49 protein-coding genes, 3 tRNA genes and 1 pseudogene (1 of these 53 running past the window's edge) are annotated in these 57,671 nt (G+C 61.3%); 18 read left to right on the top strand and 35 right to left on the bottom strand.

Annotation, left to right across the window (positions count from 1 at the left end):
* The 8 genes from BLP82_RS00270 to BLP82_RS00230 all read left to right on the top strand — a co-directional run.
* Positions 1 to 880, top strand: partial view of a malto-oligosyltrehalose synthase gene (locus tag BLP82_RS00270; protein WP_092164384.1) — the 3' portion only. It extends 1,907 nt beyond the left edge of the window; the window shows 880 of its 2,787 coding nt (coding positions 1,908-2,787); its start codon lies off the left edge, out of view; the stop codon is at positions 878 to 880.
* Between the two features lie 20 nt (positions 881 to 900).
* Positions 901 to 1,254 carry a DUF2934 domain-containing protein gene (locus BLP82_RS00265; RefSeq protein WP_092164383.1) on the top strand — a complete coding sequence of 118 codons (354 nt, stop codon included), beginning with the start codon at positions 901 to 903 and terminating at the stop codon, positions 1,252 to 1,254.
* A 228-nt stretch (positions 1,255 to 1,482) separates the two neighbouring features.
* Positions 1,483 to 3,642, top strand: coding sequence for a glycogen debranching protein GlgX (gene glgX / locus BLP82_RS00260; protein WP_092164381.1), 2,160 nt, complete (start codon positions 1,483 to 1,485; stop codon positions 3,640 to 3,642).
* 252 nt (positions 3,643 to 3,894) lie between these two features.
* On the top strand, positions 3,895 to 4,659 hold the full coding sequence (locus BLP82_RS00255) for a PIG-L deacetylase family protein (protein ID WP_092164379.1): 765 nt from the start codon (positions 3,895 to 3,897) through the stop codon (positions 4,657 to 4,659).
* Positions 4,660 to 5,057: 398 nt separating this feature from the next.
* On the top strand, positions 5,058 to 5,822 hold the full coding sequence (locus BLP82_RS00245) for an endonuclease/exonuclease/phosphatase family protein (protein ID WP_219738694.1): 765 nt from the start codon (positions 5,058 to 5,060) through the stop codon (positions 5,820 to 5,822).
* 181 nt (positions 5,823 to 6,003) lie between these two features.
* The gene (locus tag BLP82_RS00240) at positions 6,004 to 8,463 is read left to right on the top strand and encodes an autotransporter family protein (RefSeq protein ID WP_092164374.1); all 2,460 of its coding nucleotides are present in this window, start codon (positions 6,004 to 6,006) and stop codon (positions 8,461 to 8,463) included.
* A gap of 295 nt (positions 8,464 to 8,758) precedes the next feature.
* Positions 8,759 to 9,673, top strand: a complete 915-nt coding sequence (locus BLP82_RS00235) for an autotransporter domain-containing protein (RefSeq protein WP_092164372.1) — start codon at positions 8,759 to 8,761, stop codon at positions 9,671 to 9,673.
* A gap of 253 nt (positions 9,674 to 9,926) precedes the next feature.
* A complete protein-coding gene (locus tag BLP82_RS00230) occupies positions 9,927 to 11,552 on the top strand; it encodes an NADP-dependent glyceraldehyde-3-phosphate dehydrogenase (RefSeq protein WP_092164370.1) in 1,626 nt (541 codons plus the stop codon).
* 15 nt (positions 11,553 to 11,567) lie between these two features.
* On the opposite strand, the gene BLP82_RS00225 is transcribed toward BLP82_RS00230, so the two are convergent.
* On the bottom strand, positions 11,568 to 12,461 hold the full coding sequence (locus BLP82_RS00225) for a DMT family transporter (protein ID WP_092164368.1): 894 nt from the start codon (positions 12,459 to 12,461) through the stop codon (positions 11,568 to 11,570).
* A 133-nt stretch (positions 12,462 to 12,594) separates the two neighbouring features.
* Between BLP82_RS00225 and BLP82_RS00220 the strand changes: the two genes are divergently transcribed.
* A complete protein-coding gene (locus BLP82_RS00220) occupies positions 12,595 to 13,032 on the top strand; it encodes an Lrp/AsnC family transcriptional regulator (protein WP_092164367.1) in 438 nt (145 codons plus the stop codon).
* A 41-nt stretch (positions 13,033 to 13,073) separates the two neighbouring features.
* Here the strand turns inward: BLP82_RS00220 and BLP82_RS00215 are convergent, their stop codons facing one another.
* Both BLP82_RS00215 and BLP82_RS00210 read right to left on the bottom strand, forming a co-directional pair.
* Complete coding sequence (locus BLP82_RS00215; protein ID WP_092164365.1) at positions 13,074 to 14,423, bottom strand: hypothetical protein; 1,350 nt, start codon at positions 14,421 to 14,423, stop codon at positions 13,074 to 13,076.
* A gap of 382 nt (positions 14,424 to 14,805) precedes the next feature.
* The gene (locus BLP82_RS00210; RefSeq protein ID WP_025213780.1) at positions 14,806 to 15,477 is read right to left on the bottom strand and encodes a Bax inhibitor-1/YccA family protein; all 672 of its coding nucleotides are present in this window, start codon (positions 15,475 to 15,477) and stop codon (positions 14,806 to 14,808) included.
* A 124-nt stretch (positions 15,478 to 15,601) separates the two neighbouring features.
* Between BLP82_RS00210 and BLP82_RS00205 the strand changes: the two genes are divergently transcribed.
* The 3 genes from BLP82_RS00205 to BLP82_RS00195 all read left to right on the top strand — a co-directional run bounded on the left by BLP82_RS00205 (position 15,602) and on the right by BLP82_RS00195 (position 18,727).
* Positions 15,602 to 15,689: transfer RNA gene (locus tag BLP82_RS00205), tRNA-Ser, on the top strand.
* A gap of 124 nt (positions 15,690 to 15,813) precedes the next feature.
* Positions 15,814 to 16,668: a prohibitin family protein gene (locus BLP82_RS00200; protein WP_092164360.1), complete on the top strand. Its 855-nt coding sequence runs from the start codon at positions 15,814 to 15,816 to the stop codon at positions 16,666 to 16,668.
* Between the two features lie 262 nt (positions 16,669 to 16,930).
* Entirely contained in the window at positions 16,931 to 18,727 is a 1,797-nt protein-coding gene (locus tag BLP82_RS00195; protein ID WP_092164359.1) for a DAHL domain-containing protein, read from the top strand.
* Positions 18,728 to 18,915: 188 nt separating this feature from the next.
* On the opposite strand, the gene BLP82_RS31445 is transcribed toward BLP82_RS00195, so the two are convergent.
* Both BLP82_RS31445 and BLP82_RS00185 read right to left on the bottom strand, forming a co-directional pair.
* The gene (locus BLP82_RS31445; RefSeq protein WP_092164988.1) at positions 18,916 to 19,107 is read right to left on the bottom strand and encodes a DUF2188 domain-containing protein; all 192 of its coding nucleotides are present in this window, start codon (positions 19,105 to 19,107) and stop codon (positions 18,916 to 18,918) included.
* A 101-nt stretch (positions 19,108 to 19,208) separates the two neighbouring features.
* Positions 19,209 to 20,108, bottom strand: coding sequence for a polysaccharide deacetylase family protein (locus tag BLP82_RS00185; RefSeq protein WP_092164358.1), 900 nt, complete (start codon positions 20,106 to 20,108; stop codon positions 19,209 to 19,211).
* A 240-nt stretch (positions 20,109 to 20,348) separates the two neighbouring features.
* Here BLP82_RS00185 and BLP82_RS00180 point away from each other — a divergent pair, with 240 nt between their 5' ends.
* The 3 genes from BLP82_RS00180 (at position 20,349) to BLP82_RS00170 (ending at position 21,526) form a co-directional block, all read left to right on the top strand.
* Positions 20,349 to 20,603 (top strand): DUF6555 family protein, encoded by a 255-nt coding sequence (locus BLP82_RS00180; RefSeq protein WP_060742222.1) that lies wholly within the window; start codon positions 20,349 to 20,351, stop codon positions 20,601 to 20,603.
* Positions 20,604 to 20,751: 148 nt separating this feature from the next.
* Entirely contained in the window at positions 20,752 to 20,982 is a 231-nt protein-coding gene (locus tag BLP82_RS00175; RefSeq protein ID WP_092164357.1) for a hypothetical protein, read from the top strand.
* Positions 20,983 to 21,100: 118 nt separating this feature from the next.
* Positions 21,101 to 21,526, top strand: a complete 426-nt coding sequence (locus BLP82_RS00170) for a hypothetical protein (protein ID WP_092164356.1) — start codon at positions 21,101 to 21,103, stop codon at positions 21,524 to 21,526.
* Between the two features lie 33 nt (positions 21,527 to 21,559).
* Here the strand turns inward: BLP82_RS00170 and BLP82_RS00165 are convergent, their stop codons facing one another.
* Together BLP82_RS00165 and BLP82_RS00160 are read right to left on the bottom strand one after the other, a co-directional pair.
* Entirely contained in the window at positions 21,560 to 21,787 is a 228-nt protein-coding gene (locus BLP82_RS00165) for a PLD nuclease N-terminal domain-containing protein (RefSeq protein WP_047698619.1), read from the bottom strand.
* Positions 21,788 to 21,873: 86 nt separating this feature from the next.
* The gene (locus tag BLP82_RS00160) at positions 21,874 to 22,059 is read right to left on the bottom strand and encodes a hypothetical protein (RefSeq protein WP_060742221.1); all 186 of its coding nucleotides are present in this window, start codon (positions 22,057 to 22,059) and stop codon (positions 21,874 to 21,876) included.
* Between the two features lie 282 nt (positions 22,060 to 22,341).
* Here BLP82_RS00160 and BLP82_RS00155 point away from each other — a divergent pair, with 282 nt between their 5' ends.
* Entirely contained in the window at positions 22,342 to 22,704 is a 363-nt protein-coding gene (locus tag BLP82_RS00155) for an NUDIX hydrolase (protein ID WP_092164355.1), read from the top strand.
* 75 nt (positions 22,705 to 22,779) lie between these two features.
* On the opposite strand, the gene BLP82_RS00150 is transcribed toward BLP82_RS00155, so the two are convergent.
* Positions 22,780 to 22,866 (bottom strand) — tRNA-Leu (locus tag BLP82_RS00150).
* Between the two features lie 194 nt (positions 22,867 to 23,060).
* Positions 23,061 to 23,134: transfer RNA gene (locus tag BLP82_RS00145), tRNA-Cys, on the bottom strand.
* A gap of 391 nt (positions 23,135 to 23,525) precedes the next feature.
* Between BLP82_RS00145 and BLP82_RS00140 the strand changes: the two genes are divergently transcribed.
* Complete coding sequence (locus BLP82_RS00140) at positions 23,526 to 24,305, top strand: TSUP family transporter (RefSeq protein WP_092164354.1); 780 nt, start codon at positions 23,526 to 23,528, stop codon at positions 24,303 to 24,305.
* On the opposite strand, the gene nudC is transcribed toward BLP82_RS00140, so the two are convergent.
* The 24 genes from nudC to BLP82_RS00020 all read right to left on the bottom strand — a co-directional run bounded on the left by nudC (position 24,273) and on the right by BLP82_RS00020 (position 54,953).
* Entirely contained in the window at positions 24,273 to 25,103 is an 831-nt protein-coding gene (nudC, locus tag BLP82_RS00135) for an NAD(+) diphosphatase (RefSeq protein WP_092164353.1), read from the bottom strand. The genes BLP82_RS00140 and nudC overlap by 33 nt on opposite strands.
* Before the next feature lie 6 nt (positions 25,104 to 25,109).
* Entirely contained in the window at positions 25,110 to 25,922 is an 813-nt protein-coding gene (locus BLP82_RS00130; protein ID WP_092164352.1) for a crotonase/enoyl-CoA hydratase family protein, read from the bottom strand.
* A 266-nt stretch (positions 25,923 to 26,188) separates the two neighbouring features.
* Positions 26,189 to 27,664, bottom strand: coding sequence for an efflux transporter outer membrane subunit (locus BLP82_RS00125; protein WP_092164350.1), 1,476 nt, complete (start codon positions 27,662 to 27,664; stop codon positions 26,189 to 26,191).
* Positions 27,661 to 30,765 (bottom strand): efflux RND transporter permease subunit, encoded by a 3,105-nt coding sequence (locus tag BLP82_RS00120; protein ID WP_092164348.1) that lies wholly within the window; start codon positions 30,763 to 30,765, stop codon positions 27,661 to 27,663. The genes BLP82_RS00125 and BLP82_RS00120 overlap by 4 nt, the downstream gene beginning before the upstream one ends.
* A 199-nt stretch (positions 30,766 to 30,964) precedes the next feature.
* Positions 30,965 to 34,060, bottom strand: a complete 3,096-nt coding sequence (locus tag BLP82_RS00115; protein ID WP_092164346.1) for an MdtB/MuxB family multidrug efflux RND transporter permease subunit — start codon at positions 34,058 to 34,060, stop codon at positions 30,965 to 30,967.
* Positions 34,057 to 35,370 carry an MdtA/MuxA family multidrug efflux RND transporter periplasmic adaptor subunit gene (locus tag BLP82_RS00110; RefSeq protein WP_092164344.1) on the bottom strand — a complete coding sequence of 438 codons (1,314 nt, stop codon included), beginning with the start codon at positions 35,368 to 35,370 and terminating at the stop codon, positions 34,057 to 34,059. The genes BLP82_RS00115 and BLP82_RS00110 overlap by 4 nt, the downstream gene beginning before the upstream one ends.
* Before the next feature lie 191 nt (positions 35,371 to 35,561).
* The gene (tpx, locus tag BLP82_RS00105; protein WP_018602018.1) at positions 35,562 to 36,062 is read right to left on the bottom strand and encodes a thiol peroxidase; all 501 of its coding nucleotides are present in this window, start codon (positions 36,060 to 36,062) and stop codon (positions 35,562 to 35,564) included.
* Positions 36,063 to 36,179: 117 nt separating this feature from the next.
* Positions 36,180 to 36,851, bottom strand: a complete 672-nt coding sequence (locus BLP82_RS00100) for a DUF3313 domain-containing protein (protein WP_092164343.1) — start codon at positions 36,849 to 36,851, stop codon at positions 36,180 to 36,182.
* Positions 36,852 to 36,943: 92 nt separating this feature from the next.
* Positions 36,944 to 37,438 carry a hypothetical protein gene (locus tag BLP82_RS00095; RefSeq protein ID WP_092164342.1) on the bottom strand — a complete coding sequence of 165 codons (495 nt, stop codon included), beginning with the start codon at positions 37,436 to 37,438 and terminating at the stop codon, positions 36,944 to 36,946.
* A 97-nt stretch (positions 37,439 to 37,535) separates the two neighbouring features.
* Positions 37,536 to 38,033: a GNAT family N-acetyltransferase gene (locus BLP82_RS00090; protein WP_092164341.1), complete on the bottom strand. Its 498-nt coding sequence runs from the start codon at positions 38,031 to 38,033 to the stop codon at positions 37,536 to 37,538.
* Positions 38,034 to 38,261: 228 nt separating this feature from the next.
* A complete protein-coding gene (locus BLP82_RS00085; protein ID WP_092164340.1) occupies positions 38,262 to 39,242 on the bottom strand; it encodes a LysR family transcriptional regulator in 981 nt (326 codons plus the stop codon).
* Between the two features lie 211 nt (positions 39,243 to 39,453).
* The gene (locus BLP82_RS00080; protein WP_092164339.1) at positions 39,454 to 40,398 is read right to left on the bottom strand and encodes a peptidylprolyl isomerase; all 945 of its coding nucleotides are present in this window, start codon (positions 40,396 to 40,398) and stop codon (positions 39,454 to 39,456) included.
* Entirely contained in the window at positions 40,395 to 40,874 is a 480-nt protein-coding gene (locus BLP82_RS00075) for a YbjN domain-containing protein (RefSeq protein WP_092164337.1), read from the bottom strand. The genes BLP82_RS00080 and BLP82_RS00075 overlap by 4 nt, the downstream gene beginning before the upstream one ends.
* Before the next feature lie 22 nt (positions 40,875 to 40,896).
* The gene (locus BLP82_RS00070) at positions 40,897 to 41,544 is read right to left on the bottom strand and encodes a DNA repair protein (protein WP_092164334.1); all 648 of its coding nucleotides are present in this window, start codon (positions 41,542 to 41,544) and stop codon (positions 40,897 to 40,899) included.
* A 15-nt stretch (positions 41,545 to 41,559) separates the two neighbouring features.
* A complete protein-coding gene (locus tag BLP82_RS00065; protein ID WP_092164333.1) occupies positions 41,560 to 43,251 on the bottom strand; it encodes a putative porin in 1,692 nt (563 codons plus the stop codon).
* Between the two features lie 39 nt (positions 43,252 to 43,290).
* Entirely contained in the window at positions 43,291 to 43,995 is a 705-nt protein-coding gene (locus BLP82_RS00060; RefSeq protein ID WP_092164332.1) for an energy transducer TonB family protein, read from the bottom strand.
* Between the two features lie 2 nt (positions 43,996 to 43,997).
* Positions 43,998 to 44,423: an ExbD/TolR family protein gene (locus tag BLP82_RS00055; RefSeq protein ID WP_003201710.1), complete on the bottom strand. Its 426-nt coding sequence runs from the start codon at positions 44,421 to 44,423 to the stop codon at positions 43,998 to 44,000.
* Between the two features lie 10 nt (positions 44,424 to 44,433).
* Positions 44,434 to 46,233: a DUF2341 domain-containing protein gene (locus BLP82_RS00050; RefSeq protein WP_092164328.1), complete on the bottom strand. Its 1,800-nt coding sequence runs from the start codon at positions 46,231 to 46,233 to the stop codon at positions 44,434 to 44,436.
* A gap of 17 nt (positions 46,234 to 46,250) precedes the next feature.
* Positions 46,251 to 47,813, bottom strand: a complete 1,563-nt coding sequence (locus BLP82_RS00045; RefSeq protein ID WP_371914093.1) for a ShlB/FhaC/HecB family hemolysin secretion/activation protein — start codon at positions 47,811 to 47,813, stop codon at positions 46,251 to 46,253.
* Between the two features lie 68 nt (positions 47,814 to 47,881).
* Positions 47,882 to 48,484, bottom strand: a complete 603-nt coding sequence (locus tag BLP82_RS31860; RefSeq protein ID WP_092164316.1) for a transposase — start codon at positions 48,482 to 48,484, stop codon at positions 47,882 to 47,884.
* A gap of 466 nt (positions 48,485 to 48,950) precedes the next feature.
* Entirely contained in the window at positions 48,951 to 49,748 is a 798-nt protein-coding gene (locus BLP82_RS00035; protein ID WP_092164314.1) for a transglutaminase family protein, read from the bottom strand.
* Positions 49,745 to 50,695, bottom strand: coding sequence for an alpha-E domain-containing protein (locus tag BLP82_RS00030; protein WP_003201699.1), 951 nt, complete (start codon positions 50,693 to 50,695; stop codon positions 49,745 to 49,747). The genes BLP82_RS00035 and BLP82_RS00030 overlap by 4 nt, the downstream gene beginning before the upstream one ends.
* 3 nt (positions 50,696 to 50,698) lie before the next feature.
* Complete coding sequence (locus BLP82_RS00025; protein ID WP_092164313.1) at positions 50,699 to 52,108, bottom strand: circularly permuted type 2 ATP-grasp protein; 1,410 nt, start codon at positions 52,106 to 52,108, stop codon at positions 50,699 to 50,701.
* A 721-nt stretch (positions 52,109 to 52,829) separates the two neighbouring features.
* Complete coding sequence (locus tag BLP82_RS00020) at positions 52,830 to 54,953, bottom strand: TonB-dependent siderophore receptor (protein ID WP_092164311.1); 2,124 nt, start codon at positions 54,951 to 54,953, stop codon at positions 52,830 to 52,832.
* 208 nt (positions 54,954 to 55,161) lie between these two features.
* Here BLP82_RS00020 and BLP82_RS00015 point away from each other — a divergent pair, with 208 nt between their 5' ends.
* Positions 55,162 to 56,958, top strand: coding sequence for a methyl-accepting chemotaxis protein (locus BLP82_RS00015; protein ID WP_092164309.1), 1,797 nt, complete (start codon positions 55,162 to 55,164; stop codon positions 56,956 to 56,958).
* A 180-nt stretch (positions 56,959 to 57,138) separates the two neighbouring features.
* Here the strand turns inward: BLP82_RS00015 and BLP82_RS00010 are convergent, their stop codons facing one another.
* Both BLP82_RS00010 and BLP82_RS00005 read right to left on the bottom strand, forming a co-directional pair.
* Positions 57,139 to 57,336, bottom strand: coding sequence for a YbdD/YjiX family protein (locus BLP82_RS00010; protein WP_003182142.1), 198 nt, complete (start codon positions 57,334 to 57,336; stop codon positions 57,139 to 57,141).
* Positions 57,337 to 57,351: 15 nt separating this feature from the next.
* Positions 57,352 to 57,671, bottom strand: a pseudogene (locus tag BLP82_RS00005) (carbon starvation protein A); the annotation flags it as partial.

Here is a 57,671-nt window from a genome sequence, read left to right as displayed (position 1 = left end):
TTCGCTGCACAGCGACCCCGCGGCGCCCTCGGCCGGTGATGAACTGATCCTGTACCAGGCGTTGCTCGGAAGCTGGCCGCTGGACCTCGACCTCCAGGACCACCAGGCGCTGGCCGCCTACAACGAGCGCCTGTGGCAATGGCAACGCAAGGCCTTGCGCGAAGCCAAGTTGCAAAGCAGCTGGGCGGCGGTCAACGACGCTTATGAGCAAGCCACCCAGATGTTCCTCGAACGCCTGCTGCTGGGCGATGAGGGGCTGCCCTTGCGCAGCGCCATCGCCGAAGCGGTCCAGGCCGTCGCGCCGGCGGGCGCCCTCAACAGTCTGGCGCAAACTTTGCTGCGCATGACCGTACCCGGCGTACCGGACCTGTACCAAGGCAACGAGTTCTGGGACTTCAGCCTGGTGGACCCGGACAACCGCCGCCCGGTGGATTTCCAGGCACGCCGCGCAGCGATGCAGGCCGACAACACCCCAGCCGCGTTGGTACGCGATTGGCGTGACGGCCGGATCAAACAGGCATTGATCGCCCGGACGCTGGCCGTGCGAGCCGAGTATCCGCAGTTGTGGCGCCAGGGCCGCTATCAACCGCTGCAAGTGCTCGGCGAGCAGGCCCATCGGGTAATGGCCTTCATGCGTGAGGATTCGCAACAACGGGCGATCGTTGTCGTACCTGTCCATGCGGCGCATTTGCTGGAAAACAGTGCCGTGCCGCTGGTGCCTGCGTCGGATTGGGGCGATACCCGCGTATCGTTACCGTTCGCCGCCAAGGATGAAAAACTGAAGGGACTTTTTTCAAGCGCAACAGTCACACCCCAAAGGGAGCTGCTGATCAGCACCGCGCTGGGGAATTTCCCGGTCAATGTCTTTATCCAACCTTGAGTTGAATCAGGAGCACTGCGATGAGTACCGACGATAAACGCATTCGCGAATTCGCCTATCAGATCTGGGAGTCCGAAGGTAAGCCTGCTGGGCAGGAAAAACGCCATTGGGAGATGGCGCGCAAACTGGCTGAAGCCGAAGCGCTGGCGCCCAGCAAGCCCCCCAAGGCGGCGAGTAAATCGGCGGCCAGCAAGACCGATGGCGCCAAGCCTGCTGCAACCAAGGCAACCCCGGCCAAGACCGCCGCGAAAAGCACCACGCCCAAGGTCAAGCCAGCGGCCAAGCCTTCCGCGGCGACCGCAGCGATCGTGCCCCCGGCGAACAAAGCCGCTGACAAAAAACCTCGGGCACCGCGCAAGCCGCCGGCGGTTTGATTCGTCCTACCGGTCTCCTCGTCAGGTGGGAGCAAGGCTTGGTCGCGAAACAAGTGCCTCGATGTCCGGAGGACCCCATCGCTTCGTCGCGGGCAAACCTTGCTCTCACAGAGAAGCAACTTTGTCACACGGAACGGGATGAATCCCCTCGCCACAGGTGAAGGGTGATGCCATCCCTTTCAAGTGAACCGCATCGCTGTATCTGTCTGTTTTTTTGCAGGAGCAACTATGACCCGTCCAAACAAAACCACGCCGCCGCCCGTTATCGAGGCTTCGCGGATTCGTGAAGGGCTGCCTTTTCCACTGGGTGCAACCTGGGATGGCCTCGGGGTCAATTTCGCGCTGTTTTCAGCCAATGCCACCAAGGTCGAACTGTGCATTTTCGATGATACCGGCGAAGTCGAACTCGAACGCATCGAGCTGCCGGAGTACACCGATGAGATTTACCACGGTTATCTGCCCGATGCCCACCCGGGATTGATCTATGGCTACCGGGTCTATGGTCCCTATGATCCGGCGAACGGCCATCGCTTCAATCCGAACAAACTGCTGATCGACCCCTACGCCAAGCAACTGGTCGGTCAATTGAAGTGGTCCGAAGCCCTGTTCGGCTACACCATCGGTCACCCCGACGGCGACCTCAGTTTCGATGAGCGCGACAGCGCCCCGTTCGTTCCCAAGTGCAAAGTCATCGACCCCGCGCACACCTGGGGCCACGACCAGCGCGTCAGCGTGCCTTGGGACAAGACCATCCTGTATGAAACCCACGTGCGCGGCCTCACCATGCGTCACCCGTCGGTGCCCGAGAACCTGCGCGGTACGTTCGGCGGGCTGATGGTCGACGATGTGCTGGAGCATATCCGCAAGCTGGGTGTCTCTTCGGTGGAACTGCTGCCCATCCATGCCTTCGTCAATGACCAGCACTTGCTGCACAAAGGCATGACCAATTACTGGGGCTACAACAGCATTGCCTTCTTCGCGCCCGACCCGCGCTACCTGGCCAGCGGCAAGATCGCCGAGTTCAAGGAGATGGTCGCCCACCTGCACGAGGCCAACCTGGAAGTCATCCTCGACGTGGTCTACAACCACACCGCCGAGGGCAACGAACAGGGCCCCACCCTGTCCATGCGCGGCATCGATAACGCCTCCTACTACCGGCTGATGCCCGATGACAAGCGCTACTACATCAACGACTCCGGGACCGGCAACACCCTGGACCTGAGCCATCCCTGCGTGCTGCAGATGGTCACCGACTCCCTGCGCTACTGGGCCACGGAAATGCACGTCGATGGCTTCCGCTTCGACCTGGCGACCATTCTCGGCCGTTACCATGACGGTTTCGACGAACGCCACAGCTTCCTCGTCGCCTGCCGCCAGGATCCGGTACTGCGCCAGGTGAAAATGATCGCCGAGCCTTGGGACTGTGGCCCCGGGGGTTACCAGGTGGGACACTTCCCGCCGGGTTGGGTCGAGTGGAACGACAAGTTCCGCGACACGGTACGCGCCTTCTGGAAGGGGGATGACGGCCAACTCGCCGATTTTGCCAGCCGAATGACCGCCTCGGGCGAGATGTTCAACCAGCGTGGCCGGCGGCCGTATGCTTCGGTGAACTTCGTCACTGCCCACGACGGTTTCACCTTGCATGACCTGGTGTCGTACAACGACAAGCACAACGAAGCCAACGACGAGAACAATCAGGACGGCAGCAATAACAACCTGTCCTGGAACCATGGCGTCGAAGGCCCGACGGATGATCCGCAAATCAACGCGTTGCGTCATCGGCAGATGCGCAACTTCTTCGCCACCCTGCTGTTGGCCCAAGGCACGCCGATGATCGTCGCCGGCGACGAGTTTGCCCGTACCCAGCACGGCAACAACAACGCCTATTGCCAGGACAGCGAGATTGGCTGGGTCAACTGGGACCTGAGCGAGGATGGCGCGACGCTGCTCAAGTTCGTCAAGCGCCTGATCAAATTGCGCCTGACCTACCCGATCCTGCGACGCGGACGCTTCCTGGTGGGTAATTACAACGAGGACATCGGCGTCAAGGACGTGACGTGGCTGGCCCCGGACGGCAGCGAAATGACCATCGAACAATGGCAGGACAGCCATGGTCGCTGCCTCGGCATGCTGATGGATGGCCGCGCCCAGGAAACCGGTATTCGGCGCAAAGGGGGCGATGCGACGCTGCTGCTGGTGGTCAACGCCCATCATGACATCGTCAATTTCCGCTTGCCGGAAGTCCCGGAGGGCAGTTTCTGGACCTGCATGGTCGACACCAACCAGCCAACCGTTCGTGGGCAGGAGCGCTTCGATTTCGATTCCGAATACTCGGTCACCGGGCGCTCGCTGCTGCTGTTCGAGCTGCAACGCGAAGAAGAGGATTGAAATACCTTCTGTAAACAGCCATAAGGAACCGCAAGGACGCGGTTTTTTTATTCCACACCGTCCAGATTCAAGAAAAAAATGCAGCTCAGATGCACATGTCACGAGACGGATCGGCTGACATGGTCAATACTTCCCCCTGCGGTAGTCTCCAGGATTCGGAGCGCTGTGAATCGCAGTCATGCCCCATCGGTGCCATCGGACAGTAGGCCCGGTGCATGGCTGAAAGATTGAATACATACAAGGATGTCGCTTATGAAGCCCGCCTCTCGCCTGCCTGGCCGGCAGTACCCGCAAATCTGGAACAGTGCCGCGCAACTGGCCGATATTCCGATCATCAGTACCCAGACCCTCATTCCCGCCGGCGCTCGCGCCGTCATCCTTGCCCCGCACCCGGGCGATGAGGTCGGGGCCTGTGGCGGATTGCTGCAATTGCTGAACAACCTGGACCAGCCCATGTTGCTGATCTCGGTCACCGATGGCGCCCTGGTCCACCCCGGCTCACCGCTGTGGCACGACGAACGCCTGCGTGCCCACCGCCCTCACCCCCAGGAAAGCGTCGACGCCCTGCATCGCCTGGGCATCGCCGCCCATGGCCTGCAATGGGTGCGCGGTGGTTTTCCGGAAAAAAGCCTGGCCGAACACGAAACCGAACTGGCCACGTTTATTGCCCGTCACCTGCAACCCGGTGACGTGGTGTTCAGCACCTGGCGCCAGGACGGCGACAGCGACCATGACACCGTCGGACGCGCCGGGGCCCTGGCCGCCGACAGGATCGGAGTGGCGTTCAACGAGCTGCCGGTATGGGCCTGGCACTGGCCGGTCCGCGAGCAGAATAAGATCCCCTGGCACCGGGCCCGCAAACTGCGTCTCGACGTCTGGACCACCGCCCGCAAACGTCACGCCATGCACGCCTACGTCAGCCAACTCGCCGGCGAACCGGCGAGCGGCATCGCCCCGCTGTTGCCCAGGGTCATCCTTGACCGGATGGGCTTGCCCTATGAGATAGTCTTCATCTGAACGCCTGCCTGTAGAAACTGGACTTGTTCGCGATGGCGGTGGTTCAGATACACCGCTATCGCGAGCAAGCTCGCTCCCACATTGGATCTTTGGGAATGCAACCTCTGCGTGCGCCCCCCTGTGGGAGCGGGCTTGCTCGCGAAGGCGGTGGTACATTCAGTGATGATGTTGGATGTACCGACGTCTTCGCGAGCAAGCCCGCTCCCACAATGGATCGATGGTGTACGCAACATCTGGGCACACCGCCAAAAACTGTGAAGCGAGCGTGCTTGCGATAGCGATCGGCGGGGACACGAAAAATCCGGAACTGCCGGTGTCTTGGATCAGTCGCATGAACAAGTACGTCTGATTCAGGAGTGAACGTGACTCAAGATCCCGATTGGCGAGCCGTCGAACCAATGCCATCGGACGCGCCTGCGGCGGTTCATCGGCTGCGGGTCCTGACGGTCAACACTCATAAGGGCTTCACCGCCCTCAACCGGCGCTTCATCCTGCCCGAATTGCGCGAAGCGGTGCGCAGTACCGGCGCCGATCTGGTGTTCCTGCAAGAAGTGCTCGGCGAACATGACCGCCACGCGTCACGCTACGACAACTGGCCCCAGACGTCCCAGTACGAATTCCTCGCCGACAGCATGTGGAGCGACTTCGCCTATGGCCGTAATGCGGTCTACCCCGATGGCCACCATGGCAACGCCTTGCTTTCCAAGTACCCGATCCGCCAGTTCCGCAATCTCGATGTGTCCATCACCGGCCCCGAGCGGCGCGGGTTGTTGCATTGCGTGCTGGACGTGCCTGGCCACGCCGCGGTCCACGGGATCTGCGTGCATTTGAGCCTGTTGGAAAGCCATCGCCAGCTACAGCTCAAACTGCTCTGCCAATTGCTCGATTCGCTGCCCGAGGACGCCCCGGTGATCATTGCCGGTGACTTCAATGACTGGCAACTGCGCGGCAACCTCGCCCTCGCCCGCCGAGGTTACTTGCACGAGGCCTTCGAGCACCACCTGGGCCGCCCCGCCCGGACCTATCCGGCCCGCTTCCCGCTGTTGCGCCTGGACCGCATCTACCTGCGCAACGCCAGCAGTCATTCCCCGCAAATACTGGGCAACAAACCCTGGACCCACCTGAGCGATCATCTGCCGCTTTCGGTGGAAGTGCATTTGTAGCGCGGGTCTTCCCTGACGCTTTCTGCCCGTGGACCTGTAAGTTCTGACAGTAGCGACGCCCTTCATTCGTTGCTAGCGTGCCATTCCATACAGCGAGCGTTGCCAGGCCCTGTGTGCCATCTGTTGTGCAACCGATGCTGAAACCGGTATCCATGGGGATGCCGATGCAGAGGTATAGCACATGATTCGGCACGATAAAGGATTCAATCGGCTGTTCAACGCCTTGTGGGTATCGGCTCCCTTCCTGTTACCCGCACCCGCCGCCATGGCAGCCTGCACGCTGGCGCCAACCGCCGGCAATGACACCTATGTCTGCGACAGCGGCACCAGCCCCGGGCTGACGGACCTTTCGGGCAACAACAGCCTGACCATGCCCGCCAACGGCAGCGGCGTCATTACCGGCGACGTCACGTTCGGCACCGGCGTCGACACCATCGAGATCAACGCCAACGGCGTGATTGACGGTGATGTCGAGCAAGGCTCGGAAGCCGACTCTTTCGTCATGAACGGCGGCAGGATCCTCTCCCTGGCCCAAGGCGACGGCCTCGATGATTTCCTGATGACCGGTGGCACCATCGTCGACGCGTTCGAAGACGGCGACATCGCCAAGATGACGGGCGGTACCATCGGCCGGGTCGACATGAAGCTCGATGACAACGTTTTCGATATGTCCGGCGGCAATATCATCGGCAACCTGGTGACCGGTTTCGGCCAGGACACCATCATCCTCTCCGCGGGACGCATCGGCGGCAATGTCAGTGTCAGCGGCGGCAACGACAGCATTACCGTCAGCGGCGGCGAAATCCTCGGTGAGGTCCGGGCCAGTGCCGGCGATGACCAGTTTCAGTGGAGCGGCGGCCTCATTCACTCGACCATCCTGATGGGTGACGGCAACGACACGGCGCTGTTGAGCAACCTCGATGAAGCCGGACTGAGCATCACCCCCAGCGTGAATGGCGGATTGGGCCAAGACATCCTGACCTTTGAAGGCAGCACCTCCGGCACCGGCGCCCGCTACCTCAATTGGGAAACGGTCAACCTCACCCAGGGCGCGCAACTGGACCTTAATGACACGTTGACGCTGGGTGACAGCGCCACCGGCACCGGGACGCTCAACATCGAGAGCGGCAGCACGCTGACGGCAACCCAAGGCGTCATCGCCCCTTTTACTGCCGGTCAACTGGCGACGCTCAACAATGCCGGCACGATAGACCTCACCCAGGGCAACACCCGCACCAACGACACGCTTACCGTCCAGGGCAATTACGTTGGCAACAATGGCCAGTTGCATGTGCAAACGGCAGTCGGCGCCGATGGCTCCGCCAGCGATAAGCTGGTGGTCAATGGCGGGACGCTCACCGGCAATACCGCCATCACAGTCACGAACCTGGGCGGCACGGGCGCACTGACGACTCAGGATGGCATCGAAGTGGTCCAGGCCCAGGGAGGCGCGGTCAGTAACATCGATGCCTTTTCCCTGGCGCAGTCCGTCTCGGCCGGCGCGTTCGATTACCGCCTGTTCAAAGGCGGCGTGACCGGTAATCAAAACAACTGGTACCTGCGCTCCACCGTAGTCGCCGGACCGGTAGCGGCGCCCATCCCGACGACGCCTCCCGCGCCGGGCGCGCCCCCCGTCCCGACGCTACCGCCCCTGCCAACCGCAGTGCCCGGTGCGGCCCCCATCCCGTTGTATCGCCCGGAAGTGCCGACCTGGTCGGTGCTGCCTCCGGCGGCGGCGCAATTGACGCTGATGGCCCTCGGTACGTTCCATGACCGTCAGGGTGACCAGCGCCTGCTCACGGAAACCGGCGCGTTCGGCGCGGGTTGGGGTCGGGTCTATGGCGTAGACCTGGATAAAACCTGGGCCGGTACGGTGACCCCACAGTTCGATGGGTCGATCAAGGGGTTCCAGGTGGGCAACGATTTGTACAGCTCGCTTCTGTCCGGCGGCCAGACCCAGCGCATTGGCTTCTTCGTCGGGCACACGGAATTGAACGGCGACGTCAAAGGCTTCAACCTGGGCTTCGAAGACCGGCATGCGGGCAAGATCGAACTCGACGGCGACAGCTACGGGCTCTACTGGACCCTCACCGACCCCAACGGAGGGTACGTCGACGCCGTGGTGATGGGCACGCGATTGAACGGCGACAACCGTTCCGAGCGCGGCCTGAAAATCGACAATCGCGGGCACGCCTTGACCGCTTCGGCGGAGACCGGCTACCCCTTCAAGGTGACCACTGACTGGGACTTTGAACCCCAGGCCCAGATCATCTACCAAAAGGTCTCCCTGGATACACAAAACGATGGGGTCTCCAAGGTCGAATTCGATTCCGACGGTGCCTGGACCGGCCGCCTCGGTGCACGCCTCAAGGGCCGCTACCAGATCAGCGGCATGCCCGTGGAACCGTACCTGCGCGCCAATCTCTGGCATACGTTTTCCGGCACCGATTCGGTGATATTCGACGACACCGAACGGGTCGAGACCCAGCAGCGCGCCTCCACCGGCGACCTCGGGATTGGCGTCACCGTGAGCCTGGCGCCCACCGTCGCCCTGTACGCCGGCGCGAACTACAGCCAAAACCTCGACAGCAACCAGCAACACAGTGTCATGGGCAACGTCGGTTTGCGGATCAGTTGGTAGGCAGGGTCTACGACAGAGGCTTGACGCCCGAACATCCATCATAATAACCAATTGAAATCAGCGCTTTATTAGCGCTGATTTCACCATGCCATTCATCGTTCATTTTCTTGACGCACCGCCATCAGTCTTCTTGACTACACCATACTACCCCCGGAAATACAGTCAGGGGCAGGCCTCTGGAACCCGTCACGACGGGCCGCCAGAGGCTTGCCCCAATCCATTCGGTCGCCCCTCATTCGGGGTAGGAGAGACGCCAGAAAAGCGAGAAACGCATGCGATTGCAAGGCAGGCCCCCATGAAAACTTCCCTCCGTCCACAAGAATTCACCACCACTTTCCATACCGTCTCGACATCGTTGCTGCTGCTTTCATCCATGGAGGTCCAGGCCTGGCCTGCCGAGGAGACCGTGCAGCCCTGGTACGACCGAACATCATCCACCCACCTCGATACCGCACTTGTTGGAAGTGAACCTCCTTCCGGCAAAAGCCCCGCCCTGTTCACATTGCGCAACGGCGACGGTCATACCCAGCGCATGGGGCTGATCAGTGGGCAACACCAGATCACTTCAACCGGCGGCGGCCTGCTGGTGATGCCCGCGCTGGCCGACCCGGACAAAGATGCCCTCATTCTGAAAGGTTCGAGCCTCGGCGCCTATTGGAGCCTGACCGGTCCCGCGGGCTGGCACGTCGACCTGAGTGCCAGCGGTGGCCGGGTCAATGGCTACAGCCGCACCGAACAAGGCCAGCGCCAGGCCACCGAAGGCCATGCGGTGACGCTGTCGGTCGAAGGTGGCTTCCCTATTGGCATCAGCACCCACTGGGTGGTCGAACCCCAGGCGCAACTGATCAATCAGCGCGTCACCCTCGATACGCCAAATGCCGAAAGCGGCTCCGGCGATGAATTGAGCAGTTGGAGCGGCCGCGTTGGTGCACGCCTCAAAGGTAACTACCAGGTCAACGGCCTCGGTGTGGAGCCTTACCTGCGAACCAACCTGTGGCACACCGTCCAGGATGCCAGCACGGTGTCCCTGGATAAGGTCGACAAGATCAGCAGCAGCCGAAAATCCTCCACCGTCGAAGTCGGCCTGGGCCTGGTGGCCCGTGTCACGCCGGCGGTCAGCCTGTATGTCAGCGCCGATTACAGCAGTGACGTCGACGACAACGATCTCAACGGCATCATTACCAGCATGGGAGTGCGGATGCGCTGGTGATCCCGGAGCTGTGTAGGAGCTGTGTAGGAGCTGTCGAGTGCAACGAGGCTGCGATCTTTTGATCTTTCGCTTGAGACTCAAGTGTCTAGGGAAAGATCGCAGCCTCGCTTCGCTCGGCAGCTCCTACAACGTCGTCCGGCGCAAGCGATCTGCCGCCACTTAAAAAACACCTCCATTAAGGCGTATAACGCTAAAAGCATTTCATGCCTGCAAGCCGTTCGCCCATGGCTCATTTCATTGATGGAGTAACGACATGACCACAGCCCCCTTCCTCGCCAACCTGTTCCCCGGTGCCGCCGACATCCCCGACGCCTACCGCCTCGAAGGTCGGATCGAGCAGCGCGAATACCTGGTCGACGGCGTCCTGCAAACCTGGCAAGGGCCGCTGGCCGTCGTCCGCAGCCCCGTCTACCTGACCGGCGAGTTGGGTGATGAACAAGTGATTCTCGGCAGCACGCCCCTGCTGGATGCCGAGACCGCCCTCACCGCCCTGGACGCCGCCGTCCGGGCTTACGATCGCGGCCAGGGCCAGTGGCCGACGATGCGCGTCGCCGAGCGCATCCGCCATGTGGAAACCTTTCTGGCGCGCATGCGCGAGCAGCGCGAGGCCGTGGTCAAGTTGCTGATGTGGGAGATCGGCAAGAACCTCAAGGACTCCCAGAAGGAATTCGACCGCACCTGCGATTACATCGTCGACACCATCAATGCCCTCAAGGAACTGGACCGCCGCTCCAGCCGGTTCGAGCTGGAACAGGACACCCTCGGGCAGATCCGCCGCGTTCCCCTGGGCGTGGCCTTGTGCATGGGGCCCTACAACTATCCGCTGAACGAAACCTTCACAACGCTGATTCCGGCCTTGATCATGGGCAACACCGTCGTGTTCAAGCCGGCCAAGCTCGGTGTGCTGCTGGTACGGCCGCTGCTCGAAGCCTTCCGCGACAGCTTCCCGGCGGGGGTGATCAACGTGATCTACGGCAGCGGCCGGGAAACCGTCAGCGCGCTGATGGCCAGCGGCAAGATCGACATCTTTGCCTTCATCGGCACCAACAAGGCCGCCAGCGACCTGAAGAAACTCCACCCGCGCCCGCACCGCTTGCGTGCCGCCCTGGGGCTGGATGCGAAGAATCCCGGGCTGGTGCTGCCGGATGTGGACCTGGACAACGCGGTCAGCGAGGCGCTGACCGGCTCGCTGTCCTTCAACGGCCAACGCTGCACGGCGCTGAAAATCCTGTTTGTCCATGAAGACGTGGCACCGGCATTCATCGAGAAATTCAACGCCAAGCTGGCCGGCCTGAAACCCGGCATGCCGTGGGAAGCCGGTGTGGCGCTGACGCCCTTGCCCGAGGCGGGCAAGGTCGACTACCTGCATTCACTGGTCGCCGATGCGGTCGCCAAGGGTGCGGAGGTGAAGAATGTCCACGGTGGCGAGTCGCGCCACTCATTCTTCTATCCGGCGGTGCTGTACCCGGTGAACACGGCGATGCGGGTCTACCACGAAGAACAGTTCGGCCCGGTCGTGCCCATCGTGCCGTACCGCGACCTCAATACTGTGGTCGATTACGTGCTGGAGTCCGATTTCGGCCAGCAGCTCAGCATTTTCGGCACCGACCCGGCACAAGTCGGCAAGTTGGTGGACACCTTCGCCAACCAGGTCGGCCGCATCAACATCAACGCCCAGTGCCAGCGTGGCCCGGACACCTTCCCGTTCAATGGCCGGAAGAACTCGGCCGAGGGCACCTTGTCGGTCCACGATGCGCTGCGCACCTTTTCCATCCGCACACTCGTGGCGACCAAGTTCCAGGAGAGCAACAAGGCGTTGATCAGCGACATCATCCGTGAGCGGGATTCCAACTTCCTGACCACGGACTACATCTTCTGATCCACGCCCGGAGGGCTACGACAGGGCTGGACGACGCCACTTGATGCCCCAGCCCTGTTGCATGCCGGCAGCCGCCAGCAGGATCGCCGCCACCCCCAGCCATTGCAGCGGTTCGAGGCGATGGCCGAAGGCGAACCAGTCGACGAAGATCGCCGCGATCGGATAGATGAACGACAAAGCCCCGGTCAACGCGGTGGGCAACCGCTGGATCGCGCTGTACAGCAGCACATACATCACGCCGGTGTGCACCATGCCCAGGGTCAACAGGCTGGCCCAGGCCTGGGCGTGTTGTGGTAACGCCGAGAAGTTCGCCCAGGGCGCCAACAGCAACACGCCGGTGCTGACCTGGATCAGGGCGATCAGATGGGGTGGCGTGCCCGTCAGGCGCTTGATGATCAACGCCGCGACGGCGTACAGCAACGCCGCCCCCAACGCCAACGCAATGCCCAGCAGATAGTCACCGCCACCCTGCCCTTGCTCACCATGGGCACTGACGATGGCCAGCATTCCGAGAAACGACACCACCAGCCAGAACAGTTTTTGCGCAGTGATTTTCTCCCCGAGGAACAACGCCGCCAGGCCTACCAACATGAACGGCTGGACGTTGTACACCGCCGTGCCGATGGCGATCGAAGCACGGGAGTAAGAGGCAAATAACAACACCCAATTACCGACGATCGCCACACCACTGAGCACCGCCAGCAGGAAGGTGATCCGGGTGAGGATGCCGGGCCGCAAAAAGCCGAACCCGGCGCAGATCAGCAACAAAGTCACGGCACCGAACACGCAGCGCCAGAACACCACATCCAGCACCGGCAAGCCGGAAACCAGCACGAACCAACCAATGGTTCCGGAGATCAGCATGGCGGCAGTCATTTCCAGCGAACCGCGGCGTAAGGTCTTGTCCATCTTCAGGCTCCTTCAGCAAGTGGGCACAGTATGCCGAGCCGACCCGAACCTTCTCCATGGCTTGAAAAAGGCTAAACTGCGTTTCGACCTTTTTTATCAAGGCAACTTCACGCATTCGCCTAATGGAGCTGAAATGACTGACGACATTGACCAGGTCCTCATCAGTGCCCTGATGGAAGACTCCCGACGCTCCCTCAAGGCCCTGGCAAACCTAAGCGGCCTGTCCTCCCCCAGTGTCGCCGAACGTCTTCGCCGGCTCGAGGAACGCGGCGTGCTCAAGGGCTACACCGTCGAAGTGGACCCCAAATGCTTCGGCTATCAACTCCAGGCCATCGTGCGCATCCGCCCGCTACCGGGGCAGTTGCAGGAAGTGGAGCGGCAGATCCAGGCCATCGCTGAATTCACCGAATGCGACAAGGTCACCGGCGACGACTGCTTCATCGCGCGCCTGCATGTGCGCTCGATGGAACAGCTGGATACCTTGCTGGACAAGCTCAATGTCCATGCCGAGACCAATACGGCCATCGTCAAGAAGACCCCGGTCAAGCGGCGGTTGCCGCCGATGGCGTGAGTGGAAACCGGCCTCGGGTCGCCCGAGGCCGGGAAAGTGTGTTATTCGAGCTCTTCCAACTCGGGACTGCGCTGCACTTTGTGCACTTGTTCCTCTGGCGCGTTGCTTGCTTTGATCAACTTGAGCGTCTGGAGCTTGGTGCAGGCATTGACGCCATCGGCATAGACGCCGCTGTGGTTGCACTTCCAGTCATAGAAATTGGCCAGGGCTGCGGACAGTTGCAGGCTGTAGTCCGTGCTTTGCGTGCCCGGGCTGAACGGTTGACCGGCCGGAATGTTCTGGAACCATTGCATCCAGACATCGCCCCCCACAGGTGGCGGGTTGGCCTGGAACGTCGGGTTCATGATCGCCAATTGCTGGTACTCGGCGGTCATGTGGCAACTCAGGCAGGACGCCTGGGGGTTGTCCACCGGTCCATTGAGTCGTCCGTTCCAACCCAGGTGGGTCGGTGGCAGTTCCTGGGTGTTGGCATTGATCGCGGTCTGTTTCAGGGCCGGGTTGATCTTGGTGACCACCGGCTTGGGGTTGGTAAAGTCGTTGCCGGTTACCTTCGGATCATTGCCCCACATGATCCCCACCGGCACCAGATTGTTCCAGTTCGCCTTGCCGGTCTTGGCGCCGTTGTATTGGAACGTGCCGAACAGCCAGCCGGTATCGCTCACGCGGGTGTCGCGCACGGCAATGTCCATCTGAATCAACGCCACCTTGGTGACTGACCGTTTTGTCGAGGTGAAGGTTTCGGTGGTGTAAGCGTTCCAGAGCAATGGGTTCGCCAGGAACGGCACCGTCTTGACGTCTATATCGGCGAACAGCGCCTTGCAGACCACCGTGCCGTTGGCAAAACTCTTGGGTTTGGAGGTATAGCTTGGATCTGGATTATCCGGGTCTTTCCAGACCTGGCCGATGGTGTAGGCCCCTATGTCGTTATAGATCCCCACCGCGTAGGTCTGCCCGCTGTCGGTCTGTGTACTTGCCAATTGCCCGGGCTGAATCGGTGCCTCCTTGGTCAGCCCGCTGATGCCTTCACGACCGTTGGGGCCGTAATGCTGCCAAGGCATGTGATACCACGGGCGAATCCTGTTCTTCTGTACCTTCCAGCCAATTTCAGTATTGCCTTCCAAGCAATATTTTTTCACTTCCTCCATGTACGGACGCCAGGTTTCAAAGTCATTGGAGAATGTCTTGGGCAAATGCTGGAAGAATGCCGGTACCGACGATGCGCCCGGGGCCACCTTCGGATAATCCTGGCTGAGCTGGAACGGCGCTCCGGAGTATGCACTCTTGGGCGGGGCGTAGCCGAAATCGGGGAAGACTCCGGCATGGACGCTTGCGGTGGACAATGCCCCCGTCAGGGCCAGCCACGCGATGATCTTTCCTTGAGGCTGCTTCATCGATATCTCCTTATAGGGAAGCGCCTGCTATTGCATCGACTTCCTGGCCGATGTACAGGGCCTCCTTCTGTTATCAGGCTGCAGCACGATGCCCAAGCCTGCTCACGGTCCTGCGGAGTCGCCTTGATAGCCTCCCAATCCCAACAAACGGCCACGACCAGACCGGGCTCGGTGGCCGAATACGTAATGGGGGAAAATTCAGGTAGGTAACCCAGCGATCCACTTCTTGCCTCCCATGGCAATACGCTTCCATTTCCTAGGTGTAGATCATTTATTCAAAGGTGCCATCTGTTTCAGAATTTTTGTTGGCCATTGGCCACAACTCGAAACGCGGGCGAAAAAAAGCCCGCCGAAGCGGGCTTTTCGTTCATCGCGGATGCAATCAGTCGTCACGACCCATCAGGCCGAACAGCTGCAGCAGGCTGACGAACAGGTTGTAAATCGATACATACAGGCTGACAGTCGCCATGATGTAGTTACGCTCGCCGCCGTGGATGATGGCGCTGGTCTGATACAGGATGCAGACCGACGAGAACAGCACGAAGCCGGCGCTGATCGCCAGTTGCAGGCCGCTGATCTGGAAGAAGAAGCTGGCCAGCACGGCCCCCATCAGGACGAAGAAACCTGCGGTGATGAAACCGCCGAGGAAACTCATGTCCTTGCGGGAAATCAGCACGTAGGCCGACAGGCCACCGAATACCAGGGCGGTCATTGCAAAGGCCGAGCTGACCACTTCGGCGCCGCCCTGCATTTGCAGGTAGCGATTGAGGATCGGGCCGAGCAGGAAGCCCATGAAGCCGGTCAGGGCGAAAGCCGACACCAGGCCCCAGGCCGAATCACGGAGTTTGTTGGTGAGGAAGAAAAGACCATAGAAACCGATCAGCACGACGAAGATATTCGGGTAACCCACCCGCATCTGTTGTGCGACGTAGGCCATCACACCGCTGAAAGCGAGTGTGAGTGCCAGCAGGCCATAAGTGTTGCGCAGGACGCGGCTAACCTCTAGCTGCTCAGCCTGCACGCTGTTGTTCACTGCGTAATCCTGTTCGCGCATGGCGACACTCCTCCGGTTTTGAAACATTCAGTGGCAAGGATCATAACAGACGCTCTGTAACAAGCTACGTAGAGAGTTTGACAGTGTGTTTCATTCGGGTATTATGGCGCCCGCAACGCAATACGGAGGTGTGGCCGAGTGGTTTAAGGCAACGGTCTTGAAAACCGTCGACTGTAACAGGTCCATGAGTTCGAATCCCATCGCCTCCGCCATCTTCTAACGTTAAAGCCCTGATTATTCAGGGCTTTTTCGTGTCTGGCATTCAGAATGCCTATTGCAGCTTCAGCATTGGACATCGCTATGGCAAACCCCGCCCCGCCGCTCAAGGAAAGAAAAGTGACCAGCAAAACCATCGGCTCCATCGGTGCTGCAATCATCGGCATCGTCTTGTTGTGCGTACTGTTCGGCAGTTGGTACACGGTCGACGAGACCGAGCGCGGCGTGCTGCTGCGCAACGGGGCGCTGGTCGGGGTGGTGGAACCGGGATTGTCCTTCAAGACGCCCTTCATCGAATCCGTACGCATGATCAGCGTCCAGAGCCAAGTCACCGCCTACGAAGACCTGCAGGCCTACAGCAAGGATCAACAATCCGCCCAGCTCAAGGTGTCCGTGTCCTGGCATATCGCCCCTTCCGATGTGGCGAAGGTCTATACCCAGTTCAAGGACCTTGAAGGCATCCGCGACCGGATGATCAGCCGCCAGGTGCCGACCCAGGTGGAAAACGTCTTTGGCAAGTTCAACGCCGTGGCTGCCGTGCAGAACCGCGTCCAACTGGTCAACGATATTTCCACGGCCATCAAGGCCACCATTACCGGGCCGGTGATCATCGACAGCGTCCAGGTCGAAAACATCGATTTCAGTGATGCCTACGAAAAAGCCATCGAAGCGCGCATGGCCGCTGAAGTCCAGGTCAAGACCCGCGAACAACAACTCGCCACCGAGCAGGTCCAGGCGCAGATCCGGGTGACCCAGGCCCAGGCGGAAGCCGATTCGCAAGTGGCACAGGCCAAGGCAGACGCGCTGGCCACCGAACTGCGCGGCAAAGCCGAAGCCGAAGCCATCAAGGCGCGGGCCCAGGCCCTGGCCAGCAACCAGAACCTGGTGGAACTGACCAAGGCCGAACGCTGGAATGGCGTGCTGCCCACCACCGTGCTGCCGAACAGCGCCCTGCCCTTTATCGACATCAAGTAACCCCCAGGCGCGGCCTCCCTGGCCGCGCCAGCTCCATCCCGGAGCGCCCTGAGCAAGCGTTGCCCCTCTCGAACGCTACACTGCCAATGAACCCGACGTTCATCGTTAGCAGGGAGCTCAACGTGTACCCAGGCAAAAGCAGACCGACACGCCCCACATTACGACGATTACCTTGCCTCCCCTTCGGCTCATGCCTTGAGCAACTCCCTCCCCCCGGCAATTCACCGACGCATTCGATAAGCACCCTGGACAGGAGAGTAGCGTGACCACTCTTATCAAAAAATATAAATGGCCCGCCTTGCTGGCCATCGCGCTTATTGTGTTTTCCGCACTGATATTCTTCTTGATCAAGTCATACACGTACGACTCATCGACCTACTTCGAGTCCCGCGACTTCATTCGTCAACTCAAACAATCCGATGCGAACTGGAACGGCAAGATCCTGAGGAAGAAGATCGGCATCAACAACAACCTTTCACTGGCCCCGCCCCCGGAGGCCGACAGTCGCTGGCAGCAGTTGGAGCGGCTCAATAACTCCGGCCCCTTGGCGGCGCTTTGGATGTCCCGGCGCAACGGTTATGTGGATGCCGTCAAGAACAAGACCTTGCTGGTGGAGCAATTCGAACAACACAATGCCCGGCTGCGCACGTCCCTGGATGCGCTACCGCAGGCCGAAGACCAGATTCAAACGCTGCTCAACGACATGCACATCGACAGCCCCATGGAGCGCCTGACCGTGGCGTCCAATGTGCTCGAGCTGACCCTGACAACACTGGAGTTCGGGCTTTATGTCACGACGGACAAAGCCCGGGAAATACAAGGCAAGCTGACTGAACTGGAGCAGTACATTCACCCGTTGCCCGCCACCTTTCAGGCACCCTTCATCAGCCTCGTCCAGCACGTCAAGACCATTGTCCAGGAACAACCGATGGTCAATGACCTGCTTGACCGCATCAGCGTCATTCCGGTTGCCCAGGAACTGGACAACATCAATGAGCTGTTGAACGAAACACAGCGCAGGACCGCCGCAACCGACCGTCAATACCACATCTACCTGGCTGTATGCGCCAGCCTGATGGCACTGCTGATGATCTACCTGGCGGTGCGCCTGGTGCGCAGCTATGCCGTGATCAATCAGATCAACCAAGCGTTGCAATCGTCCAACGAACGCCTGGAAGAGCGCGTGCAGGAACGTACCCGCGAGTTGAAGGAAGCCGAACGCGAACTGGTGGATGCGGCCCGAATGGCGGGCATGGCCGAAATCGCGACGAATGTGTTGCACAACGTCGGCAATGTGCTCAACAGCGTCAATATTTCCGCCGAGCTGGTGACCCGCAAGTTGAGGAGCAGCAAGACGCTCGGACTCACGAAAGCGGTCAACATGATGAACGAACATGCCGAGGACCTTGGCCGGTTCATTACCCTTGATGAAAAAGGCCGGTTACTGCCGCGTTACTTCAACGAGTTGGTCGACTCCATTGCCGCCGAACAGAGACTGCTTATCGATGAGTTGGCACAGTTGACCAGGAGCATTGATCACATCAAGGAAATCGTCACGACTCAACAGACTTACGCAGGGGCCGCCAGGCTGATCGAACCGCTCAATGTCAGCGACCTGTTCGAAGATGCGCTGCGCATGAACTCGGGCGCCCTGAGCCGGCACCACGTCACCGTCATCAAGGATTACCAGGACGTACCCGCGATCATGGGGGACAAGCACAGGTTGTTGCTGATCCTGATCAACTTGATCAGCAACGCCAAATTCGCCATGTCGCATATCAGCGAACACCCGCGTGAAATGACCCTGGGGATCCGTATCCTCGACGAAACCAACCTGAGCCTGAGCGTCAAGGACCGCGGAGAAGGCATTTCCCCAGAAAACCTGGCGCGCATCTTCAATCATGGTTTCACCACCCGCAAGGACGGGCATGGCTTTGGCCTGCACAGCTGCGCCCTGGCGGCGGTTGAAATGAACGGCCGCCTCCATGTCCATAGCGACGGCCCCGGGCACGGAGCCCTGTTTACCCTGGAGATCCCGTTGGAGTTGGCGCGTGCCTGATCAGCGAAAGACGCAGTCTGACCCACCGCGATCGCGAGCAAGCTCGCTCCCACAGGAGATATCTGGTGGGCACACTCTTGATGGGCACCCGGGAAAAAACTGTGGGAGCGAGCTTGCTCGCGATCGCGGCGTGGCTGTCACCCAGAATTTGAATGTACTGACCGCATCGCGAGCAGGCTCGCCCCCACCTATTTCGTATTCCCAGGCCGATCGCTACGGCTTCTCCGGGTCGGTAATGCGGCCGCGTAGGCCAGCGATTCCTCGCGGGAAGCAAAGGAGCCCAACCGGTCAGCCTGGGTACAGACTCTCCATGGGCCGCTGTTTACGCTGAGCACGTCATAACCGTTGATGTGCATTTTCGTCATCATCGCAGTACTCATGATCACCTCCGACTTCAACAAGGGTGCAGCGCCTACCATACACGCTGATTACCCACGGCTGCCGACCGGACGTCGCGAAGCCAACTGCACCCTTGGCGTCCTCAGTGGGAATCCGAATCCCACAACCAGTCCCACAATCCCGGCAAATGGACGGGCTCTGCACTGTGATCGACCGTCCGGGCCAAGGCCGCTCGCTCCAATGCCTGGTGATCATCATAGAACGGCCTGGCGGCGGTCCTCATGCCGGTCGCCTTGGCGCTGTCGAGCAGGATCTGCAGGTATTCGCGGGCATGTCGGGCGGTATAACGATTGATGTCGTGAAAGGTCACCACCACCGGGATAACCCCATCCACCGCTGGCAACTGCCCGGCGGCGATACGCTCGCGCACCTCGGACAGTTGTCGAGTCAGGTTGATCCGCCGCCGAGGGCTCATCGTGATGCCCCAGACCTTGCCGTCATTGGCGCTCAGGTCGGTCAACAAGATGTGCAGACCATGTTGCCGGTAGGCCGCTGCGGTACGCCTGTCGAAACTCCAGAAAGGTGGCCTGACCAGGGACGGTGCCGCACCGGTCATGGCGGCAATATCACTCCCGCCACGGGTGAGCGATTGCTCCAGCTCATCAGGGCTCAGGAACCGATGATTGGTGTGCCAGTAGGTCGCCGTATGGAAAGCCAGCACATGGCCTTCCTGCTGCTGACGACGCATCACTGAGCGGCCGATATCACTGCCGCCGGCCCGCGGCCCGCGGGTCTGGAGAAAAAACACGGCCTTGATGCCGGGCTGTACCGGGTTGTCTGCGAGAGCGTCCAGTACCTCCAGGCTAGGGTTCCAGATAGACGATGCGCTGGGACCATCATCGAATGTCAGCAGGAAACGGATCGGGGGTTGTTCGTGCAAGCGTTGTTCGGTTTGCGGCGTCAGTTCGATGGGGGCGCCAATGCAGCCCGATAAACCGATGGCGAGGGCTGCCATGGACAGGACCCTGGCGATTTTTTTCATGTTTTGCCTTTAATTGATGCCGCGTTGCTTCGCCTTTGATCCCTGGCCGACGGTGTTGAAGCCCACCTTGGAGAAGGGTAACCGGGTTTGGTTCCTTGCTGTAAACAATGGCTGTTCGAAAAATTTTTTGTGGCCCCCGCACTTGAGCTTGCACGGTATTAATTTGACCGTCTGGAAATTCGATGGAATTTTCCCAATGCCTTTGCATCCATCCGTATAGGACTATATTAGGGAGGATTTATGGGCGGGCCATCGCTTTACATCATTGACTACATACTCCATGGCGAACCCAAGTCATTCATTATTCGCGCAGAAGTGATGAATAACTCCGAGGCTTGGCATTGGGCCAGCTGCGACGCGGGAGTCGGACGCATACCGAAATTCGGTAGGGAGAAGGTCAAGCGGGTTTCCAAGCCCCTGGCGGAAAAATACGGCATTACCGATGTACGCTGGCGGGCGAGTGTCGCGCCGACTTGGGTCAAGGAGTCCGGCTGAATAACGTGTGCCCTTTCCGGCGCCGGCTGTCTGGCCGGGCGCCGGATTCTTCGACAGATCCGAAATAACTCAACTACGCTTAAATCGCAGCATGACCCGCCCCTGGCGGGTTTCGTGCTGCCTCATCAACCCTGAATGGAGGTGTGACATGTCCGAAAAAGAGTCCATCACCACCCTGCTCACCCTGCTGGAATCGCGTCAGGCCAGGCTCACGGCAGCCTGCAAGGAAATCGCCGATTGGGTCGACCATCAGGGCGGGCACCCTACCGCGGTGCGTATCCGCGATCGGCTCAACGACATCGAAAAAGACGCCCCGTCGATCCAGAGCGCGCTGACGTCACTCAAGCCCGCCGAGCCGCCGCTGCCCAAGTTCCGCTGACACGCCACGTCAGAGGTTCCCCTTGAGTTCTACCGGTTGGAAAACTGATGGAACACGGACATTTTTTGCACCTCGGAATGGATAGGCACCGGTGCAAAAGCCGCAAAGGGAGAATCACATGAATGCCAGAATCCTGCTATTGATCGCTTGTGCGAGCCCCGCCGCCGTCATGGCCCAAGGCTGCGACGTCATCACCCAATCCCAGAGCCAGTCGGTTCCGGTGATCGAAAGCCATAGCTGCTACGAATACAAAGGCATGCCCGCCGAAACCCTGGATTGGTCTTGCAGCAATGAAAGCAAGGGAACGCTCAGCACCCAAAAACGTAAAGTCGAGCGTTGTGCCGAGGGATATGTAGCGACCTGCCAGGCCAGGCTGACCCAGGAAGCGTTGGCCAACCCACACTCAACCAGCAAAGACAAACACGGTGGATCGGCCAACCTTCCCGATAATGCCAAGGTGAACTGGTACTACTATGGTGTCGAGCAGCTACAGCAGGCCCAGGAAGATTGCGAAAGCACCGGCGGCGACTGGAAAAACCAGTGACAGGCCGGCGCGTCAACCGCAGCTTGTTCGTTCCTAGCCCTTGCTGTGCTCCGGGGAAGACGGCCCCTCCTTGATGCCACGGGGCCCGGCTACGCCCCAGATGATCAGCCCCAACACCGGCAGGATGATCAACAGCAGCGCCCAGCCGGCCTTGGTCCCGGCCGACTTGTCGCTTCGAAAGACACTGACGATCGCCCATAGATCAACGAGCAGCAACAGCACCGCGACAGCGATCCAGAAGTAACTGGCTAATTCAGACATGGCCTAATCCTCTTGTCGGTTTAAGGATTAGGCACAGCCGTTCAGGCACCGTTCAAAGAGTTTCGCCCATGGCGCGTGCATGGCAACTACCCCCGCTCATTCAGATAAGCGACCCACCGCTCATAGGCTTCATGTTGACGCTGAACCGCCTCATCCCAAGTCGATCCGCTCATTTGATGGACACATATGAGCTTCATCATTTCCGCTGTTGCCGTATCGAGCTCCACCAGGAGCTCATGGGATTTGATCTTGAAGTCTTCAACGGTGGTCATCTGTCTGTCCTTCCCCCTACCGGGGGCAGCCATTGCACCCAACATGGATTCATTTTTTCGAAGCGGATTCCCTTCGAGGCGATAGCCGGTCGAAAGCCCGGCGCTGACGGTAGGAGGAGAACCGGGAGCGACAACAGACTCAAATGAACTCAGCCGTTCCCACCCCGTCGTGGTCTTACGGATAGGACCCTGAAAAATCGATATTTGAACGAGCCATTAATGCCAGGCTCAAATATTGCAGATATATTTCAGTTTAATGACAGTCACGGATCGAACACCACCATGAAAATTCGAGCGACCGTCATCTGCGAGGACAATCGCCACGTCCTGCTGGTTCGCAAAGCCAATAGCCGCTGGACGCTACCCGGCGGTACCGTCGAACGCGGGGAAACCCACGCGGGAGCAGCCATCCGGGAACTGGCGGAGGAAACTGGCCTGGACGTCGAGAACCTGCTCTATCTGATGCGAATCCATGACGGGCAGACCGAGCACCACGTGTTCGAAGCCTCAGTCAGCGACTCGGCGGCGGCCCGGCCACAGAATGAAATCAGCGATTGCCTCTGGCACCCGCTGGATGCCATTGCCCAACTGCAAATGAAAAAGGGCACGCGGGATATTCTCGAGGCATTTCGCCGGCGGTTGTGATGAGTCGGTACAAGCGGGGAACTGAAACGAACAAGGGTTTGCATTAGCTTTCGCTCGCAAACCCTTGATTTTAGATGGTGCCCGAAGCCGGAATCGAACCGGCACGCCCTTACGAGCGGGGGATTTTAAGTCCCATGCGTCTACCAGTTTCGCCATTCGGGCGGTAGCGCGGTTAACCATGGCAACGTCGGCAAAATCCAATGGCCGAAGTCCTGGCTGGTGCAGCAAGAGGGGGGAATATATACATCCCTCCTCTGCGAAGCAAGGTAGCTTATGCCCTTTTCAACGCAAAACCTTTCAATGCTTCGAAAATAAAAAAGCTCCGTAAATCATAGATCTACAGAGCTTTTTAAAAGTGGAGGCCGAAGTCGGAATCGAACCGGCGTAGGTGGATTTGCAATCCACTGCATAACCATTTTGCTATTCGGCCTCAAGACGCTTGATGCAATGCAGCCACATCAACCGCGGTACAAACCTGATCAGGAAAAAAGTCACTTACTCAGCGCTATCTCCTTGAAAACATTGAGATTTTTTACGTCCCAGTGCGTTCGATGGGCGCAATTATGTACTCATTTGCCTAGGCTGACAACCCCTTGATTTCAAAAAAAATTCGTCCAATGGCCAGCTTCCGCCAGACAGCTACATCGGGGTGCCAGGTGGAGGGTGGCAGGCTTTGGAGTTGCTTCGCAACCCAGTGGGAGCAAGCGTCCTCGCCACGGGAACGTCACAGGCCTTAGAGACAGTCGCAGCCCTGCACCATTATGGGTAACATACCGGCCTTCCCGCAGTCCTTCTGCGACCTGCCAAAATAAGCCCATTCCATGCCTTTCGAACTCAGCGTTGACCTCACTACCCTCGCTATCCTTGCCGTTGTCGCCTTCATTGCCGGTTTCATCGATGCCATCGCCGGTGGTGGTGGGCTGCTGACCACGCCGGCGCTGCTGACCGCAGGCCTGCCACCTCACCTGGTCCTGGGGACCAACAAACTCAGCTCGACCTTCGGCTCGGCGACGGCCAGCTTCACCTTCTACAAGCGCAAGCTGTTCCACCCGAGGCAATGGACCCACGCCCTCGTCGGCACACTGGTCGGGGCCCTGACCGGCGCCATCGTCGCCCATTACCTGCCTGCCGAGTGGCTGAACAAGATGCTGCCGGTGATCGTCTTCGCCTGCGGCCTGTACCTGTTGTTTGGCGGCACGCCCAAGGCACCGCTGGACAGCGACGCACCGATCAAGAAGACATGGCAGTCGTCCCAGGGTTTCAGCCTGGGTTTCTATGACGGCGTGGCCGGGCCGGGTACCGGTGCGTTCTGGACGGTCAGCAGCCTGCTGCTCTACCCCATCGACCTGGTGAAGGCCAGCGGCGTGGCGCGCAGCATGAATTTCGTCAGCAACATCGCGGCGCTGTCGGTGTTCGTCTTTTCCGGACAGGTGGACTGGGTCATCGGCCTGAGCATGGGCCTGTCGGTGATGATCGGCGCGTTCTTCGGCGCTCGCACCGCCATCAGCGGCGGCGCGAAGTTCATCCGACCGGTGTTCATCACCGTGGTGCTGGGCTTGACCGTGCGTCTAGCCTGGCAGCACTGGTTCAGCGTGGCCTAAGCGCCGCGCCACATAAAGGTCGATCAGGTAGCGGGCGATCGAGCGCGAGGCCGGCAACGGTGGCAGGTCGTGGACGTTGAACCATTGGGCGTCCTCGATTTCATCTTCCTGGGGCACGATGTCGCCGCCGGCATATTCAGCGTGAAAACCGAGCATCATCGAATGGGGGAACGGCCAGCACTGGCTGCCCATGTACTGGATGTTCTTCACCTCGATACTGACCTCTTCACGCACTTCCCGCACCAGGCAATCCTCGGCCGACTCGCCGGGCTCGGCAAACCCCGCCAGGGTGCTGTAGACGCCCGTGACGAAACGCGGCGAACGGGCCAGCAGGACTTCATCGCCACGGGTAATCAACACGATCATGCTCGGTGAAATCCGCGGGTAATGGCGCAGGTCACAGGCGTCACAATACATGGCCCGCTCCAACGGAATCTGGCTCATGCGCTTGCCGCAACTGCCACAGAAGCGATGCTCCCGGGCCCAGGTGCCGATCTGCGCCGCATAGCCCAACACCTTGTACAGCGTGTGGTCGTCCTCGAGCATGAACGCCCGCAGGCCTTTCCAGTTGCAGCCAGGAATGTCCAGCGGGCTGTGCAACTCCAACAGGTAGACCGGCTCGCCATCCAGGTGACCGATGCCGTGTTCGGCGAGGATCGACAGGTCTTGGCGCTTGAGCCAGTCGCGGGGGAACAGCGCGCCGTTGTCATCGAACAGAAAGCCTTCCGGGCTACGGGCCACGGCCCAGCCGCCAGGAAGATCGGTATCGAGTACTGCGGTGGTCCAGCGTGAAATCATGGTCAGTCAATCCAGAAATTCGGGTTTCTGTTTGCTCATATGGGCGGTCATGGCCACGCGCAGGTCGGTCGATTGCAGCATGGCGGCGTTCCAGGTGGCGACGTATTCCAGGCCGTCGTCAATGCTGTGGTCGCGCATGTAGCTGATCATTGCCTTGGTGCCGGTCACGGCAATCGGCGACTTGGCGGCGATTTCCCTGGCAATGCCCATCACGCCGTCGAGCAGGCTGGCAGTGTCGCTGTAGACACGATTGACCAGGCCGATGCTGCGCGCTTCTTCGACACCGAAGGTCCGCCCCGTATAAGCGAGTTCACGCAGCATGCCGTCCCCGATGATCCGCGGCAAGCGTTGCAATGTGCCAACATCGGCAGCCATGCCGATATCGATTTCCTTGATGGAGAACTGGGCGTCCTCGGCGGCATAACGCATGTCGCATGCGGCGATCAGGTCAATGGCTCCGCCCAGGCAATAGCCTTGAATGGCCGCGAGCACCGGCTTGCGGCAATTGTCCACGGCGTTGAACGAGGCTTGAAGTTGCAGGATCTTGCGCCGCAACAGGCGCGCATTGCGTCCCACGTCCTTGCCCAGCTCGTTGGCCACACCGGCCAGCATCATCAGGTCGATGCCGGAGGAAAAATGCTTGCCGGCACCGCTGAGCACCACCACCCGCGCCTCATCGGTGTCGTCGATCCATTGGAAGATCTCGATGATCTCGCGCCAGAAATCAACGTTCATCGCATTGATCTTTTCCGGGCGATTGATCTGCACATGGGCGATGTTATCGGCAAGTTCGACGTTGAACGCTTGGTATTGCGACATGGCAGTGATCCTTTACCGGCTGAAAAGAGGCCTGAACTATAACAAGCCATCGCGACAGGACGTAGGCAGTGCATCGGCCAAAAGCGGGACTTGGCTGCCGACCAAGCTAAGGTGCCCCCTGTGGCGAGGGGATTTATCCCCGCTGGGGCGCGAAGCGTCCCCTCTTGCATCCTGCCTGACGTACCGCAGTGACAAAAATAGTTGGGGCTGCTGCGCAGCCCAGCGGGGATAAATCCCCTCGCCACAGGGACCTGCTTCGTTCTGACTTACTCATCCGTCTTTAACTGCCCATCCCAACCACCGCCCAACGCCGCAATCAGTTGCACGCTGGCAATCAAGCGGCTCTGTTGCAGGCTCAGCATGCTGCGTTCGTTGCTCAGCGCGGTGGCCTGGACGGTGACCACGTCGAGGTAGGCAATCAATCCGGCCCGGTATTGGTTCTGCGTCAGGCGCAGGGATTCCCGGGCGGCGTCCAGGGCTTCCTGGCGCACGCGGGCTTCGTCTTCCAGCACCTTGAGCTGGATCATGTAGTTTTCCACCTCGCGCAAGCCATCGAGCACGGTCTGGCGATAGGTGGCGACGGTCTGGTCATACGCCGCGACGGTGCGGTCGACTTCCGCCGAACGCTGGCCGCCATCGAACAGCGTCATCGCCAGTTGCGGCCCTACCGACCAGAAGCGGTTCGGCACGCTCACCCAGTTGTCGTAGGTACTGCTGCTGTAGCCGCCGCTGAGGCTCAGGGTCAGGTCCGGGTAATACGCGGCCTTGGCGACGCCGATGTTGGCATTGGCGGCCATCACCGAGCGCTCTGCCGAAGCGATGTCCGGCCGGCGCTCGAGCAGTTGGGAGGGCAGCGCCACCGGGATCTGCGGCAGTGTTGGGATGTCTTGTACCTCGGCCAGGTTGAACTCCGCCGGCGGCAAGCCGATGAGCACGGCGATGGCGTTTTCGAACTGGGCTCGCTGCCAGATCAGGTCGATCAGGTCGCCCTGGGTGGTCTTGAGCTGGTTTTGCGCCTGGGCCACCGCGTCCTTGCCGGAGACGCCGGCACGGTATTGGTTTTCGGTCATTTTCAGCGAGCGCTGATAGTTGTCGACGGTGGTCTGCAACAAACGCTTCTGCTCATCGATCACCCGCAACTGCAAGTAGTTCTGCACCAGTTCCGATTGCTGGCTCAGGCGCATCGCCGCCAGGTCGGCGAAACTCGCTTGCGCGCTCGCCTCGTCGGCTTCCAGGGTGCGGCGCAACTTGCCCCACACATCCGCCTCCCAACTGACGCCGGCCTGGGCGCTGTAGGTGTCGCGAATGCCGCTGGACGAACTGCTCAAGCTCGAACTGCTGCTGCCGGTGCCCTGGCTGGAGCGCGTCTTGCCAACAGTCAGGTCCACCGTGGGGAAAAACGCACCACGAGCATTGCGCACCAGTGCCCGGGCCTGCCGGTACTGGGCTTCGGCCTGGGCCACGGTCTGGTTGGAGGCGTTGAGCTTGTCCACCAGGCCGTTGAGTTGCGTATCGCCGTAGAACTCCCACCAGGCGCACCGGGCCAGCGCATCGCTGGGGTTGGCCTGGCGCCAGCCCTGGGCCTCCTTGTATTGCACCGGGGCGGCCGCCGCGGGGCGCTGGTAATCCGGGCCGACGGCGCAGGCGCTGAGCATCGCCACGCACAGCACCAGGCTCAGCACCCGCGAACCACGGGCGGTCGCCAGCGTTGCGGCAAGATTGAAAGGCGAACGGTCGGTCATAGCGGAGTTTCCAGGGCAGCATCAGTGCGCACGCCACGCCAGCGGTTGAAGCGATGGCGCAGCTTGTCGAGATAAAGGTAAACCACCGGCGTGGTATAGAGCGTCAGTATCTGGCTGAACACCAGCCCACCGATGATGGTCAGGCCCAGCGGCTGGCGCATTTCCGCGCCTTCGGCGGCGCCGAGCAGCAGCGGCAAGGCCCCCAGGATCGCCGCCAGCGTGGTCATCAGGATTGGCCGCAATCGCAGCAGGCAAGCGCTGCGGATCGATTCCAGCGGCGTCTGCCCGGCACGCTCCAGTTGCAGCGCCAGATCGATCATCAGGATGGCGTTTTTCTTCACCACGCCGATCAGCAGGAACAGCCCCAACAGCGAGATCAGGCTGAACTCGCCGCCCAGGGCATAGATCGACAGCAACGCACCGACCCCGGCCGATGGCAAGGTGGACAGGATGGTCAGCGGATGGATGTAGCTTTCGTACAGCACGCCCAGCACCAGGTACACCGCCAGCAACGCGCCGAGGATCATGAACGGCTGGCTCTTCTGGGTGGCGGCGAACGCGTCGGCGGTACCGGCCATTTTCGCGATGACATCCTCGGGCATCCCGAGCTTGGCAATCGCCCGCTCGATAGCCGCAGTGCCCTGCTCCACCGTGACGCCTTCGGCCATGTCGAAGGAAATGCCCTCGGAAGCGAACTGGCCTTCATGGCTGACACGGTCGTCCTCCAGGCTGTTCTCGTAATGGGCAATGGCCGACAGCGGCACCCGCGCGCCGTCGGCGGTGATCACCTGGACCTGTTCGAGGGTATTGGGATCCTGGGCATACTTGGGATTGACCTCCATCACCACCTGGTACTGGTTGAGACTGTCGTAGATGGTGGAAATCTGCCGCTGGCTGTAGGCGTTGTTGAGCACGGCGGTGACCATGTCCATGTCGATACCCAGGCGCTTGGCCTGGTCGCGGTCCACCACCAGCGTCACCTGCTGCGCCCCGCCACCGTCGCGGGCATCGATGGCGGTCAGCTCCGGCAAGGCCCGGAAGGCCGCCACGACCTTGGGGTACCAGGTGCGCAGCGTCGCCAGGTCGGCGCTTTGCAGGATGTAGGAATACTGCGAAGTGGTCTGCTCGCGCCCACCACCGAACTGCAGGTCCTGGTCGGCCATCAGCATCAATTGGCCGCCGGGCACCTTGGGCATTTCCTTGCGCAGGCGCTCGATGACTTTCTGTGCGGAAATCCCCCGCTCCTTGATCGGCTTCAGACGCACCAGCATGAAGGCGTTGTTGGTGCCGTTGTTGCCGCCGATGAAACCGGCGACACTTTGCACCGCCTCGTCCTTGAGCACGGCACGACGGAAGATTTCCATCTTCGGCTGCATCACATTGAACGACAGCCCGTCGTCGCCACGCACGAAACCGATCAGTTGGCCGGTGTCCTGCTGTGGCATGAAGGTTTTCGGCACCACCACATACAACGCGACGTTCACGCCAATGGTCACCAGCAGGCTGAGCAAGGTCAGGCGCCGATGGCGCAGCACCCAGTCCAGGCTGATGGCGTAACCGCGGACCATCCGCTCGTTGAGCCCCTGGCTCCAGCGCTGCAAGCGGTTCTCCTGCCCCGGTACGTGAGGCTTGAGCCAACGGGCGCAAAGCATCGGCGTGAGGGTCAGCGACACCACCAGCGAGACCACGATGGAGGCCGCCAGGGTGATGGAGAATTCGCGGAACAGGCTCTCGATGATGCCGCCCATGAACAGGATCGACAGGAATACCGCCACCAGCGAAACGTTCATCGACAGCAACGTAAAGCCGACTTCTTCGGCGCCCATATAGGCAGCTTTCATCGGTGGCACGCCTTCGTCGATGTGCCGGGAAATGTTCTCCAGCACCACGATGGCGTCGTCCACCACCAACCCGGTCGCCAGGATCAACGCCATCAGCGACAGGTTGTTCAAGGAGAAACCGTACAGGTACATCACCGCGAACGTGCCTACCAGCGACACCGGTACCGCCAGGGTCGGGATCAGCGAGGCGCGGAAGTTGCCGAGGAACAGGAACACCACCAGCACCACCAGGGCCACGGCGATCAGCAAGGTCATTTCCGCCTCATGCAGGGTGGCCTTGATCACCGGCGAACGGTCCATCGCCAGGTTCAGCTTGACGCTGGCCGGCAGCACCGCCTGCAACGCCGGCAGTTGCGCCTTGATCTCGTTGACCGTCTCGATGATGTTGGCCCCGGCCTGGCGGTTGATCACCAGCAGCACGGCGGCATCGTTGTTGAAGAAACCGCTGTTGTAGCGATCCTCGACGCTGTCGGTGACTTTCGCCACATCCTTGAGCCGCAGCACTGAGCCGTCCTGGTAGCGGATGATCAGCGTCTCGTAGTCCTTGGCCTTCTCCAACTGGTCATTGGCCTGCACCTGCCACATGCGCCGGTCGTCCTCCACCGAACCCTTCGGCCGGCGCACGTTGCTGTCGGCGATAGCGGTGCGCACGTCATCCAGGGCCACGCCGTACTGGTTGAGCAATTGCGGTTCCAGCTCAATGCGGACCGCCGGCAGGGAGCTGCCACCGATCTGCACTTCACCGACTCCCGAGACCTGGGACAGGCTCTGGGACAGGATGGTGGAGGCCAGGTCGTAGAGCTGGCCTTTTTCCAACACATCGGAAGTCAGCGACAGCACCATGATCGGCGCCTGGGACGGGTTGACCTTCTTGTAGGTGGGCATGCTGCGCATGCCGCTGGGCAACAGATTGCGCGACGCATTGATGGCCGCCTGCACTTCCCGGGCGGCGCCGTTGATGTCGCGGTCCAGGTCGAATTGCAGGATGACCCGCGTAGAGCCCTGGCTGGAGCGGCTGCTCATGGTGTTGACCCCGGCGATAGCACCGAAGGAACGCTCCAGGGGCGTTGCCACCGTCGAAGCCATCACCTCGGGGCTGGCCCCTGGCAGGTTGGCCTGGACCACGATGACCGGGAAATCCATCTGCGGCAGCGGCGAAACCGGCAGCAGGCCGAAACACACGCCACCGAGCAGCATGATGGCGAAGCTCAGGAGCATGGTCGCCACGGGGCGGCGGATGAAGGGGCCGGAGAGGTTCATCGGCCGCCGCTCCGGGCTTCAGACCGAAGACCGAGAAGAATGACCGGGCTTTTGTGGCGAGGGGATTTATCCCCGCTGGGCTGCATAGCGGCCCCTTTTGTGAGCGCTGCGCACTCAAGCGGGGATAAATCCCCTCGCCACAAAAAGCGCACTTGCCCCAAGTTCTGCGGCGCAGGGTCCAGCCGGAAGCTCCCGACTGTCATACCCGCACCTCTTTCCCTTCCGGCTTGGCAAAGCGGCGGCCCAGGCGATCGAAGTACAGGTAGATCACCGGTGTGGTGAACAACGTCAAGACCTGGCTCACCAACAACCCACCCACCATCACCAAGCCCAGGGGCTGGCGCAGTTCGGCGCCGGAACCGGAGGCGAACATCAGCGGTATGGCACCGAACAACGCCGCCAGGGTGGTCATCAGGATCGGGCGGAAGCGCAGCAACGCCGCCTGGTAGATCGCCGTCTGCGGGTCCATGCCCTGGTTGCGTTCGGCGTCGAGGGCGAAGTCGATCATCATGATCGCGTTCTTCTTGACGATGCCGATCAGCAGGATGATGCCGATGATCGCGATCATGCCTAAATCGTTGCCACTGATGATCAACGCCAGCAAGGCACCGATGGCCGCCGAGGGCAATGTCGAGAGGATGGTGATCGGGTGGATGTAGCTCTCGTACAGCACGCCCAGGACGATGTACATGGTCACCACCGCCGCCAGGATCAGCAGCAAGGTACTCGACAACGATGCCTGGAACGCCTGGGCCGCACCTTGGAATTCGGTCTGCACGCCCACCGGCATGCCGATGTCCTGCTGGACCTTCTCGATCATGTCCACCGCATGCCCGAGGGCCACGCCGGGCGCGAGGTTGAACGACATCATCACCGCCGGAAACTGACCGATGTGGGCAATCGCCAATTGGGCCTGGCGCTCTTCGACCCGGGCCAGGCTCGACAAGCGCACCTGCCCGCCATCGGTGGTCTTGACGTGGATCTGGTCCAGCGCCTGCGGTCCGATCCGCTCCCCGGCCTGGGCCTGCAACACCACGCGGTACTGGCTGGCCTGGGTGTAGATGGTGGAGATCTGTCGCTGGCCGAAGGCGTCATACAGCGCATCGGTGATGTTCGACACCGAGACGCCCAGGCGTGAAGCCGCGTCGCGATCGATCACCAAGTAGACCTGCAAGCCCTTGTCCTGCAGGTCGCTGGCCACGTCGGTCAGTTCCGGCTGGCGGCCCAGGGCCTCGACCAGGCGCCCGCTCCAGAGGCTGAGCAATTCGGCGTCCGGCGATGACAGGCTGAACTGGTATTGAGTACGGCTGACCCGATCTTCGATGGTCAGGTCCTGCACCGGCTGCATGAACAGGCGAATGCCCACCAGTCGATCCAACTGTGGCTGCAAGCGGGCAATGATCTCGGTGGCGCTGTCATCCCGTTCGCTGTGGGGCTTGAGGTTGATCAGCAGGCGACCGCTGTTGAGCGTGGCGTTGTCGCCGTCCACGCCGATGTAGGACGACAGGCTCTGCACCGCCGGGTCGGCGAGGATCACCTTGGCCAACTGCTGCTGGCGCTCACTCATGGCGGCAAAGGAGATCGATTGCGGCGCCTCGGAAATGCCCTGGATCACCCCGGTGTCCTGCACCGGGAAAAAGCCCTTGGGCACGGCCAGGTACAGCACCACCGTCAGCACCAGGCTGCCCACCGCCACCAGCAGGGTCAGTGGCTGATGCTTGAGCACCCACTGCAACTTGCGCCCGTAGGCGGCGATCAACCAGTCGATCCAGGCGCCGCTGGCACGGTAGAAACGGCCCTGCTCTGCTTCCTTGGGCTCGCGCTTGAGCAAGCGGGCGCACATCATCGGCGTCAGGGTCAGGGACACCACCAGGGAAATCAGGATAGCCACCGCCAGGGTGATGGCGAACTCGCGGAACAAGCGCCCGACCACATCGGCCATGAACAGCAACGGGATCAGCACGGCGATCAACGACAAGGTCAGGGAAATCAACGTGAAGCCGATCTGCTTGGCGCCCTTGAGCGCGGCCTGCAACGGGCTGTCGCCCTCCTCGATGAAGCGGGCGATGTTCTCCAGCATGACGATGGCATCGTCCACCACGAAACCGGTGGCGATGGTCAGGGCCATCAGGGTCAGGTTATTGATGGAGAAACCGGCCAGGTACATCACGCCGAAGGTGCCGATCAACGACAACGGCACGGCCACCGACGGGATGATCGTGGCACTGACGCGACGCAGGAACAGGAACGTCACCATGACCACCAGGGCGATGGCGATCAGCAATTCATGCTGCACGTCGGTGACCGAAGCACGGATGGTCTGGGTGCGGTCGGTCAGCACGATGACGTCCAGGCCGGCCGGCAGGTTATCGGTAATGCTCGGCAGCAAGGCCTTGATCCGGTCCACCACCTCGATGACATTGGCCCCCGGCTGGCGCTGGATGTTCAGCAGCACGGCCTGGTTTTCGTTGGCCCAGGCGGCAAGGCGTTCGTTTTCGGCCCCGTCGACGATCTGTGCCACGTCCTTGAGCCGCAACGGCGCGCCATTGGCGTAGGCCAGGATCAGCTCGGCGTAGTCCTTGGGCGAGGTCAACTGGTCGTTGGCATCGAGCATCGAGACCCGGGTCGGGCCGTCGAAGTTGCCCTTGGGCTGATTGACGTTGGAAGCACCGATCAGCGTACGCACATCCGCCAGGTTCAGGCCGTTGGCCGCCAGCGCCTCGGGGTTGACCTTGATTCGCACGGCCTGGCGCTGGCCACCGGCGATGGTGACCATGCCGACGCCGCTGATCTGGGCTATTTTCTGCGCCATGCGGGTGTCCACCAAGTCATTGAGCTTGGGCAGCAGCATGGTCTTGGAAGTGATCGCCAAGGTCAGTACCGGGGTGTCGGCCGGATTGACCTTGTTGTACACCGGCGGCGCCGGCAGGTCCTTGGGCAGCAGGTTGGTGGCCGCATTGATCGCGGCCTGCACCTGCTGCTCGGCGACATCCATGTTGATGTCCAGGTTGAAGCGCAGGGTAATCACCGAGGCGCCACCGGAACTGGTGGAGGCCATTTGCGTCAGGCCCGGCATCTGCCCGAACTGCCGCTCCAGGGGCGCAGTGACCGCACTGGTCATCACATCGGGACTGGCCCCCGGGTACAGGGTCATCACGCGGATGGTCGGGTAGTCGACCTGGGGCAGTGCCGACACCGGCAGCAACCGGTAGGCGATCAGGCCGGCGAGGATGATCGCCAGCATGCTCAGGGTGGTGGCGACCGGGCGAAGAATGAACAGCCGCGAGAGATTCATGCGCCGCCCTTGTTCGCCTTGTCGGCCTCAGCCGACCCAGGCACCGCCGCAGACTTGCCCTGCAAGTGCTCGGTTGGCGTGGTGGGCACCTCCTGGCTGTCGTTGACCACCTCCACTTCGCTGCCTTCCTTCAGGCGATCGGTGCCTTCGAGCACCACCCGGTCGCCAGCGGCCAGGCCTTCGGTGACCACGGTGTTCGTGCCGTCGCTGGCCCCGATCTTCAGCTTCTTGATGGTGACCTTCTTGTCGCCCTCCAGGGCGTAGACGAAAGTGCCGTTGGTGCCGAACTGAATAGCCGCCGTCGGCGCCAGGACCACGCCTTTGAGGGTGTCGGCCAGCAGGTGGACGTTGACGAACTGATTGGGGAACAGCGACTGGTCGCGGTTCTCGTAGCGGGCCTTGAACTTCAAGGTGCCGGTGGTGACATCGATCTGGTTGTCCAGGCTTTGCAACACGCCACTGGCCTGGCGCTTCTCGTCGCCACGGTCCCAGGCTTCGACGGGCAGTTTTGCCCCGCTGCGGTAACGGGTGAGTACCGTGTCGAGGTTGTTTTCCGGGAGGGTGAACACGACGCTGATAGGCTGGGTCTGGGTGATGACCGCCAGGGCCGTGGTGTCGTTGGCCGACACCAGGTTGCCGATGTCCAGTTGCCTCAAGCCCACGCGGCCGGTAATCGGCGCGCGGATCCTGGTGAATTCCAGGTTGAGCTTGGCGTCGTTGACCGCCGCCTGGTTGGTCTTGACCGTGCCCTGGTACTGGCCCACCAACGCCGCGGCGGTGTCGAGGGTCTGCTTGGCAATACTGTCTTCGGCATACAGGCCACGGTACCGCTCAAGGTCGACCTGGGCATTTTTCAGTTGGGCCTGGTTCTGCAACAGCGTGCCTTCGGCCTGGAGCAAGGCGTTCTGGTACGGGCGTGGGTCGATCTCGGCCAGCAAGTCCCCAGCCTTGACCATTTGGCCCTCTTCGAAGGCGATCTTGACCAGTTCGCCACCCACACGGCTGCGCACGTTGATGGTGTTGAGGGCCGTGACCGTGCCCAGCGCCTTGAAGTACAGCGGGAAATCCCCGGTCACCGCCGGCGCCACCCGCACCGGGATCGGCCCCGTCGCCCCACCGAACCCCGGCCGCATGCCGCCCGAGCGTCCCACGTGCCCCGTCGCGGCCTTGTCCCCCGCCCCCGGCTTCTGGGCCGAACCACCGGGCCAGAACTTCCAGGCCAGCGCTGCGACGACCAACAGGACGAACAGGCCGAGCAGCCAGCGACGGGAATTGCGGGAAACAGACGATTGCATGGAGTGATCAACCATTGGGCGCGTGGACTTCTTTTACGGGAGGCTGAACGATAAGCACTGACGGGTATTTAGCAAAGCGCCTTTACCGGCAATTTACGTTGGGCTTACCTTTCGAATAGTCAGCTAAGGCCTTGAAGCACAAAAGAAAACGGCCTGGACAGGGCCAGGCCGTTAACAATTGTAATAAATACCTTATTTCATTCCACTTATTTCAGAACAGCCAGGGCCGCGTCGTAGTTCGGCTCTTCGGCGATTTCCTTGACCAGCTCGCTGTGCAGCACGGTGTCGTTTTCGTCCAGCACGACCACGGCACGGGCGGTCAGGCCTTTCAGTGGGCCGTCGGCAATCGCCACGCCGTAGTCCTGGATGAACTCGGCACCGCGCAAGGTGGACAGGTTCTGGACGTTTTCCAGGCCTTCGGCACCGCAGAAGCGCGCCTGGGCAAACGGCAGGTCGGCGGAGATGCACAGCACTACGGTGTTGTTCAGCTCGTTGGCCTGGGCATTGAACTTGCGCACGGAGGTGGCGCAGGTCGGTGTGTCGACGCTCGGGAAAATGTTCAGCACTTTGCGCTTGCCGGCGAAGTCCTTCAGGGAAACGTCCGACAGATTGCCGGCGACCAGGGAAAAGGCTGGCGCCTTGGAACCGGCTTGTGGCAACTGACCGTTGACTTGGACCGGGTTGCCTTTGAGGGTGACTTGAGCCATGAACGGATTCCTTCTGACAGTTGAAAATGGTGAGGCCGGAGTTAACCACGAAATGCTCGCGCGACCTATGGCCGGACATAAAAAGACATGGCGTCGACACCCCGGCGACGGTGATGGCTATTTGGCCTTGAGCTGCAGAAACGACTGATGCAAATCCGACGCCCAGCCATCAATGACCCCTTTGACATCATCGGGCTTCATGACCTGGGATTCGTTGGACAGTGGCTTGCCCGTGCCCTTGCGCACCACCTGGGCGACCACCGCGTTGTTGCCACCGTCGAGAAAAACCGCTTCGGTGCCCAAGGTGGTTTCCTGGTCGCGAATACCGCTGGCGGTGCTGACAGCGGCCGCCACCAGCGCAATCGGGACCACCTCATACGGTTTCAAGCCTTCGGTCTTGCTACTGACAGCCGTGATCGCCGCCCGTATCACCAATACACCCGGCCCTGGAACGGTCGCCAAGGGCAAGGACTTCCCCGCCTCCCGCATGAGGGCCTGGTCGTAATACGCGGTGATGCCCGACAGCGTGGCCTGGGGGATCTTCACGGTCGGCTGCGGCTTGGGGTAAAGCTGAGTCGGCTCGATATAGAGGCTGGTGTATTTGTTCAGATCGATCTTCGGATCGACCCAACGCATGACCTCGGCCCCCGACGGCGACTTCTCTTCCTTGAGCCGGCTGTAATCCCCCAGGAACCCGGAATATTCATCCGGCTGGGTGACTTTGCTCGAACAACCCGCCAAGGCAAGCGAGGCTATGCAGATGCTGCCAATCATTGACGCGAACTTCATGCTGTCACTCCTGTAAGCCACACGAGGCGGGGCCGGAACTACAGGTATAGCCAATGGGCAGCTTTTTGCCTGCCCTGAGAAGAACAAGTGATTCAGCCGCGCTCGCGAGGTATCAGGCTCTGCAATTGTTGGGCGAGAAAGTTGGCATCGAAGGCAAACGTGTCGGGGTCCTTCAACCCATTGGTCCGGCGCCATTGCCATTGCGTCGATGGCGGCTGGCACACCAGGGAAATGCTACCGTGACGGGTCGCGGCCAGGCCGATGATCGACAAAGAAACCAAGCCGCCTACCCCCATCACATCCGGCACGAACTCCACCGGTTTACCGGTAATGGCCAAGGTCAGTTTTTCGGTCTTGAAAGCGGATGTTTCTACAGGAACTTTCGATCCGTGGGCCACATACGTCTCACGGTTCAGTTCCAGCAGGCCGAGCGCCATGACCGGCGCCAGCCATTGCTCGATTTGCCCGTACAGCGCCTCGATCTGTTGCGCCCAAACCGCCGACTGGGCCTGGTGCAGTTGTTTCTTGTGCGCTTCGCTGTCGGCGTAGTGACGAAGCATCTCGCCCAGTTGCTGTACATCGTCCATGGGCCGTTCCTCGATTAGGGAGTACTGCGAAGCTGGATGATGACAGGTCCAAGACGCCGGCGTACGTAAAAGCCACTTTACCTGCGTGACTGATCCTTCAGCGCAGCCGCGCCATGGCGAGGGTATCCACCCAACGTCCGTCACGCACGGCATAGTCGCGCATCACGCCTTCGCTTTCGAAGCCGAACTTGCGGTACAGCCCGATGGCCGCTTCATTGTCGGCGTACACCGTCAGCTCGACCCGACGCAGGTTCATCCAGTTGTCGGCGACGTCCAGCGCGGCAGCCAGCAGCATCGAACCCACGCCTTTGCCCTGCCAGGCGACAGCCACCCCCATGCCGAGGCTGCCGCAATGGGCCCGACGCACCCGCGAAAACTGCTCCAGCCCCAGGTTGCCGATGACTTCACCCGCGTGCAGGGCCACCAGCTTCAACAAGCGTTCGTCATCCGTCGCCAGGCGCTTGCGCCAGACTTCGGTGGACTGGAAAGGCATTTGCAGTACCTGGCGAGTCACCGCCGGGTCGTTGTAGAGCGCGGTGACACCGGCGATGTGGGCTTCAGTGAAGCGTGCGAGGGTGATCGAAGACTCGGACATGGGGGCTCCTTCCTGGAGGCGCGACAAGGCCGACCACTATAAGCCGCGTCAGGTTATATCGGGAACCAGTGGGAGTTGTTGGTGGATGCTGAATCTGTGGGCGCCCAAGAACCCATGTGGGAGCCGAGCTTGCTCGCGATGAGGCCCTTCCAACCGGCATCGATGTCTAATGAACGACCGCTATCGCGAGCAAGCTTGCTCCCACAGAGATGCTATTTCCTGTTTCGGTCAGGCCTGGAACCAATCCCGCCGCTCATCCAGCGTGTGGTGGATCAGCTCACGCAGCATCTGCACCTCTGGCGAGCCTTCGGCCTGGGCATTGACGGCCATCCACAAGTGCCGTTGCATCGACAGGCCGAACACTTGCGGCAACGCCACCAGGCCTCGGTCGAAGCGGCTCATGTACTGCGGCAACAGGCCGATGCAGGCGCTGCAGCGAATCATTTCCAGCATCAGTTCGTAGGACTGCACCTGCACCACGCCGGCCCGGCGTTGGTCTATCAAGGCGTTCCACGGTGCGAAGCCGTCCACGTGTCGGTCCGCCTGCCATTGCACCAGCATGTAGTCGTTCAGGTCGTCGAGGCAGTCCGGGCGTGTGGCCGGGCGCGAGTAGCGCTTGGCGATGTGCGGCACATAGTCCAGCCGCGCCAGTCGATCCGCGGGCAACGTGGCGAAACTCGGCACCGGCCCCAACGTGTGGGCATCGCTCAACCACAGCACCAGGTCGGCGCTGACGGCTTGCAGCGCCAGGTCACTGTCCAAGGTGATGATCTGCAGTCGCACGCTGGCGTTGCGTCGCAGCAATGAAATCAGGTCACGGCCCAGGATGTCATGCAGTATCGACTCGGCCACGGCCAGGCGAATCAAGGGTTGATCGTTCAAGGGCGGCGCGCTTTCGTGGGCCAGGCTGATCAAGCGCGCCTGCAACTGCCGGCCCTCGCGGCTGAGGGTCAAGGCACTGCCCTGGAAGCTGAACAGCGAACGCTGCAGCCGCGCCTCCAATTGCGCCAATTGCTTGCGCAGCCAGGTCGCCTTGACGTTGAGGCTGCGGGCCGCTTGCATGAAGCAGCCGCAACGGGCACTGACCAGGAAGCACTGTGCCACCTGCGGCTCGATACCGCCGGCCATGGCCAGCCACGGGTCGGGGGCACGCAACGGTGTGCGGTATGCGGTGACAGCCTGGCGTCCTGCGGGCTCGATGAAGGTCATGGGTGACTCCCTGTCGGTTGTACGAAGTGGCGAGGGGATTTATCCCCGTGGGTCCCCTTGGCTTGAAATCCATCAGGTCTGACACTGAGGGATATTGATAGGGGCTGCTACGCAGCCCAACGGGGATAAATCCCCTCGCCACAAAAAAATCCCCTCGCCACAAGTAAATCCTCTTGCCACAAAGGTGTTCACATCAAACAAAGTACCTAGGCTAGAGCCCCTCCTCCAACACCTTGCTCAACTGCGCGCCATCGATGCTCAACGTCGCCGTGTCGAGCATGCCGTCCAGGTACGCCTTGGCGATCTGTTCCTGGCGCTGGGCACGCAGGGCCTGGGTCAGGCGCTCGCGGACTTCGTCCAGGGTCGCCTCTCGGGCCGGTTGTTGCTCGGTAAGCTTGATGACATGGAACCCTGCCGGGCTCTGCACCGGGTCCGATACCGCGCCGACCTTCAAGCGTGCCACGGCCTCGCGCACCGGCGGCACCAGTTGCTGCAACGGCTGATAACCACTGTCACCGCCGCGCTCGGCACTGGTGCGGTCCTGGGAAAAACGACTGGCCAGGGCGCCGAACTCAGCGGGTGAGGCCTGGGCTTTCTTGCTCAATTCCAGCGCTTGCCGGCGCACTGCCTCCACGGTTTGCGGTTCGGTGGCTGCCAGGAAAATCTGGCTGACGCGGTACAACGCCGGTGCGGTCCAGTTGGCTTTCCCGGCGTCGTAAGCCTGTTTCAACTCGTCTTCACTGGGATAGCCGGCCGGCACCTGGCTCACCGACTGCAAGTAATCGCGAAACACAATCTGCTCGGCCGCCGCTCGTGTCTGCCGCTCCACCTCGGGCCGCTGGCGCCAACCCTGGGCATCGGCCTGCTCCAACACGGCTTTCTCCGCCAGGCGAGCACGGATCCAGATCTCCAGGGCAGCCCGATTCCCACGCATTTGCTGACGAACCTCGGGGGCCAGTGCGGCCAGCAAGGTCTTGAGCTCTTCGGGGCTGACCTGCTGGTTGCCCAATCGGGCCAAACTCGGCGAGTCGGCCGAAACGACGCTGGCGGTCTGTACCGCGGCGACCGGATCGCTGCCCGGCCGCAGGCCCAGCACCAGCGCTAAGGCGATCAGGCCCAGTGCGGCGGCGCTGATGACGAAGGTCGGCTTTTTCACGATGCGACGGCCTCCTCCAAGGACGCCTCGACGGGCTCGGCCGGGGTTTGCGCCCGCGCCGCGTTCTGGCTGTACTCACGCAGGTAGACAATGAACTCCTGCAACAGGCGGTCCCACAGTTCCAGGTGACTGCGCAGATGATCGGCACTCACGCCCGCCGCAACCACGACGTCCATTTCCATCACCAGGAATTCGCCTTGCAGCGACAACCGGGCAAAACGTCGCGAGGCGTTCCACAGCTCTGCCAACCCGTCCGGCAATTGGCCTTGCACCCGCAAGGCACAGCTGAAGGTGAAGTCCAGGTACTCGCCCGCCATCGCCGCCGGATTGCCGAAACGCACGGCAAAGCCGATGCCCTGGCTGGCACTGAGTAGTTGCACAATGCCGTTCTGCTCGGTTTCGTTGACCCGATAACCCGCGGCCTGCAACAACTCGGTCAGGGATTTCGCACCGACGTTTTCAATCATTGAGGTCATGTTCGATTCATCCTTGTTCTGTTCAGTGAGTGATCGAGGCCTGGGGCGCATCGAAACGGTTCTTGTAGAGATCATCGCCGAACCCTTGGGCCAGCTCTTCGAAACGCACCCGGGCCTTGGCCGCGAACGGCTGGCGGATCTTCACGATGTCGGTCACATCAATGGTTTCGTAGGCATGCAGCAGCGTCTTGGCGACTTCGTACATCTGCTGATTCTTGACCGAACATTGCTGCACTTGTGTGTCACGTTCGGTCAATTGCGCCTCCAGACGCGCGCGCTCGGCCTCTTTGCCACGAGCCAGGACCAGCAGCTCGTCGTAGGCTTTCTTGAACTTGCCCATTTGCTCGTTGCTGGCCGCCACCTGGGCCTGGGCCTGGCTTTGCAGGTTTTGCTGATGCCCGGCCAGTTGCTCATTCAGGGCCTGGGCCTTGCTCAATTGCGCGGTCAATTGCTTGATCTGCGCCTGGGCCTCCTTGGCCTGGCTCTCTGCGGCCTGCCGGGCGGCACTGGCCTGGGCCTGTTCGCTTTGCAGGGTTTGCAACTGGGCGGTGGTGCTGCGCAGTTGCGCCCGCAGGCGTTCTTCCAGGCCTTCGCCGTGGGCGCCGCCGCTCAGAAGCAGGCCCAGCACCAGTAACGCGGCCGGACATTGGTAGATGGCACGCCTTTTCATGAGGCCTCCCTGCGCTTAGAAGCGCGTGTTGATTTCAAGCTGCAAGACATCGATGTCGTACGGCGCGCCGTACACCGCTTCGGAACTCAACCAACGACCAGTGGCAAAGACGTTGCTCGCCAGGCCATAGTTGCCGCCCAGGAAATAACCCTTGGCGTTGGTGCCACCCAGATGGAATGACGAATCGTTGAAGCCGTCCGGCAAGGCGTCCGGCTGGATGTACTTGTAGCCGGCGAACAGGTTCCAGTCGCCCTCGCGCTTGAGCTCCAGGGAGTTGCCAAGGGTGAACTGGAGCATCCAGGCGTTGGCGCCGCTTTCCACCTCGCCATCGCTGTCCAGGTTGTTGGCGAACTGCCCCGCGGAGCGCTTGCGCATTTCGCCTTCGTCGTAGCCCAGGTTGTGGACGTAGTGGGCCTGGCTGCGCAGTTTCAGGTCTTCGGGCAGATCGGTGTCCCACGCGAAGTTCAGGTCCAGCAGGTTGAACTCCGAGGCCAGGCCGACGTATTGCGGCTGTGGCGTGGTCGACGGGTTGAGGGGGTTGGGCGTGATGTCGCGCAGCAGGAACACGGTGTTGCCCTTCTGCATGAACGCCACCCGCGAACCGTCGCTGTCACAGCCTGGATCACCGGCCCAGGGCTGGCACGGCGAGGAACGCTGGCCTTCGATGTCGTCGAAGCGGTAATAGGCCAACGCGCCCTTGATCCGGTTGCTGTCGTTGATGGCCCAGTTGGCCCCCAGTTGCGCACCGTACAGCCACTTGTTGTCGCTCTCTTCCTTGTCGCTGCCATTGCTGGTGCTGGTGTCGTTGGTGTACTCCACCGGAAACGCGCCGACGGTGCCGAACACGCCCCAGTCCTGATTGAGTTTGTGGTTGAAATTCGCCGCCACGCCATCGAAATTCAGGTCGCCGGAATACAACAAGTCGGTGGAGAAGAACGGGTTGGCGAAACGCCCGCCGGTCAGGGTCAATTCGTCCGAGGGTTTCCAGGTCAGATAGCCCTGGTCGAGCCAGATGTCTTTTTTGCCAAAGCCGCCACCGAGGGTCTGGGTGGTGGACACCGGGTTGTTGTCCGAGCCGGTGCCGATGCGGATGCCCGCTGTCCATTGGGGGGCAATCACGGCCTTCATGCCCAGGCGGGCACGCAGGCGGAACAGGTTTTCCCGGTCTTCGCGGGTATTGAGCAACGGCGGCAGGCTGGAACTGCTGTTGGGGTTGACGTCGTAAGGCCCCTTGTCATTGAGCCGGGCGAAATCGACGATTTCGTTGCTGTTGGTGCCGGAGTAATAGCGCGACTCGTCCCGCAGGCGAATGTCGCCATCGAAACTGATGCGTGAGACCCAATCCGGGAAGGTGTTGGGCTGGGCCCAGTTCTCCTGCTTGGCGGTGGCCATGACTTCAGCCTTGACCTGGTCGCGGATCTGCTCACGCACGATATTCGGCACGTATTGCACCCGCACGTCACCGGGCGCACCGGCCGGCGTCGCGACGACTGCCGTGGCGGCTTGGCGGGCCTGCACGGCTTCACGTTCGGCCTGGGCGATCAAGCCATCGGCCTGGTCCTGTTTCAACACGCCCTGCTGCACCAGCAGGCGGATCAGATTGATCGTGGCGTTTTCCGAAGGCGCCGGGGCGGCCGCCGCGTGGCCTGCCAGACTCAGGACCACCAGGCCGATCGCCCACGACAATCGATTCACATTGGAAATCATCTGCACACAACTCCTGTTGGCAAACTTTCAAATAGTCGGTTAACCCGGCCGTCGTCCCTGCAAGGACAGGCGCACGGGCAAAGTCAGGGAGGCCGGTGGCCGCTCACTCAAATGGGGCGCGGCACGCAGGGCGGAAATCACTTGCTCGTCCACCTGCCGGTTGCCGCTGGACTTGACCAGCTCGACCCGGGTGATTTCGCCCACGGCACTGAGCCAGACATCGGCCTGCAGGGAGAACGCCAGGCTGCGCAAGTCGGGGTTTTCCCGCAGCAAACGCTGGAAGGTGAACGCCAGGAACTGGCTGTAAGTGCCATTGCCCAGGCGCCCGCCCCCTGCCCCGGCCATGCCGCCGCCCTTGCCGGCACCGATGTTGAATGCGTCGCTGCCGGACTGGGCATCGCCGTCCATTTGCATCGGGTTCGCCAGGTCATCCACCGGAGACGGCGGCGCTTCTTCTTCGGGCTTGACCTCTTCGGGTTCCGGGGTCGGCTCTGGCTCGACCACTTTCTCCTCGACCTGGGGTTCCGGCTCCTTGGGCTTCTCCGGCGGTGGTGGGGGCGGAGGCGGCAGTGGGATGATGGTCGGCACCTTCGGGGCTTCGCGGCGCACCCCACTCATGTCATTGGCCCACTGCCACAGCAGCCAGGCTGCGATGGCCCCCAGCAGCAGGCCGGCGGCCCACTTGAGCAGGCGCAGCGGCGAAGTCTTCACCGGGGGCGGATCGATGGGAAGTCTGGCGGTCATGATCAGCCCTGACTCGGTTTGCCGGTCACGAGACCGACCTGGGACAGTTCCAGGCGCCGCAACAGATCCAGCACTTCAATGACTTTCTGGTACTGCACCGTCGCGTCGCCGCGCACGATCACCGGGAAGTCCGGGCTCTGCGCCTTTTCGATGCGCAGGCGCTCTTCCAGCTCGGCCAGGGTCACCGGGTAGGCATCGAGGAATACCTGCCCGCCGTCGTTCACCGAAATCGCCTTGGTCTTGGCCTCGGACAACGACACCGAGGCACTGGCCTTGGGCAAGTTGATCTGGATACCTGACACCTGGGCCGTGGCCGTGAGGATGAACATCACCAGCACTACCATGAGCACATCCACCAGCGGCGTGATGTTGATGCTGTCGACCGCCGCGTCATCGTCGTCATCGTGTGAAGCGTTTACGCTAGCCATGGCAATTTCCTCAGGCCGGTACGGACGATGGGGCGTGATGATTGCGGCGATGGGCCGCTTCACCGGACTGGCCTTCGCCGTGCATCTCCGCCAGGCGCGTGATGAACTCGTCGACGAAGACCCGCATGTCGGCGCTGACTTCCTTATTGCGCGTGATCAGGCGGTTGTAGCCAAACAACGCCGGGATCGCGACGAACAGGCCCATGGCAGTGGCGAGCAATGCCGCGGCCATGCCCGGGGCGATAGCGTTGATGTTCACGTCGCCGGCCATGGCTGTGCCGAGGAACACCACCATGATCCCCAGCACGGTGCCAAGCAGGCCGATGTACGGGCCACCGGCAATGGCATTGGACAGGGTCGAGAGCTTCGAGCTGAGCTGCTGGTTTTCCCGGGTGCGCACGCCATCCATGGAACAGCGGATCGCTTCGATGGTGGCCGCCGACACCGACGAAGTGTCGGCGCCTTGCTCGCGACGGGTGCGGATTTCCTTGACGGCCACCAAGTACAAGCGCCACAGCGATGAATGTTGCAGGCGCTGGGCGAGGTCCTGGTCGTCGGCGAACATTTCCAGGCGCGTGCCGATCCTGGCGAATTGTTCACGGAAGGCTTCGTTGGCCGCGCTGAGACGGCTGACCATGCGGTTCTTGCGGATCATGATGATCCACGACTGGAACATCATCAGCACCAGCACCCCGATGATCACCCAAGCGTCGAGCGGCACGGCGTTGAGCAGGAACCCCAGGCTGCCGAAACCGAAGCCGGACTGCTCTTCATCGACGCCGTAGGCCACCAGTTTCGATTCGGCGCCCTGGGCATTGGCGTCGGCCAACAGCAACGGCGCCGGGCGAGCCACCTTGGACAGGCGCGCTTCGTCCATGGCGCCGCTGAAAGGCGCGAAGGCTCCGGCGGAGACATCGGCACCCAGGGCGATCGGCGAATTGAACGCGGGCATCGCCACTGCCAGGCTCGCGGTCTCACGCCCGTTGACGTACAGCACGACCCGGTCGCCCGAGGCGGTCAACGCCAGGTGCTGCCACTGACCGGGGTTCAGCGGCTGTGTCGAGACCGCGCGCTGGTCATTGATCGCTACGAACGGCACCCCCTGGTTGACCCCAACCAACAGGCTGGTGGCGGCTTCGCGACGGGCCAGGATCACCTGTTCGCCACTGGCCTGGTCCTGGCGCAGCCAGGTGCTGAAGGTGAACGCCGCGCCGGCACTGTGTTGCAACGACGCACTGGCCGGCAACAACAACGGCTGGCCGTTGAACTGCAAGGCCCGTCCGATCACGCCGTCGATGCTCACGCCGGTCGCGCCCTGGGCATTGTTGCCGTAGGCCGTGGTGTCCCGGGGCGGTATGCCGGTGGCGCCGTCGAAGTGGTACAGCGCGGTGTAGTCCGGGTCGAAGGTCAACTGGCCGCTGCTCGTGGCCGGCGCCTTCTGGTTGCCGTAATACATCCACACGTCCTGGCGCTGACCGCCCTCCACGCTCGGCACGTCGACCCAGATCAGCGCCATGCCCATCAGCGGGTCGAAGCTTTCGATCTGGTGATTGAGCACGGTCTTGTCGTCGGCACTGACGAAACGCAAGTCCGAGCCGTCGTCCTTGACCCCGTCGAAGGTGAAGTTGCCGGTGTGCAAGCGCACCAGCAACGCGGTGCGGCCCAAGGCCTGGGCGATGGCGGCGCCCTGGGGCGTGGTGTCCACCGAAATCTGTTTGCGATAGTGCCAGTCGTCCTGCCACCAGGCGTTGGCGGTCGCCGGAAGCACCAGCCCCAGGCAGATCAACAGGGATAACAATAAGCGTTGCATGGACATGACTCCTGGGTTCAAAACGTCGCTTGCAGGTTGAAGTGCAGGCGCGATTCCTGTTTCGAGGTGTTCGGCCCTTCGAGCAGCGGATAGCCCCAGTCGAGGCTGCCGGACAGCCATTTGCTCAGGCTCGCGCGGGTACCGAGGCCGACACTGGCGAGGCTGTAGTCGGCTTCCTGGTCGGGCAGTTCGTCACGCAAATACAGCTGCGCGCCTTCGGCGAAGGCATAGAAGCGCCACTCCTGGACATAACTGCCGAGGAACTTGGCCAGGGACGGGGTGCGCAGCTCCTGGGACAGCAGGTAGCCGTCGTCGCCGGTGCGCTCGGCGGCCAGGTAACCGCGCACCGAGGTGGCGCCACCGGCGGAGAATTGCTCGTTGGAAACCAGCGGCCCGGAGGCCAGTTGGAAGGCGGCCTTGGAGGCGGTCTGCCAGTCGTTGCCGAAGATGAAGGTGTAATTGCCGTCGCCCTTGAGCACCGCGAAGCTGGGGCTGGCGCGATAGCGCTTGTAGTCGAACTCTTCGTCGGAGCTGCCATAGCCCAGCAGGCTCCGGGTACCCGCCACCAGGCTCAGGCCGAGGCCCAACTGGCTGTTTTCGGTGTAGCGAAAGCCGTTATAGGCGAAGGTGAACGGCGCGTACTTGAGCGGCGCCTTGTCGCTGGCACCGCCCAGGTTCAACTCTTCCTCGAAGTCCTTGAAATCCACCCCGACCGAAAAGCTGTTGGCCCATGCCCCCGTGGACGGCAGGCTGTAGATCGCCGATACCCCGTAGGAATGTCCTTTGCCCAACACGTTACTGCCGCCGACGGTCGCCACGTTGCTGTCGGATTGGTACCCCGAGAACTGCACACTCCAGCGTTCGCTCAGCGGTGCGGTGTAGGAACCCGACCAGACCTTGGCGTTTTCGGTGTCCTGGGGCGCGGTGAAGAAAGTCAGCGAAACGCTGTGGCCCAGTTGCCAGAGGTTGTTGTAGCCCAGGCTGGCGACCGTGCGCAGCTTTTCGGTGTCGGCACTGTAGTCGTTGTTCAGCCCCAGGCTGGCTTGCCAGGGGTCCTGGTCTTGGACTTGCAAATCCACGTCCATGGTCCCGGGTCGCTGGCCTTCGCGCACCAGCGGCATGACCTGGCGTCCCGGGGTCTTGTTCAACTGCGCCAGCTCTGCCTGGACCCGGGCGAAATCGGGTACCTCGCCTTCCTTCAGCGCCGGCACGTCGTCACGGATTTCAACGGGCGAATAGTGCTTGGCCCCTACCACGCGTACCCGACCGATCTTGGTCTCGCTGACCTGCAGGTAGACGATGCCGTCTTCGACTTTCTGCTCTGGCAGCTCGACGAATACCGATTGATAACCGCGGGCCTGATAGGCTTTTTGCAAGGCTTCCCGGGCGCCTTCGATGTCGCTCAAGGCCTTTTGCGGCCCCAGGAACGGGTACACCGCTTCCTCGATGGCCCGGGCATCGAGCACGGTGTTGCCGCGCACGAAGTACTCGTTCACGTCCACCAGGCGCGTCGGCGCCGCTTCGGCCGCCTGCCCGCCTTCGGCGGCAAAGGCCGACGGCCCCCCGACCGCCAGCAGCAGCCAGCCCCACAGCGCCGGCCGCGATTTGAAGAAATGCTCCACACCACCCCCTGAATTCAAAGTACGGCTCAATTGCTTATGGTCGATGTCGTGGCGTGCCGGGCCAGCCAGGTGTGCAGCAGCGCGAAGTTCAAGGAGAACTCCGGCATTTGCAGCAAGGCGCCACAGAACACTTCACCAATGATTTTCTCGATGAGCCCCACCGCCCGCGCATCGCCCAGCAGTGTGGCGAGGTCTTTACTCAGGACGTTGAAGCTCCAGACCTTCTGGTTCAGGTCCAGGCCGACGAACCAGCGGAACAGCAGGTTGTAATTGAGTTGTTCGTAGAGTTGCTGCTCGCTGGGCACCGAATAGAGCAGTTGCAGCAGGAGGATGTGCATGGCGGTTTGCGGTGCGATCAGCATCTGGGCACCGGCATTGAGGCCCTGCAGCACATCGCGATGGTCATCCAGCAGGTCGTCGATCTGCGGACGCAGCAAGACCAGTGAATGGCCTTGCGGAATGTAGCTGGACACTTCCTTGAGCGCGCCCTGCCAGTCATCCTGGGAAACGATCCAGACCCACGGCGCGCCGTAGCGATACACCGAGACCGGCTGCTTGCGCGCCGCCTCGACGATCTTCGACAGCCGCTGGTCAAGCTCCTGCATGCCCACTTTCGAATAACGTTCCATAGTCCCCATCGCCTCACTCCCGGCTTCGCGCCCCGGCTCCAAACGACCTGAAAGGTCCCCTCGAACACGTCACACAGGCATGACGGGAATGGCGATGTGCTACCGAACTTTTGTCATGAAAGCTTCATTTTTGAGGGTAAGGAGGGAGTGAGCTTTTTGTGGGAGCGAGCTTGCTCGCGATGGCGGTGGGTCAGTTGGCGGGGATGTCAGCAGGGCAGCCGTCATCGCGAGCAAGCTCAGCTCCCACAGGGGTTCTCGGGTGGAAACAGGGTTTGCGTCCACCCCCATTCCAGTGTGGGAGCGAGCTTGCTCGCGATGGCGGTGGGTCAGTTGGCGGTGATGCCAGCTGGGCAGCCGTCATCGCGAGCAAGCTCGGCTCCCACCGGGGTTCTCGGGTGGACACAGGGTGTGTGTCCACCCCATTCCAGTGTGGGAGCTCGGGTGTTGGCGAGTAGGCCTGGTGCCTTTATTGGTGTTGCACCTGCACCATCGAACTCACCTGCACCCGCGCCTGCATCTGTTCCGCCCCGCCACCCCGGCGCATGCCGCGTACCGGGCAGGCGTCGAGGTAGTCCAGGCCGATCGCCAGTTTCAGGTGGCGATCGGGAAGGGTCAGGCGGTTGGTCACGTCGAAGCTGTACCAGCCATCGTCCAGCCAGGCTTCGGCCCAGGCGTGGCTTGCCAGGTGGCTTTCATCTTCGGTGCACAGATAGCCGGAAACATAGCGCGCTGGAATACCCAGGCTGCGTGCGCAGGCCAGGAAGGCGTGGGTATGGTCCTGGCAAACCCCCGTTCCACCGGCAAACGCCTCGGCGGCGGTGCTGTTGACCGCTGTCGTGCCTGGGCTGTAGGGCATCCGCTCGGCCAGGCCGTTCATCAGGTCGGTCAAGGCTGAACGATCACGCCGGCCAGCGCATTGTTCCACGGCGAAGGCGCTGAGGGTCTCATCCGCCTGGGTGAGGCGGCTGGTGCGCAGAAACGGCAACGGTGACTGAGGGTCCGGTTCCATCGCGATGGACGGATGGATTTCCACCTCGCCATAAGCCGTCAGCACCAAGGCACCGTGGGGCTCGTCCATGGTCATCACGTGGAGGATGTTGCCATAGGGGTCAATCTGGCTGCGCACCAGTCGCGGCAGTTCCAGATGCCATTGCAAGATGCGCTGGCGCTGAGTGTCCCGGGGCGTGAGGCGCAGGAACTGGATACTGGTGCAGACTTCATCGGCGTAGCTGTAAGTCGTGTCGTGGCGTATGGACAGTTTCATACGACCTCCAGGTAAGACTCATGGACGGTCTGACCCAAGTGGCGGATCTGACCAATCAGGTCGGTCAACCATTGGTGCAGGCCCGACGCCAGGATTTCGTCGATTCCGGAATAGCGCAGGCGCGCATTCAGCTCGGCGGCCAGGCGCTGCGCCGGCCGGCCGTTGTTGCCCGGCAAGCTGGCGAGGATATGGTCCAGTTCCTCGATACAGGCATGCAGCGAGCGTGGGACGTCGGCCCGCAACAGCAACATCTCGGACACTTGCTCGGCGTTGGGCGCGTTGCGGTAGATCTCGTTGAACGCCTCGAACGAAGACAGCGCGCGCAACAAGGCACTCCACTGGTAATAGCCGCGGGCCGAGTTGTCGCTGACCTCTTCCGATTCCTCGCCGAACATTTCATAGCGCGCATCCAGCAGGCGCAGGGTGTTGTCGGCCCGTTCGATAAAGGTCCCCAGGCGGATGAAACAGTAGGCATCGTTGCGCATGATGGTGCCCGATGTCGCGCCACGGAACAGGTGCGAACGCTCCTTGACCCATTCGCAGAAATGGCTGATACCGTAGCGCCCCAGGCCGTTGCTGGCGATGTTGCGCATTTCCAGCCAGGTGGCGTTGATGTTTTCCCACATGTCAGCGGTGATGCGCCCGCGCACGGCATGGGCATTGGTCCGCGCAGCTCGCAGGCAGCTATAGATACTGCCGGGGTTGGTTTCGTCCAAGGCGAAGAAATGCAGCATGCGCTCGGTGTTGAGCGCGTCATAACGGGCGTTGTAGTCGTCCAGCGTACCGGCCGCCAGCAGCGACATCGCCAGCTCGGCATGACCATCGCTGCGTCCGGCCTGGGGCATCAGCGAGAGCGAATAGCTGACTTCGAGCATGCGCGCCAGGTTCTCGGCGCGCTCCAGGTAGCGGGACATCCAATAGAGGTCCGAAGCAGTTCTTGAAAGCATGTCTTAGTCCTCCACTACCCAAGTGTCTTTGGTGCCGCCGCCCTGGGACGAGTTCACCACCAGCGAGCCTTCGCGCAGCGCCACGCGAGTCAGCCCGCCGGGCACCAGGCGCGTTTCCTTGCCCGACAGTACGAACGGCCGCAGGTCGATGTGGCGCGGCGCGATGCCGCTCTCGACAAAGGTCGGGCACGTGGACAGGCTCAAGGTCGGCTGGGCGATATAGGCTTCGGGACGGGCCTTGAGGCGTGCGCGGAAATCTTCGATCTCCGCTGCACTGGCGGCCGGCCCGACCAGCATGCCGTAGCCGCCGGAGCCCTGGGTTTCCTTGACCACCAGATCCGGCAGGTTGGCCAGCACATGGGACAGGTCCTGGGGCTTGCGACACTGCCAGGTGGGTACGTTCTTCAGGATCGGTTCTTCGGTGAGGTAGAAGCGGATCATTTCGTCGACGTAGGGGTAGATCGACTTGTCGTCGGCCACGCCTGTGCCGACCGCGTTCGCCAGCACCACGTTGCCCGCGCGGTAAACAGCGATCAGCCCGGGCACGCCCAGCATCGAATCGGGGTTGAACGACAGCGGGTCGAGGTAGGCGTCGTCAAGGCGACGGTAAATCACGTCCACCTGTCGAGGGCCGGCGGTGGTGCGCATGTACACGTGGTCATCCCGCACGAACAGATCGGCCCCCTCCACCAGTTCCACGCCCATTTCACGGGCCAGGAAGGCGTGCTCGAAATAGGCACTGTTGAAACGTCCCGGCGTCAGCACCACGGCGGTGGGGTTTTCCAGGGGGCTGGAGCTCTTGAGGGTGTCGAGCAGCAGGTTCGGGTAATGATCGATGGGGGCCACGCGCTGGGCGGCGAAGAGCTCGGGGAACAGGCGCATCATCATCTTGCGGTCTTCGAGCATGTAGCTCACGCCGCTGGGCGTACGCAGGTTGTCTTCCAGCACGTAGTAACTGCCGTCACCGTCGCGAACCAGGTCGACACCGGCAATATGGGCGTAAATGCCCCGGTGCAGGTTCAGGCCCTGCATCGCGATCTGGTAGCCCTCGTTGGCGAGCACCTGCTCGGGCGGGATGATCCCTTCCTTGAGGATGCGCTGCCCATGGTAGATGTCGGCCAGGAACATGTTCAGGGCCTGGACCCGCTGGATGCAGCCACGCTCGACCATCTGCCATTCACTGGCCTTGATGCTGCGGGGAATGATATCGAAGGGGATCAGGCGCTCGGTGCCCTGCTCGTCCCCGTAGAGGGTGAAGGTGATGCCGGCCCGATGGAACAGCAGGTCGGCTTCGCGGCGGCGTTGCTCCAGCAGTTCAAGCGGGGTGTCCGCCAGCCAGCGCGAGAAGGCTTGGTAATGCGGGCGGCAGTCACCCTTTGCGTCATACATTTCATTAAAAAAAGCGTGGGGCATAGCCAACTCCCAGCCGCGTTCTACACGGCATTTCTTATCACTTCGTCATTCCGACGGTTCGGCCTTGCCTTGCTTTAAACCCTGCTTGATTGCGTGCGGTCCTGAGATTGCCCTCTGTTGCTCTTCATGGATGGTGTGTCCTGGCCTGAAAGGTCGGGTTTTCAATACTTAGCAAAGGGTGTGCCTAAGCGTGACGGTGGCACGTACTGGATAGAAGAAGTATTGCAAAACCGCAAAAAGGCGAAATTATTTTTCGATCTGGCGACATGAATGAACATCAATGCTGGCGCCCTTTTGTCTCGAGCACTGGTTTGAGCCGCCCTTGAGCGGGTGAAATGGGACAACGATGCCCCACAAGAGGGAAGTTTTTACTCATTCATCCGCGGCTGATCCTTCAGGCGCCGCGAACAACTCCAAGTGGCGCAAACCTGAACGCACTGCAACGTTGCAGGAATATGCCCGGATTCATACCCTCGCCCCACCTTGAAGCAGGCAGGCCGTTCACCTCAGCTCATCCAGGACCGGGCGGTGATCGAACCATTGGCGATTTCCAAAGGCCTACGTCCTCGGGACCTGTCGCGGGTGCCCCGAAACAATCAGATGCCTGTGCACGAAGCGTAGACCACTTCCCTCAAGGTCGCGGACAGGTTGCCTCTGGCTGGCGTACAAAAAATGCCCGGGACGCAGGACCCGGGCATTTTTGTGTTTCAGTGCAGCAGAATCAGAACGTCACGCTGGCGCTCAGCTTGGCGGTACGCGGCTCGCCGACGTTGACCTGCAACTGGCTGCCGGTGGAGGACGGGTAGTACTGTTTGTCGAACAGATTGTCCACGTTCAACTGCAACGAGGTCTTGTGCCCCATCACCGGCGCCTCCCAGCGCAGGAAGGCGTCGGCGACGGTGTAGCTGCTGAGCCAGAATTCGTTGGCCTTGTTGGCGGCGCGTTCGCCGACGTAACGCGCACCGGCACCGGCGTGCCAGGCGCCGAATTCGGCTGGAATGTTCAGGTGGTGAGTGAGGTACAAGCTCGCGGTGTGTTTGGGAGCGTCGGGTAGGCGATGACCTTCGTCGTCCGGATCGTCCAATATTTCTGTGTGGGTGTAGGCGTAAGTGCCGATCAAGTCCCAACGGTCGGCCAGGCGGCCGGTGATGTCGAGCTCCAGGCCTTGGGAACCCACCTTGCCAGCGGCTTCTGCGATGTTCTTTCCGCCGACTACAGTGGTTGTTACTACATTCTTTTTGACGATATCGAACAAGGCGAGGTTGATATTCAGCCCAGGCATCGGGTCGTATTTGGCACCCACTTCATAGCTACGCCCTTCTTCCGGTTTGAAGGTGCTGAGGTTGTCGTCGACGGTATCGTTGGGCTTGAATGAACGGCTGTAATTACCATAAAGAGAAAGGGTCTCGGCAGCTTTATAAACCAATCCGAGGAATGGAACGAAGGCGTCGCCATTATCGTCGCGAACCCCGTCTCGCTTGATCATGCCTTGTTCGGCGAATTGGTCGTAATGCTGGTAGCGACCACCGAAGACCAGTATCCAGCGATCATCCAGATGCCAGTTGTCCTTGAGATAAATGGAGCTGGAGGTCAGTTGGTTACTCAGGTTGCTCTGTTTTGCATTCAGCTTGCTGGGTTCTGCCAACCCACCATAAACCGGCGCAGTGATGTCGAACCCTCCTTGCGCATCCCCACGGTAGGTCTTGCCACGAAACTGATCGGACACTTGATTATCGACGCCAACCAACAGGTCATGACGCTGGCCGAACAACTCCTGCTTGCCGATGAAATCCCAACTGGCATAACGAGTTTCGTCGTCGTAATGAGCGCCATTGGCGGCTCGCTGAAAAACACCGGTTTTCGACAGACTCGGCTGCGCAATCGAAAGACTGTACCGATCATTGTTCCAACCATAGGTAACCCGCGTTTTCCACGCGTCGCTCAACTCATACTCAAACCGCGCCGTCGCCGTTTCGCGAATCCCCACGCTCTTGGCCCAAGGCTCATCAAGACGCTTGTCGTAATCGATGTCAGCCGGATGCCCGTTAGTGAACACCGTGCCCCGGTCAAACGGATTGGAATATTCGTTGTACTCATAACTCAGGTTCAACGAGGCCCGCTCACCCGTCCAAGCCAGGGACGGCGCCACCAGCGTGCTCTCATTGACGCCGTAGTTGCGCCAGTAGTCCTCGTGGCCGCGCTCGGCAATCAGGCGATAGGCCAGGCCGGTATCGCCCAGCGGCCCGGTGGTGTCCAGGGCCATGGTGCCGCCACCTTCGCTGTAGGCCGAGCCGCTCAGCGTGGTGCTTGGGGTATATTCCGGTTTCTTGCTGATGACGTTGATCAGGCCGCCGGGTTCCAGCGCGCCGTACAGCATCGAGGCCGGGCCCTTGAGCACTTCGACGCGGTCGGTGGTGGCGCTGAAGTTGTGGCCCAGATTCGAACGCACGCCGTCGCGCAGGATCGAGCCGTCGTCGTTGGTGCCAAACCCGCGCTTGACCAACGAGTCCCTCGAGCCGCCCAGGGTGTTGCCCTGGCTGACGCCGCTGACGAACTTCATCGCATCGTTCAGCGAGCGCACCTGGTAGTCCGCCAGGGTCTGCTGGGTCACCACGTTGATCGACTGCGCCTCTTCCTTGATCGGTACATCGCTCTTGCTCGCCGTGCTGGCTTGCGACGTCGTATAGCCCTCGTCCTGAGTGACACGACTGCCCTGGATATCCGTGGCCGGCAGTTCGACAGCGTCCTGTGCCCACAACGGGCTTGCAATGAGGCAGCAGGACAGGGTTGGCAACACACACTTGATGAAGACGTTGCGATTTGCGAGGGGGGTGGAACGATTCAAGACGCGCACTCATGGAAGGGACGTTAATGAGAGCAAATATACTTTGAGAATCATTCCCAGTAAATCTTTTGTATCAAGTGATGATCACCCCAAACCTCTGTGGGGCTTGCTCCCACAGGTGATATCAAATCGCCCCGCCGCCCTAAAGCTTTGCCGCTCGCGGTCGAATGTATTCCATTAAGAGATTTTTTTGCCCAGGAGCAGCGGCATGCAGACGTTAAAGGACTTGTACGAGTCTATCGAAATGCAGTTTTTCGATACCCTCACCAAAAAGCTCTCGAGTCTTTTCCTGTTGGTGCTGGTCAGTGGCTTGCTGTACTGGGTGGCCGTCAGCGCCCGCGCCGAGATCCTGCTGCTGTTGCGCAACGCGCAATTGGACGGTGCCTTGCTGGGGCAGATCGAAGGCCGGCTCGACAGTCTTACCCATGCCCTGCTCTTCGGCGCGGTCCTGACGCTGGGCATGATCAGCTTCATGGTCTGGTATTTCCGCCACCTCATCGTGCGCCCCGTCACCGCCATGACCAAGGCCCTGGAAGAGATCGCCAAAGGCGAAGGCGACCTGTCCAAGGACCTGCCACTGGTGACCCACGACGAGATCCGCGTGCTGGCCGGCACCTGCAACCGTTTCCTGGCCAAGCAGCGGGAGATCATCAGCAATGTCCAGGCGCTGACTGTGCACATCGCCGTCGAGTCGGCCCGCTCGCTGAAGAACATCAGCGACTCCAGCGACAGCGCCACCCACCAGGCCCGCTTCGCCAAGGAAGTGATGGACCAGAGCAACACCGCCGTGGGCCGCATCGAAGAAGTCTCGCGCCAGACCCAGGGCATCTCCAGCACCACCGCCCAGAACCTGAGCATGGCCCGCGACTCCTACGCCGAGCTACTGGAAGTAACCGGGAATATCAGTGAGATTTCCAGCAACCTCGGTGAATTTGCCACCCTGGTAACTGCCTTGAACCAACGTTCCTCGAGCATCAAGTCGATTGTCGGGTTGATCCAGCAGATCTCTGCCCAGACCAACCTGCTAGCCCTCAATGCCGCCATCGAAGCTGCCCGGGCCGGCGAAAGTGGCCGTGGCTTCGCGGTGGTGGCCGATGAAGTGCGCACCTTGGCGCAGAATGTCAGTCGGGCCACCGACGATATCTCGCGCAACATCGACGCCATGCTCGAGGAAGTCAGCTCCACCCACGAGCAGACCACGCAGATCAGCCACAGCGCCCGGGAAACCCAGAAAGTGGTGGAACGCGCCTCCGGCCATTTCGAAAGCATGATCGTCGACTTCGAATCCACCAACGGCAAGCTGGCGGACATCGCGACCCACATCCAGCAGTTCGCCGACAGCAACACCGGGATCAACGACCGGGTGACCCAGATTCACGCCGACAGCCAGTTGATCGACCAGCGCATGCAGCATTCGGCAACGGCCACCCGCGACCTGTCCGGCGTGGCCGAAAAGGTCCAGGCGCTGCTGGGCCGGTTCGTGCTCGGCCACGGCAAGCTGGATGCCGCCATTACCCGCGCCAGCGAGTGCCGCGACACGCTCCAGGTCCGCCTGGAGGCGCTGCAACGCGAAGGCCTGAACCTGTTCGATCAGAATTACCAACTGATTCCCGGTACCGATCCCAAGCAGTACATGGCCAGCTACACCGAACGCTTTGCCCAAGTCTGCCAGGAAGAATGCGACAAACTCACCCGCAGCACGCCGGGTGGCAAGGTTTCGTTCATTGTCGACAGCAAGGGCTACTGCCCGGTGAACAACAGTTGGGTCTCCAAGCCGCCAACCGGCGACCGGGCGGTGGATTTGCCGGTGTGCCGCAACAAGCGAATCTTCAACGACCCGATCGGCCTGCGCGCGGCGGGCAACGTCCAGCGCTTCCTGCTGCAGACCTACCTGCGCGATACCGGGGAAATCATGACCGAGATCGACATACCGTTCTTCTTCGGCGGCCGCCATTGGGGCAACTTGCGGGTGGGCTTCGATGCGGCGGTGTTGTTGGCGGAGTGATCAACAGCGGAATCAAGCCAGACAACTACCTTGTGGCGCATACAAATTCTGAGCCCCCCCAAAAACAACTGTGGGAGCGGGCTGGCTCGCGAAAGCGGAGTGTCAGCCACATCAATGGCGACTGACCCGACGCCTTCGCGAGCAAGCCCGCTCCCACAGGGGGGTTGGGTTTAGCTCAATTCAACAGCACTTGGGCCCACCCTTGCCGCCGTAACGGGCCTCCTGGCGTTCACGAAAAAACGCCTCGTAGTCCATCATCGGTTTGTCCGGGTGCTTGGTTTGCATGTGCTCGACGTAGTTGTCGTAGTCGGGCATGCCGACCATCAGGCGGGCGGCCTGACCGAGGTATTTACCCAGGCGACTCAAATCATTGAACATCGTTGCAATCCTCTATCAAGCGTCCGGCAGGGCCTGGAATGGCGCTTCCTTGTCCGTGCGTTCCTTGGTGCCCCAGGCGGCGATGCCGACCTTGAGCGCGTAGAACAGGATGCTGAAGACCACGAACAGGAACAACACCGTCAGCGTCGCGTTGGTGTAGGCGTTGAACACTACGTGCTGCATCTGCTCGATGCTCTTGGCCGGGGCCAGGATCTGGCCGGCGGCCAGGGCATCGTTGTATTTGCGCGCCAGGGCCAGGAAGCCGATCGCCGGGTTGGCGTCGAACAGCTTGATCAGGCCCGCGGTGGTGGTGCAGATCAGCAGCCAGGACGCCG

This window comes from Pseudomonas sp. NFACC37-1 (assembly GCF_900101575.1).
Taxonomy (GTDB): Bacteria; Pseudomonadota; Gammaproteobacteria; order Pseudomonadales; family Pseudomonadaceae; genus Aquipseudomonas; species Aquipseudomonas fluorescens_AA.
The sequence above is the reverse complement of the archived record's forward strand: the minus strand, read 5'-3'. Positions and strand labels throughout refer to the sequence as shown.

Bases quoted from the DNA above. Each gene is read 5' to 3' on its own strand.
- BLP82_RS00035 (WP_092164314.1), bottom strand. From the start codon at position 49,748: ATGAAACTGTCCATACGCCACGACACGACTTACAGCTACGCCGATGAA.
- BLP82_RS00220 (WP_092164367.1), top strand. From the start codon at position 12,595: ATGACTGACGACATTGACCAGGTCCTCATCAGTGCCCTGATGGAAGAC.
- BLP82_RS00235 (WP_092164372.1), top strand. From the start codon at position 8,759: ATGAAAACTTCCCTCCGTCCACAAGAATTCACCACCACTTTCCATACC.
- BLP82_RS00070 (WP_092164334.1), bottom strand. From the start codon at position 41,544: ATGAAAAGGCGTGCCATCTACCAATGTCCGGCCGCGTTACTGGTGCTG.
- BLP82_RS31860 (WP_092164316.1), bottom strand. From the start codon at position 48,484: ATGGAACGTTATTCGAAAGTGGGCATGCAGGAGCTTGACCAGCGGCTG.
- BLP82_RS31445 (WP_092164988.1), bottom strand. From the start codon at position 19,107: ATGAGTACTGCGATGATGACGAAAATGCACATCAACGGTTATGACGTG.
- BLP82_RS00060 (WP_092164332.1), bottom strand. From the start codon at position 43,995: ATGACCGCCAGACTTCCCATCGATCCGCCCCCGGTGAAGACTTCGCCG.
- BLP82_RS00050 (WP_092164328.1), bottom strand. From the start codon at position 46,233: ATGCAACGCTTATTGTTATCCCTGTTGATCTGCCTGGGGCTGGTGCTT.
- BLP82_RS00010 (WP_003182142.1), bottom strand. From the start codon at position 57,336: ATGTTCAATGATTTGAGTCGCCTGGGTAAATACCTCGGTCAGGCCGCC.
- BLP82_RS00255 (WP_092164379.1), top strand. From the start codon at position 3,895: ATGAAGCCCGCCTCTCGCCTGCCTGGCCGGCAGTACCCGCAAATCTGG.
- BLP82_RS00240 (WP_092164374.1), top strand. From the start codon at position 6,004: ATGATTCGGCACGATAAAGGATTCAATCGGCTGTTCAACGCCTTGTGG.
- BLP82_RS00225 (WP_092164368.1), bottom strand. From the start codon at position 12,461: ATGGACAAGACCTTACGCCGCGGTTCGCTGGAAATGACTGCCGCCATG.
- BLP82_RS00180 (WP_060742222.1), top strand. From the start codon at position 20,349: ATGGGCGGGCCATCGCTTTACATCATTGACTACATACTCCATGGCGAA.
- BLP82_RS00160 (WP_060742221.1), bottom strand. From the start codon at position 22,059: ATGACCACCGTTGAAGACTTCAAGATCAAATCCCATGAGCTCCTGGTG.
- BLP82_RS00165 (WP_047698619.1), bottom strand. From the start codon at position 21,787: ATGTCTGAATTAGCCAGTTACTTCTGGATCGCTGTCGCGGTGCTGTTG.
- BLP82_RS00095 (WP_092164342.1), bottom strand. From the start codon at position 37,438: ATGGACGATGTACAGCAACTGGGCGAGATGCTTCGTCACTACGCCGAC.
- BLP82_RS00125 (WP_092164350.1), bottom strand. From the start codon at position 27,664: ATGACCGACCGTTCGCCTTTCAATCTTGCCGCAACGCTGGCGACCGCC.
- BLP82_RS00170 (WP_092164356.1), top strand. From the start codon at position 21,101: ATGAATGCCAGAATCCTGCTATTGATCGCTTGTGCGAGCCCCGCCGCC.
- BLP82_RS00090 (WP_092164341.1), bottom strand. From the start codon at position 38,033: ATGTCCGAGTCTTCGATCACCCTCGCACGCTTCACTGAAGCCCACATC.
- BLP82_RS00265 (WP_092164383.1), top strand. From the start codon at position 901: ATGAGTACCGACGATAAACGCATTCGCGAATTCGCCTATCAGATCTGG.
- BLP82_RS00100 (WP_092164343.1), bottom strand. From the start codon at position 36,851: ATGAAGTTCGCGTCAATGATTGGCAGCATCTGCATAGCCTCGCTTGCC.
- nudC (WP_092164353.1), bottom strand. From the start codon at position 25,103: ATGATTTCACGCTGGACCACCGCAGTACTCGATACCGATCTTCCTGGC.
- BLP82_RS00115 (WP_092164346.1), bottom strand. From the start codon at position 34,060: ATGAATCTCTCGCGGCTGTTCATTCTTCGCCCGGTCGCCACCACCCTG.
- BLP82_RS00110 (WP_092164344.1), bottom strand. From the start codon at position 35,370: ATGGTTGATCACTCCATGCAATCGTCTGTTTCCCGCAATTCCCGTCGC.
- BLP82_RS00185 (WP_092164358.1), bottom strand. From the start codon at position 20,108: ATGAAAAAAATCGCCAGGGTCCTGTCCATGGCAGCCCTCGCCATCGGT.
- BLP82_RS00120 (WP_092164348.1), bottom strand. From the start codon at position 30,765: ATGAACCTCTCCGGCCCCTTCATCCGCCGCCCCGTGGCGACCATGCTC.
- BLP82_RS00155 (WP_092164355.1), top strand. From the start codon at position 22,342: ATGAAAATTCGAGCGACCGTCATCTGCGAGGACAATCGCCACGTCCTG.
- BLP82_RS00075 (WP_092164337.1), bottom strand. From the start codon at position 40,874: ATGACCTCAATGATTGAAAACGTCGGTGCGAAATCCCTGACCGAGTTG.
- BLP82_RS00130 (WP_092164352.1), bottom strand. From the start codon at position 25,922: ATGTCGCAATACCAAGCGTTCAACGTCGAACTTGCCGATAACATCGCC.
- BLP82_RS00215 (WP_092164365.1), bottom strand. From the start codon at position 14,423: ATGAAGCAGCCTCAAGGAAAGATCATCGCGTGGCTGGCCCTGACGGGG.
- BLP82_RS00025 (WP_092164313.1), bottom strand. From the start codon at position 52,108: ATGCCCCACGCTTTTTTTAATGAAATGTATGACGCAAAGGGTGACTGC.
- BLP82_RS00030 (WP_003201699.1), bottom strand. From the start codon at position 50,695: ATGCTTTCAAGAACTGCTTCGGACCTCTATTGGATGTCCCGCTACCTG.
- BLP82_RS00210 (WP_025213780.1), bottom strand. From the start codon at position 15,477: ATGCGCGAACAGGATTACGCAGTGAACAACAGCGTGCAGGCTGAGCAG.
- tpx (WP_018602018.1), bottom strand. From the start codon at position 36,062: ATGGCTCAAGTCACCCTCAAAGGCAACCCGGTCCAAGTCAACGGTCAG.
- glgX (WP_092164381.1), top strand. From the start codon at position 1,483: ATGACCCGTCCAAACAAAACCACGCCGCCGCCCGTTATCGAGGCTTCG.
- BLP82_RS00140 (WP_092164354.1), top strand. From the start codon at position 23,526: ATGCCTTTCGAACTCAGCGTTGACCTCACTACCCTCGCTATCCTTGCC.
- BLP82_RS00175 (WP_092164357.1), top strand. From the start codon at position 20,752: ATGTCCGAAAAAGAGTCCATCACCACCCTGCTCACCCTGCTGGAATCG.
- BLP82_RS00015 (WP_092164309.1), top strand. From the start codon at position 55,162: ATGCAGACGTTAAAGGACTTGTACGAGTCTATCGAAATGCAGTTTTTC.
- BLP82_RS00065 (WP_092164333.1), bottom strand. From the start codon at position 43,251: ATGATTTCCAATGTGAATCGATTGTCGTGGGCGATCGGCCTGGTGGTC.
- BLP82_RS00230 (WP_092164370.1), top strand. From the start codon at position 9,927: ATGACCACAGCCCCCTTCCTCGCCAACCTGTTCCCCGGTGCCGCCGAC.
- BLP82_RS00055 (WP_003201710.1), bottom strand. From the start codon at position 44,423: ATGGCTAGCGTAAACGCTTCACACGATGACGACGATGACGCGGCGGTC.
- BLP82_RS00245 (WP_219738694.1), top strand. From the start codon at position 5,058: ATGCCATCGGACGCGCCTGCGGCGGTTCATCGGCTGCGGGTCCTGACG.
- BLP82_RS00085 (WP_092164340.1), bottom strand. From the start codon at position 39,242: ATGACCTTCATCGAGCCCGCAGGACGCCAGGCTGTCACCGCATACCGC.